The organism is Streptomyces sp. NPDC057010, assembly GCF_042673805.1.
Classification (GTDB): Bacteria; Actinomycetota; Actinomycetes; order Streptomycetales; family Streptomycetaceae; genus Streptomyces.
In genome coordinates this window covers 130,136-185,706 of sequence record NZ_JBHUSC010000007.1, presented here as the reverse complement: position 1 = coordinate 185,706, position 55,571 = coordinate 130,136, and the positions used below count along the sequence as shown (strand labels likewise).

Here is a 55,571-nt window from a genome sequence, read left to right as displayed (position 1 = left end):
TGCTGCCGGGAGCGCTGCTGATCACGGTGGTCTGGTACGGCGCCGCGCTCGTCGTGGACGACCGGATCGCGGTGGGTGAACTCGTCGCCGCGTTCAGCGCGGTGGCCACGCTGCTCTACCCGCTGCGGCACTTCGAGGAGATCGCGATGGCGTACTCCTTCTCCCGTCCCTCCGCCCAGCGGGCGGCCCGGGTGCTGTCGCTGACCCGTACGGAGGCGGGCGGACGCCCCGCCTCCGAGGCCCCGCGGGCTCCGGCGCCGGGCGGGGACCTGTACGACCCGCAGACCGGACTGCTGGCCCCCGCGGGCCGGTTCACGGCCGTCGTGTGTGGGGACCCGGACCTGGCGGGCCGCCTCGCGGAACGCCTCGGCGGGCACCCCATGGACGGGGAGGAGGGCACGGCCACCGGGCCCTCGGTGCTCCTCGGCGGGGTCGCGCTGGACGAGCTGGCACTGGACACCGCGCGCACGCTGGTCCTCGTACAGGACAAGGACCCGGTGCTGCTGTCCGGGACCCTGCGCGAGCTGTTCGACGTACCGGCCTCCGGGGCGGTGGAATCGGGCGCGGCCCTGGAGGCGGCCCAGTGCGCGGACGTACTGGACGCGCTGCTCCAGTCGGCCCCGGAGGGGGTCGAGGATCCGATGGACGCCCGGATCACCGAGCGCGGCCGGTCGCTGTCGGGCGGGCAGCGCCAGCGGCTGGCGCTGGCGCGGTCCCTGGTCACCGACCCGGAGGTGCTGGTGCTGGACGAGCCGACCTCGGCGGTCGACTCGCACACCGAGGCGCGGATCGCGGACGGGGTCGCGGCGCTGCGCGCCGGGCGCACGACGGTGGTCCTGGCCTCCTCGCCGCTGCTGCTGGACCGCGCGGACCGGGTCGTGCTGATCGACGGCGGGAAGGTGGCGGCGATCGGTACGCACCGGGAGCTGCTGCACGGCGAGCCGCTCTACCGGGCGGTCGTCACCCGCGAGACGGAGGAGGAGCAGCGCCTCGCCGTGGCCGAAATGGGCCGGTTGGAAGAAGCACTCACAGAGATCGAGGAATCCGCATGATCGGCGTGGCGCCGCCGGAATACGATCCGGCGGCCCCCGAGTCGGCCGCGACCCTGCCCGTGGGCACGTCGGCGACCGTACGGGGCTATGTGCGCGGCCTGTTCCGGCGCCACCGGCGGGCCTTCGTGGTGCTGGTGACGGTCAACGCGGTCGCGGTGATCGCCTCCATGGTCGGCCCCTACCTGCTGGGCCGGGTCGTGGACGAGCTCACGGCGGGGGCGCGCGAGCTCCACCTGGGACGTGTGGCGCTGCTGTTCGCGCTGGCGCTCGCGGTCCAGACGTTCTTCGTCCGGCTGGTCCGGCTGCGCGGGGCGATGCTCGGCGAGCAGATGCTGGCTGACCTGCGCGAGGACTTCCTCGTACGGTCGGTCGGGCTGCCGCCGGGCGTGCTGGAGCGGGCCGGCACCGGCGACCTGCTGTCGCGGATCACCACCGACATCGACCGGCTGGCCAACGCGATGCGCGAGGCCGTGCCGCAGCTGGCCATCGGTGTGGTGTGGGCGGGCCTGCTCTTCGGGGCGCTCGCGGTGACGGCCCCGCCGCTGGCGCTGGCCGCGCTGGTGGCGCTGCCGGTGCTGGTCATCGGCTGCCGCTGGTACTTCCGGCGGGCTCCGTCGGCGTACCGCTCGGAGGCGGCCGGATACGCGGCGGTCGCGGCGGCACTCACCGAGACGGTGGACGCGGGCCGCACGATCGAGGCGCACCGGCTCGGCCGGGACCGGATCGCGCTGTCGGAGCGGCGGATCAAGCAGTGGACGGCGTGGGAGCGGTACACCCTCTTCCTGCGGACGGTCCTCTTCCCCGTCGTCAACGTCACGTACGTGACCATCCTCGGTTCCGTGCTGATGATCGGCGGCTTCTGCGTGATGCAGGGCTGGATGTCGGTGGGGCAGCTGACCACGGGCGCGCTGCTGGCCCAGATGATGGTCGATCCGATCGGCCTGATCCTGCGCTGGTACGACGAACTGCAGATCGCCCAGGTCTCCCTCGCCCGCCTGGTGGGCGTGCGGGAGATCGAGCCGGACGCGGGGGACGCGAAGGTCGGGCCCGAGGGCCGGGACGTCCGCGCGGAGCAGGTCCACTTCGGCTACCGGGAGGGCGTGGACGTCCTGCACGAGGTGTCGATGTCCGTGCCGCCGGGCACCCGGATGGCGCTCGTCGGCCCCTCGGGTGCGGGCAAGTCCACGCTGGGGCGGCTGCTCGCGGGCATCTACGCGCCGCGGACCGGCGAGATCACCCTCGGCGGGGCACGGCTGTCGCGGATGCCGGCCGAGCGGGTGCGCGAGCACGTGGCGCTGGTCAACCAGGAGCACCACGTGTTCGTGGGCTCGCTGCGGGACAACCTGCGCCTGGCCAGGACGGACGCAGGGGACGCGGAGCTGTGGTCGGCGCTGGGCGCGGTGGACGCGGACGGCTGGGCGCGGGCTCTGGCGGCCGGCCTGGACACGGAGGTCGGCTCCGGCGGTACGGCGCTGACCCCGGCGCAGGCCCAGCAGATCGCGCTGGCCCGGCTGGTGCTGGCCGACCCGCACACGCTGGTGCTGGACGAGGCGACCTCGCTGCTGGACCCGCGCGCGGCCCGGCAACTGGAGCGCTCCCTGGCGCGGGTGCTGGACGGCCGTACGGTCATCGCCATCGCCCACCGGCTGCACACCGCGCACGACGCGGACGTGATCGCGGTGGTGGAGGGCGGCCGGATCAGCGAACTCGGCTCGCACGACGAGCTGGTCGCGGCCGACGGCGCGTACGCGGCCCTGTGGCGGTCCTGGCACGGGTGACCCGGTGGCGGGTCCGCCGCCCGGGCGGCGGGGCTCCTCCGGTCTAGATGAAGCCGAGGGCCGAAGCCCCGCCGAAGCCGCCCAGCAGGAGGAACACCGGCATGAGCACCTTGAGCTCCACCCAGCTGCCGGCCCGGAAGCGCATCATCTTCGGCGGCCCGACCGGGTACCAGCGCTTGCCCGCGATCGGGATGGGCCACAGGACGGGGCAGCCGGAGACGGTCAGCGCGTCGCCGATGTCGTGGACGAGCGCGCCGAGCAGGATCGGCAACCCCAGCCAGAGGTACTCCTGACCGGGCCCGGTGAACAGCCAGCCCGCGCCGTTGCCCGGCTGGTCCAGTACACCGGCCAGGATCCACGCGCTGGTCGCACCGAGCAGCCAGACCAGGACGTCGCTGGACATCCGGGCGGCCCGCCACAGCAGGCCTTCGACGGCGAGCACCATGTGGACGAACAGCAGCGCGAGCACGCCCCAGCGGTCGGCGGTCGCGGCGAGCGCGGAGGCGCCACCGCCGATCAGGACCGCCCACAGCCAGGTGTGCGTCAGGGTGCGGTGGCCCCCGGTGCGCCGGGCGTCCCTCGGCGAACGGGTCGCCTTGTAGACGGCGTAGGAGATCTTGTCGACCACCTCGCACAGGCCGCGGGAGAGCGGGCCGAAGGCGCGCGAGATCGTCGCCGACTTGTGGTCGAGGTCGGGGGCCAGGGCGGCTCCCGCGCAGATCAGCGCGCCGACGACGAGGACCGGCCACGGCATGGCGTGTCCGGCGGCCGCGGTCGCCGCTCCCACCCCCAGCCAGGCCGCTGCCCCTGACAGTGAGTGCGCCGGACCCATCATGCTCGTTTCCCGCCCCGGTTCTGTGGTGGTCGGGCCCGGTTGACCGTTTCGTTCGGGCCTCGTCGACGGCACAGCGTACCGTTGATGATCTTCCTTCCGGCCGCCGGTTCCCTGATCCGGGGGGAAGCCAGGCAAGATGGGGGGCGTGACCCTCATTGATCAGCTCCCGCCGACCGCCGACCCCGACGCCCTCTTCGAGGCTTTCTCCTCGTGGGCGGAGGACCAGGGCATCACCCTGTACCCGGCTCAGGAGGAGGCGCTGATCGAGGTCGTCTCGGGGGCGAACGTGATCCTTTCCACCCCGACCGGCTCCGGCAAGAGCCTGGTCGCGGCGGGCGCGCACTTCACGGCGCTGGCCCAGGACAAGGTCACCTTCTACACCGCCCCGATCAAGGCGCTGGTGTCGGAGAAGTTCTTCGACCTGTGCAAGCTCTTCGGCACCGAGAACGTCGGCATGCTGACCGGCGACGCCTCCGTGAACGCGGACGCGCCGGTGATCTGCTGCACCGCCGAGGTCCTGGCCTCCATCGCCCTGCGCGACGGCAAGCACGCCGACATCGGCCAGGTCGTGATGGACGAGTTCCACTTCTATGCCGAGCCGGACCGCGGCTGGGCCTGGCAGATCCCGCTGCTGGAGCTGCCGCAGGCGCAGTTCATCCTGATGTCGGCGACCCTCGGCGACGTGAAGCGGTTCGAGGAGGACCTGACCCGGCGCACGGGCCGCCCCACCTCGGTGGTCCGCTCCGCGACGCGGCCCGTCCCGCTGTCCTACGAGTACGTGACCACGCCGATCACCGACACGATCACCGAGCTGCTGGAGACCCGGCAGGCTCCCGTCTACATCGTGCACTTCACGCAGGCGCAGGCGGTCGAGCGGGCCCAGTCGCTCATGAGCATCAACATGTGCACCCGCGAGGAGAAGGACAAGATCCAGGAGCTGATCGGCAACTTCCGCTTCACCACGAAGTTCGGTCAGAACCTCTCCCGCTACGTCCGGCACGGCATCGGCGTGCACCACGCCGGCATGCTGCCCAAGTACCGCCGCCTCGTCGAGAAGCTCGCCCAGGCCGGCCTCCTGAAGGTCATCTGCGGAACGGACACCCTCGGCGTCGGGGTCAACGTCCCGATCCGCACCGTGCTGTTCACCGCGCTGACCAAGTACGACGGCAACCGGGTCCGCACCCTGCGCGCCCGCGAGTTCCACCAGATCGCCGGCCGCGCCGGCCGGGCCGGATTCGACACCGCGGGCTATGTCGTCGCCCAGGCGCCCGAGCACGTCATCGAGAACGAGAAGGCGCTCGCCAAGGCGGGCGACGATCCGAAGAAGCGCCGCAAGGTGGTCCGCAAGAAGGCTCCCGAGGGCTTCGTCGCCTGGTCGGACACCACCTTCGAGAAGCTCATCGCCGCCGACCCGGAGCCGCTGACCTCGCGCTTCAAGGTCACCAACATCATGCTGCTGTCGGTCATCGCCCGGCCGGGCGACGCCTTCCAGGCCATGCGCCACCTCCTGGAGGACAACCACGAGCCGCGCAAGGCCCAGCTGCGGCACATCCGCCGGGCCATCGCGATCTACCGCTCGCTGCTGGACGGCGGCGTGGTCGAGAAGCTCGACACCCCGGACGCGGAGGGCCGCACGATCCGGCTCACCGTCGACCTCCAGCAGGACTTCGCGCTCAACCAGCCGCTGTCCACCTTCGCGCTGGCCTCCTTCGACCTGCTGGACCCGGAGTCCCCCTCCTACGCGCTGGACATGGTGTCCGTCGTGGAGTCCACGCTGGACGACCCGCGCCAGATCCTGGCCGCCCAGCAGAACAAGGAGCGCGGCATCGCGGTCGGCCAGATGAAGGCCGACGGGATGGAGTACGAGGAGCGGATGGAGCGGCTCCAGGAGGTCACCTATCCCAAGCCGCTCGAAGAGCTGCTCACCCACGCCTACGACGTCTACGCCAAGAGCCACCCGTGGGTGCGCGACCACCCCGTCTCCCCGAAGTCGATCATCCGCGACATGTACGAGCGCGCGATGACCTTCACCGAGTTCACCTCCTTCTACGAACTGGCGCGCACCGAGGGCATCGTGCTGCGCTACCTGGCGAGCGCGTTCAAGGCGCTGGACCACACCATCCCCGACGACCTCAAGTCCGAGGACCTCCAGGACCTGATCGAGTGGCTCGGCGAGCTCGTCCGCCAGGTCGACTCCAGCCTGCTGGACGAGTGGGAGCAGCTGGCGAACCCGGAGGTGGAGACGGCGGAGCAGGCCCAGGAGAAGGCCGACCAGGTCAAGCCGGTCACCGCGAACGCGCGCGCCTTCCGCGTCCTGGTCCGCAACGCCATGTTCCGCCGGGTGGAGCTGGCCGCCCTCGACCACGTGAACGTGCTGGGCGAGCTGGACGCCGAGTCCGGCTGGGACGCCGACGCCTGGGGCGAGGCGATGGACGGGTACTGGGACGAGTACGACGACCTGGGCACCGGCCCCGACGCGCGCGGCCCGAAGCTGCTCCAGATCGAGGAGGACCCGGCGCACGGCCTGTGGCGCGTCCGGCAGACCTTCGCCGACCCCAACGGGGACCATGGCTGGGGCATCAGCGCCGAGGTCGACCTCGCGGCTTCCGACGAGGAGGGCCGGGCGGTCATCCGGGTCACCTCCGTCGGCGAACTGGGCTCGCTCTGACCGAACCCCGCATCCCACCGGACCCGCCGGCGCCCGCACCCCGCCGGCTCCGCCCGGACCTGGCACCGGACCTGACAGTGGAGATCCTCTGATGACGAACCCCGCCGAGAGACTGGTCGATCTGCTCGATCTGGAGCAGATCGAGGTCAACATCTTCCGCGGCGCCAGCCCCCAGGAGTCCCTCCAGCGCGTCTTCGGCGGCCAGGTCGCCGGCCAGGCGCTGGTGGCCGCGGGCCGCACCACGGAGAGCGACCGCCCGGTCCACTCGCTGCACGCGTACTTCCTGCGCCCCGGCATCCCCGGGGTGCCGATCGTGTACCAGGTGGAGCGGGTGCGCGACGGGCGGTCCTTCACCACGCGCCGGGTCACCGCGGTCCAGCAGGGCAAGACGATCTTCAATCTCACCGCCTCCTTCCATCATCCGGAGGAGGGCGGCATCGAGCACCAGCTCCCTCCTCACCACGTTCCCCATCCGGACACGCTCCCGAAGGTCGCGGACGAGATCCGCGAGCACCTGGGCGCGCTGCCCGAGGCGCTGGAGCGGATGGCCCGCCGCCAGGCCTTCGACATCCGGTACGTGAACCGGCTCCGCTGGACCCCGGAGGAGCTCAAGGGCGCCGATCCGCGCAGCGCGGTGTGGATGCGGGCGGTCGGCCCGCTGGGCGACGACCCGCTCGTGCACACCTGCGCCCTCACCTACGCCAGTGACATGACCCTCCTCGATGCCGTGCGCATCCCGGTGGAACCCCTGTGGGGGATGCGCGGGTTCGACATGGCGAGCCTGGACCACGCCATGTGGTTCCACCGGCCGTTCCGCGCGGACGAGTGGTTCCTCTACGACCAGGAGTCCCCCATCGCGCACGGCGGCCGGGGCCTGGCCCGCGGCCGCATCTACGACCTGGAGGGCAGGCTGCTGGTCTCCGTGGTCCAGGAAGGCCTCTTCCGCCCGTACCCCGCCAAGCCGTCCCGGCCGGCCCGACCGGTCACGCCCTCCCCCGAGAACTGAGCACGCCCATGCCCACCCCGGCCCTCCCCTGTCCCTGCGGGCTGCCCGCCGCCTACGCCGAGTGCTGCGGCCGCTTCCACTCCGGCGCCCAGCAGGCGCCCACCGCCGAACGGCTGATGCGGTCGCGCTTCAGCGCCTTCGCCGTCGGCGACACGGCCTACCTGCTGCGCTCCTGGCACCCCTCCACCCGCCCGGCCCGGCTCGACCTGGACCCCGGCCAGCGCTGGGAGCGGCTGGAGATCCTGGCCACCGAGCGCGGCGGAATGTTCGAGACGGAGGGCGCGGTGGAGTTCCGGGCGCACTACCGCGAGGGTCGGCACACCGGCTCACTGCACGAGCACAGCAGCTTCTCCCGCGAGGACGGGGCCTGGGTCTACGTCGGCCCCCTCTCCCCCGTCGACTTCGACTGACCGCGCGCCCCGGTCAGCGCGAAGTCCAGGCTGGTGCGGTACCAGTGGACCTCCTCGGGCGGTTCGGCCTTCAGCAGCCGAAGCGCCACGGCCGCGGCGGCGGGAGCCTGCGGGTGCCCGTAGGGCGGGGGCGGAGCGAGCGCGGCCAGGACGACGCGCTCCGCCGGGTCGGGCACGGCCTCGCACAGCTCTTCCTCCGGCAGTACGGAGGCCAGTACCGCCGCGCGCTCCCAGGGGTCGGCGGTCCGTCTCAGCAACAGCCCGACGTGCCGCCCGCGCCACTTCGGCGGGCGCAGATCCGCCCCGGCCGCCATCAGCTCCCGGTCCGCAGGCGGCGCCGTACCGCGCAGCACAGCCGGCTCCCGGGCCGCGAACTCCCGTAGCTCCGCTGCCAGATAGAGCCACACCACGGCCCGGTACCGGTTGATCCGATAGGCCACCGGGGCGAGGTGCCCGCACCGGGCGAGCCGGGTGAAGCGGCTGGGGCCGACCCCCATCACCTCGGCCGCGGCCTGAGCGCCGGCCACGGTCTCGACCCGTTCGCGCAGGGCGCCCGGCGCCCCCTCCTCGGACCTGACCCGCTCCAGCTCGGCCCGCGCGTAGCGCGCGGCCCCGCCGGACGCCGACGGCCCGGCGCGCACGATCCCCAGCTGGACGGCCCGGGCGAACTCGCCCCGGTTCAACCCCAGTTCCCCGGCGGCCAGCACACCGCCCACCAGCGCATCCCCGCGGCCCTCGAAATCGGCATCGGCCGGCACACGCGTCGTCAGTTGTGTCGTCATGACGGTCCTCCCCCACGAGCAGTGATTACTCTGTGTGAAGACCGTAACTCAGCGCGACGACACTCTGCGAGGCCTGTGGAAAACTCCGCGGCGTCAGCGGCGTCAGCCGCCGGTGACGCGCCGCTCCGCAACCCCCAGGTGCTCACCCACCCGATTGACCAGCAGCGTCATCTCGTACGCGACCTGGCCTATGTCCGCCTCGGAGGCGCTCAGCACGCACAGGCAGCTCCCCGCGCCCGCCGCCATGACGAAGAGGACCCCTTCGTCGTACTCGACCATCGTCTGCCGGACCTCTCCGGCCCTGAAGTGCCGCCCCGACCCCTTGGCCAGGCTCTGCAGTCCGGCGGCGACCGCCGCCAGGTGCTCCGAGTCCTCCCGCGCAAGCCCGGCACTCGCGCCCGTCACCAGGCCGTCGTTGGACAGCACCACCGCATGCCGCACCTGCTGGACCCTGCGCGTCAGGTCGTCCAGCAGCCAGTCGAGCTGCTTGTCCAGTGCCATTCCCAGCCCCTCCCCGTTGACCCGGCCGACATGGCCGCGCCTCACCCCGCGTGTTGTGGCGCAAGCCTTCCCCACCAGCGCCTTTCCGGCAAGGAGGATGTCCCCATGGCGAAGAAGATGACTCAAGAGGAATGGCGGGCGTCGACACCACCGCCCCTCCCCGCCCCGGACCGGTTCACACCGAGTCGGCCTGCGGTTCCACCGAGTCCAGCAGCCGGGCGGTGTGCACCCGCCCGGCGTGCTCGACGAGCCTGATCAGGACTTCCTTCCCCGAGTCCTTATCCCGCGCGTCACACAGCACCACCGGTGTCCCCTGGTCCAGGTCCAACGCCCGCGACACCTCGTGCGCCCCGTACCGCCGCGCGTCCGTGAAACAGTTGACGGCCACCACGAACGGGATCCGCCGGTGCTCGAAGTAGTCCACGGCGGGGAAGCAGTCCTCCAGCCGCCGCGTGTCGGCGAGGACGACCGCACCCAGCGCCCCCTGTGACAGCTCGTCCCACAGGAACCAGAACCGGTCCTGTCCCGGCGTGCCGAAGAGGTACAGCGACAGCCCCGAGCGGATGGTGATCCGCCCGAAGTCCATGGCCACCGTCGTGGTCGTCTTCTGGTCCACCCCGCCGGTGTCGTCGACCAGTTCGCCCGCCTCGCTCAGCAGTTCCTCCGTCCGCAGCGGCCGGATCTCGCTCACCGCGCCCACCAGCGTGGTCTTGCCGACCCCGAAGCCGCCCGCCACCAGGATCTTCAGGGCTAGCGCGGCCAGTTCGCCGTCGTCCCCGGGATCGCCGCCCGCCGCTGCGGGGGCCGGCCCGAGGGGCCCGTTGTCGTGTTGTCCCATCACAGCGCTCGCAATCCCTCGATGACTTCCCGCAGAATCCGCTCGTCCGGCAGCTGCGCGGGCGGTACCGGCCGGCTGACCTTGACGTGTCCGCCCTCCAGCAGGTCGCCGAGGAGCACCCGCACCACCCCCACGGGCAGGTCCGCGTCGGCCGCGAGTTCCGCCACCGACTGGGTCTCGGAGCGGCAGAGCCCGAGCAGCGCCCGGTGTTCGGGGCCGAGCAGGGACTCGGCCGCCTCGTCGGTCCCCTCCGGATCCACCACGACCAGCGCGATCAGGTCGAAGCGCACCCCGTGGGGGCCCGGCTTCGTACGCCCGCCGGTCATCGCGTACGGACGGACGAGCGGGCCCGCGTCGGCGTCGTACCACTGGCCGTTCATGTGCCGGACCGCCGCCCCTCAGCCGGCGGCCGGCGGGCGCGCCGCGAACCGTGGCGGGGTGTACAGGTGCTCGCCCACCCGCTTCACCAGCCGGGCCATCTCGTACGCGATCAGCCCGATGTCCGCGCTGGCGGCGCTGAGCACGGCCAGGCAGGAGCCGTCCCCGGCGGCCGCGACGAAGAGGAAGCCCTCGTCCATCTCGACCATCGTCTGGCGCACGCCCCCGGCGTGGAAGTGCCGGCCCGCGCCCTTGGCCAGGCTGTGGAAGCCGGAGGCCACGGCCGCCAGGTGTTCGGCGTCCTCCCGGCTCAGCGCGCTGGAGGCGCCGACCGCCAGCCCGTCGTTGGACAGGACCACGGCGTGCCGGACCTCGCGGACCCGCACGACGAGGTCGTCGAGCAGCCAGTCCAGTTCGCCGGACCTGCGGGCCCCGTTGAGGTCGATCCTCTGGTGTTCGATCATCACACTTCTCCTTCGCTGCCTGCGTGAGGGGAGTTCTCCTGGGCGCCCCGGACCCAGCCGGCCCGGTAGGCCGCCATCCGGTCCCGCGCCTGCTCCGGGCTGCATCCCGGCGGCTCCTCGGGGAGGCGTGCGCCGGCCGGGGCCTTGGGGGCGGGAGCCTCCCGCAGCTGGGGGACGAGGCTGGCCTGGCGCACCCGGCGCGGCAGTTCCGTCACCGACGCGGGGGCGGGAACGGGGGCCGCCGCGAACGGCGTACGGGGGACCGCGCCGCCGGGGGCACGCGGCCGCAGCGAGGCCACCGGGGCGGGGCGGGGATCCTGCGGTGCGGGAGCCGGCTCCGGGAGCGGCAGGCCGCGCGGTTCCTGGTAGGCGGGCTCCGAGCCGCGCGGGTCCTCCCGTACGACCGTCATGGCGGGCGCCGGCTCCTCCGCCGCCACCACCGGACCCGCGGCCGCTTCCGCCACCGGTTCCGCGGCGGGGCCGGAGGCCGTGATCGCGCCCTGGAGCATGGAGTTCGGCATCAGCACCACGGCGGTGGTGCCCCCGTACGGTGACGTGCGCAGGTGCACCTTCACACCGTGCCGGGCGGACAGCCGGCTGACGACGAAGAGGCCGAGCCGGTCGCTGTCGAAGAGGTCGAGGGCCTCGGACTGCTCGATGCGCCGGTTGGCGTCGCCCAGGGATTCGCGGCCCATCCCGAGCCCGCGGTCCTCGATCTCCAGGACGTACCCGGCGCCCACCGGCTCACCGCTGACGCGCACCTTGGTGTGCGGCGGGGAGAACTGGGTGGCGTTCTCGATGAGTTCGGCGAGCAGATGGGTGAGGTCGGCGACGGCACCGCCGACGACGGCGGCCTCGGCGAGCTGACGGACCTCCACGCGCGGGTAGTCCTCGATCTCCGAGACGGCGGCCCGGACGACGTTCGTGAGCGGCACCGGCATCCGCCAGGCCCGGCCGGGGGCGGCGCCGGAGAGGATGATCAGGCTCTCCGCGTGCCGACGCATCCGGGTGGTCAGGTGGTCGAGGCGGAAGAGGTCGCCGAGCTCGTTCGGGTCGTCGGCCCGCCGCTCCATCGAGTCGAGCAGGGTGAGCTGCTTGTGGACCAGGACCTGGCTGCGACGGGCGAGGTTGACGAAGACCCCCGAGACCCCGCTGGCCAGCTCGGCGCGCTCGACGGCCGCGCTGAGCGCCGCCCGGTGGACGGTGGCGAGAGCCTCGCCGACCTGGGTGATCTCGTCGTCGGCCGGCGGCCCGGGCGGGGCCTCGGCGGCGACGTCGATCTCGTCGGCCCGGCCGGCCCGGAGCCGCTCCATGGCGTACGGGAGCTTGCGGTGGGCGATCTCCAGGGCGGTGTTGCGCAGCGAGACGAGTTCCACGACGAGGCCGCGGCCGATGCGGACGGAGATGACGAGCGAGGCGGCGACGGCGGCCAGGCCCAGCAGCACGGCGGCTCCGGCGGGCCCGAGCGCCCCCTCGGCGAAGGGGTCGGCCCGGTCGGCGGCCGCGGCGTGGGCGGCGTCCTCGATCTCCCGCATCGAGGCGCCGACGGCGGCGTGGGCGCCCTCCCAGCCGGTGGGCGCCCCGCGGGCCTCCTTGGCGGTGCCGAGGGCCAGCGCCCGGTCCTCGGCGCCGGTGAGTTCGGCGTAGGCGGCGCTCTTGGTGACGGACTCCCACGCGGCCTGCTGGGCGGTGGGGAGGTCCCGGGCCGCGGTGGCGGTGAGGGCGCGGCGGGACTCGACGGTGCCGGTCAGCTGCCGGAGCGTTTCGGCGGTGCGCTGGCCCGGTGCGGCGAGCAGCGCGTCCTCCCGGGAGAGGAGTTCCGCGGCGCGGGCGAACTCCTGCAGGACCCGGGAGCCGGGGCCGAGTTCGGCGTCGTCGCCGCCGGTCAGGGCGCCCCCGACGGCGAGGGCCGAGTCGACGACGCGGGTGTAGATCTCGTAGGCCGCCTCCGGGGTGGCGCGGCGCCCGGCGATGTCCTTGCGGGCGGCGCCGAGCGCCTCGGCGCCGGCGACGAACGCGCCCAGGCGGACCGCGATGTCGGAGCGGTAGTCCCCCGAGTCTGCGACGGTGTTGCGGTCTCCGAGGCGGAGCCGCCGGACGGCGGCGTCGGTGCGGCGGGCCTGCTGGTCCAGGGTGGAGGCCGGGTCGGCGGCGGGGTCGGCGAGGAGGCGGACGGCGGCGCGCCGTTCGGCCTGGAGCTCGCTGATCGCGGCGGCGACGGGGGTGCGTATCTCGGTGTCGACGCGCTGGGCGCGGCTGAGCCGGGCGATGTCCTGGGCGGTGCTCACGGTGGCGAAGGCCCAGAGGGCGAGGAGCGAGACGACCGGGACCATCAGCAGCGAGACGATCTTCGCGCGGACGGTCGCGGGGCGCAGCCTCAGCCCCAGGCGGGGGACCTCCGCGGCGGGCCGGGGGCGCTGGAGGGCCTCGTGCTCCGCCGGTTCCTCGGCCGGGGGCCCGGCGTGGGCACGACGGCCGGCTCCCCTGCCGCGGCCGTCCGCCGGCGCGGGCGGCCGCGGCGCCGCTGCGTCCGGTGTTCTGCGGGGTGTGCGCATGGGCTCCTCGTTCCGGGGCGGGGCGGGCCGGTCGGGTCGGGTCGGGGCGGGTCGGGGGTTCGGCTTCGCGGGGCGGGCAGCGGGCGGGCCTTGCGGACGGGCCGCCGGCTCCGCGATCCCGCGGGGTCAGCCGGTCACCGCGGCGTGGTCTCCCCGGTACTGGGCGGAGGCCGAGGCGGCGCGCTCGTCCGCGGTCGGGGAGAGGGCCACGAAGGCGGCGGTGATGAACAGGTAGGAGCCGAGCCCGACGGCGAGCGGGAAGATGAACTGCATGGCGGTGGCACCGGGCAGGGCCGCGTCCGAGGGGGCGACGCCGACGGCGACGGCCATCATCCCGGTGTAGTGCATGCTGCTGACCGCGGCGCCCATGACCAGCGAGGCGACGGCCACGGCCACCGGCGACTTGATGTTGAGCGCGGCCCACAGGGCGGCCGTGGCCGCGACCACGGCGATGGCGACGGAGAGCCCGACGGTGAGCGGGTCGTAGGAGATGTCGCCGTGCAGGCGCAGGGCCGCCATGCCCAGGTAGTGCATGCTCGCGACGCCGAGGCCGGTGGTGAGGCCGCCGAGGACGAGCGCCCGCCCCCGGTTCCTGCCGTAGCCGACGGCGAAGACCCCGGCGCCGACGACCAGCATGGCGACGAGCAGGCTGAGGATGGTGAGCGGCACGTTGTAGTGGATCTCGGTGCCGGTGACGTCGAAGCCGAGCATCGCGACGAAGTGCATCGTCCAGATGCCGGTGCCGATGGCGGAAGCCGCGGTGAGGAGCCAGTTGCGGCGGGAGGATCCGGTCGCGGCGAGCGCGCGGACGGTGCAGCGCAGCCCGAGGGCGGCGCCGATCGAGGCCATCACGTATGACAGCGCGGGTGTCAGCCAGCCATAGGCGGCGTGGTCCAGGTGTCCCATGGCCACGGGACGCTAGTCCGGGTGAGGGGGCGAACAAGGGGCGCATTTCGAAAGCCGCTGCAACTGCTGGAATATGACAGAGATACGTTCATCTTCGATCACACCACGTACCACCTTGCACACGGTACGCAGGCATGCACAGCCCGCCCGGCGGTGGGGGATCATGGGCGTATGAGCGAAGACCACACGCACGTGCAGGAGTTCTTCGGGGTGCGCGCCGCCGGCTGGGACCGCAAGTTCCCGGAGGACGGGCCCGCCTTCGCGACCGCCGTGGCCGAGTTCGGGCTGCGGCCCGGGGACCGCGTGCTCGACGCGGGCTGTGGTACCGGACGCGCCCTGGCCCCGCTGCGGGCGGCGGTCGGACCCACCGGAACCGTGCTCGGCGCCGACCTCACCCCTCGGATGCTGACCGCCGCGCAGGAGGCGGGGCGGGACGCGCAGGGCACGCTGCTGCTCGCGGACGTGGCCCGACTGCCGCTGCGCGACGGCGCGCTGGACGCGGTGTTCGCCGCCGGGCTCATCGCCCACCTGCCGGACCCGGAAGCGAACCTGCGTGAGCTGGCCCGGGTGGTGCGGCCCGACGGCCGGCTCGCGCTGTTTCACCCGATCGGGCGAGCCGCCCTCGCCGCGCGCCACGGTCGCGAGCTCACCGCGGACGACATGCGGGCCGAGCACAACCTCGGCCCGCTGCTGGCCGGTTCGGGCTGGGAGATGACCTCGTACGCCGATGAGGACGCCCGCTTCCTGGTGCTCGCGGTCCGCCGTCCATGACGTTTTTTCCGTACGTCGGCCCCTTGCCCGGGATCCGCGGACGGGCCCGGGATCACGCCGGAGGCTGAGCCTCGGCTCCGGCGGGCCGGCGGGGATGGGGCACGGGGCAGCCACCCGAGCCGGGCACGGGGAACGTGCCGAGCTCGCCCACGTCGTAGCCGCCGGGGTAGCTCTTGATCTCCGGGTTCTGGCGGGCGTAGTGCGGCGCCCTGCGCGGTGGCAGCAGCCGTACCGCGCGGCCGCGCAGCCGCAGGGCGCCCCGGACCAGCCGCCGCACGCCGGGGCGCGGGTGCTCGTACCCGAAGGCGCTCAGCAGCGGCTCGTCGAGGAGGGCGAGGCTCGCCCCGCGCACGGCGGGGGCCAGCGGCGCCGGGTACCAGGAGGCCATCAGGTCGAGGGTGGAGTCGGCGACCTTCCGGGCCCCCTCGTCCCAGCCGAAGTGGGCCTCCTCGTAGGCGTCCAGGGTGGCTTCGAACTCCTCGAAGGAGCCGGGAATGTCCGTGATGCCCAGATGGCGGCCGAGGGTGGCGTAGTAGTTCGCGGACGCCCTGCGCTCGTGGTGGGTCAGCGGACGCCAGCCGTACGCGTCCAGCCAGCGCGCCGGAATCACCACGAAAGTGCACAGGACGTAGCGCATGTCGTCGTCGGAGATGTCGTAGCTGCGGTGCATCTGGTTGACGCGGCGGATCGCGGTGCGCGCAGTGTCGCTGTCGAAGCCGTGCTCCACGACCGCGTCGAGGAGCAGGGCGGTGTCGTCGTAGCGCTTCTGGGTGCGGTCGGTGAACTCGGCCGTTTCGGCCAGCAGGCCGCCGATGGCGGGGACCGCGTACGTGCGGAAGAGGGCGAGCTCCAGGGCGCGGGTGAAGTCCCAGGGGAACTCGTAGGTGGCGGTGAGCCGGTAGATGGCGAGGAAGTCCTTGTCGGGGTCGAGACGGAGGATCTCCCTCAGCCGGTCGTAACGCTGCACCGGGTGTCCCTTTCTGTGGCGGGGTCCCAACTCTACGTGCAGGTAGCGGCCTTGGAAATCGTCGGCCGCAGGCTCTCGACGGGCGGGTTACCCGCTGGTTAAGGTGCGCCGACGAGAGAGCAACCCGGGAGGCACAGGTGTCCGACGACGAGGGCGGCGGCTCGCTGTACGTGCTGACCGCCGTGCTGCTGACCCCCGCGCAGTTCCCGGGCGTCCTGGGCGACGACTTCCCCGAGGCCTGCTCCCTGCTGGGCGTGGAGCCGGGCGGGGAGGGGTACGGGCTGGTGTTGGGCCAGGACGAGGAGGGCGCGCGCTGGACGGTCGTCGTGGACGACGTCTCGCTCGTCGCCACGGCCATCGCCTCCTGGGACTGCGGTATGGAGTACGACCTGTCCCCCGACGAACGCTCGATCGTGGTGTCGCTGGCCGGCTGGCCCCTGGAGCTGTCGGTGGCCGCTTCCGGGATCCCCGAACCGCACGATCCGGAGCAGGGCGCGGACGGCACGGGGCGGGTACCGCTGGCGCCGCCGTCGGCGGAGGCGTGGGGGCCGGTGCAGCGGCGGATGGGTGCGGACCAGATCGCCCGGGAGTGGGCCGACTGGCGCGAACGCGAGGCGACGGACGGCGGGGCCGCGGCCGCCGCGCATCCGGGGCTCGCGCGGGCGCTCGAGGAGGCCCGGGGGTACACGCGGACCCCGCCGCCGCCCGGGCGGGTGCGCTCCTCCTTCGCGGGCGAGGGGGCCCGGACCCTGCGGGCGGACGGTCCCGGCTGGTCGTTGGTGGCCCGTACCGGGGAGGCGGCCTTCGTCCTGCTGGACGAGGAACCGTCCGAGGTGCTCGCGGTCCCCCGGGAGGGGGATCCGGATCTGCCGGGTCTGCTGGAGGCGCTCGACCGCGTCGCGGTGCGCCCGGCCTGAAACAGGGACGGACGGTCATGGGGGACGTGATGGTGGAATCGGAGCCGGTGGGTGTGGTCGTGGGCGGCCGGACGGAAGTGGTCGACGACGACTGGGGGCGCGAGACGGCGGTGATCCGCCTGGACGGCCGGCGGTTCGGTCCCGAGGCGCTGTACGGCCTGGAGGACTTCTCGCACGTCGAGGTGGTCTACCACTTCGACCGGGTGCCGGTGGAGAAGATCGAGACGGGCGCACGGCACCCGCGCGGCAACCAGGACTGGCCGCTGGTCGGCATCTTCGCCCAGCGGGGCAAGAACCGGCCGAACCGGCTCGGCCTGTCGCGGTGCCGGGTGGTGAAGGTGGACGGCCTGGACGTCCACGTCGAGGGCCTCGACGCGGTGGACGGTACGCCGGTGCTCGACCTCAAGCCGTACATGGCCGAGTTCGGACCGCGCGGCGACCAGCGGCAGCCCGAGTGGGCGACCGCCTTGATGCGCGACTACTACTGAGCCCGGCCGGGCGGCGCCCTCAGCGGCCGATCTGCTTCCTGGATATACCCCGCAGGCGACGGCGCTGGGAGGAGTCCAGCAGGAGATAGGCGGCCGTCGGCACGCCGATCAGGACCAGCAGCCCCGCCCAGAAGCCGACCGTCCAGAACAACACGATGGCTGCCACGACCCCGGCAACCGCGACCTTTCCGCTGGTGGACATCCGCGGACACCTCCTCCTGTCGTCGAGCACTCACTCCCTCAACGCCCCGCCGCGGCCGTACGTTCCCGGTCACGCGGCTCGCTGCGGATCGAGCTGGACCGGCCTTCGCGGCGCTGGAGGACGACCGGACGCCGGACCGCAGCGCGCCGGCCCGGGCCCGGTCGGCCCTGGCGGCGGCCTGGGCGGACGAGGAGGCGCCGGTGCTGCGCCGGGTCCGCACCCGCTGGACGGAGGCGGGCACCGGCTCCGGCGCCGGCTCCGGCTGGGCCGGGAGGGCCGCTGGTGGCCGTACCGGAGCGAGGCGGGCCGCTGGATCCCGGCGGGCCGGTCGTCCCCGGACCCGGCCTCGGCCCTGTCGGCCTCGAACCCGGAACCTCCGGACCGGGAAACCCCCGAACCCCCGGACCGGCCGCGTTTCGGCCCGCTCCGGGCGACGTAGCGCCGCCGTAGTGGCCGACGTACCGCTTGCCGGGGGCCGGTGGCGGGACGACGATGGGCCCTCCTGGTACCGCGGCACCACGGGAGGGTGACATGGACGATCCTTCGGTGGCGCTGCCCGGCGGGGCCGATCCCGCCGAGCGCACCCGCGAACTGCGGCGCGCCCACGCCGCGTTCACACGGGACGGGCGGGTCGAGGCCCCCGTCCGGGCGGTGATCGCGAAATCGTGGCGGCGGTGTGCCCGGGCCCGCGTCAGCCCGGAGTGCGCGCCCCGGGTGGAGCTGGCGGAGGCGCAGCTCCGGCCGTACCGCGAGGAGCACCCCCTCGCGCGGGTGATGCCGCTGTTCCGGGAGCTCGTGGGGGAGTTCGCCGCGCACGGGGCGCACCTGCTGGCGGTGTGCGACGCGCGCGGCAGCCTGCTCTGGGTGGAGGGCGAACCGGACACGCTGCGCCGCGCGGAGCGGCTCGGCTTCGTCCCGGGCGCCCGCTGGGCGGAGACGGCGATGGGAACCAACGCCCCCGGTACGGCGGTCGCGGTCGGCGAGCCCGTTCAGGTCTTCGGGGCCGAGCACTTCAGCCGCCGCGTGCATCCGTGGACCTGCGCGGCGGCCCCCGTGCGGGATCCCCGGACCGGCCGGCTGCTGGGCGCGGTGGACATCACCGGCGGCGACGGCCTCGCGCACCCCCACTCGCTCGCCTTCGTCCGGGCGGTGGCCCGCGCCGCGGAGGCCCAACTGGCCCTGCTCGACCCCGCACCGCCGGCCGCCGGGGACACCCTGACCGCCCTCGGCCGGGACGAGGCGCTGCTGGTCACCGGCGGGCGCACGGTACGGCTGGGCCGCCGGCACAGCGAGATCATGGTGCTTCTGGCGCACCATCAGGAGGGCCTGTCGGGCGAGGAACTGGCGATCGCCCTGTACGAGGACGAGTCGCGCGCACCGGTGACGTTACGCGCCGAGATCTCCCGCCTGCGCGCCCTGCTGGGCCCGGCCGCCCCGCTCTCCCGCCCCTACCGCACCGCCGGCCCGCTGGACGCGGACTTCACCACGCTGACCCGGCACCTGGCCGCCGGCGCGGTCTCCGCCGCCCTCCACCACTACCCGGGCCCCCTCCTCCCCTCCTCGACCGCGCCCGGCATCGTGCGGCTGCGCCGCCGCATCGAGGACCAGGCGCGGGCCGCCGTCATCGCCCGTGCGGACGCCGGGCTGTTGACCGACTGGGTGTGCAGTCCGTGGGGCGCGGACGATCCGGAGGCGTGGCGGGCCCTGGCCGCGGCGCTCCCGCCCGAGGGCCGGCCGCCCGCGCTGGCCCGCGTACACGCCCTGGACCGCGAACTCGGCGCGCGCGGGGACGGCGTACGCAACCCGCCGCGGCCCGGCCGCAGCACGCGTGCAACGTATCCGCAACCTGTCCGCTCCTAGCCTCCCCCCGAGCGCTGTCCGACGGCGGCCGGCGCCCGGCAAGTGGGAGGACACCATGGCCCGTTACGCTGCGCCCGGTACCGAGGGGGCGCTGATGTCGTACGCGTCCCGCTACGACCACTTCATCGGCGGCGAGTACGTCGGCCCCGCCCGCGGCGCGTACTTCGCGAACCCCTCCCCCGTCACCGGCCAGACCTTCACGGAGGTGGCGCGCGGTACGGCGGAGGACGTGGAGCGCGCGCTGGACGCGGCCCACGCGGCCGCGCCCGCCTGGGGGCGGACCTCCGTGGCGGAGCGTTCGGCCGTCCTGCTGCGCATCGCCGACCGGATGGAGCAGAACCTGGAGGCCCTCGCGGTCGCGGAGACCTGGGAGATCGGCAAACCGGTCCGCGAGACCCTCGCGGCGGATCTCCCGCTGGCCATAGACCAGTTCCGCTATTTCGCGGGGGCGCTGCGCGCCCAGGAGGGGGCCCTCAGCCAGCTCGACGACGACACGGTGGCCTACCACTTCCACGAGCCGCTCGGCGTGGTCGGGCAGATCATCCCGTGGAACTTCCCGATCCTGATGGCGGTGTGGAAGCTCGCTCCCGCTCTGGCGGCGGGCAACACGGTGGTCCTCAAGCCTGCCGAGCAGACCCCGGCTTCCGTCCACTACTGGCTGAGCCTGGTGGCGGACCTGCTGCCGCCGGGGGTGGTGAACATCGTCAACGGCTTCGGGGAGGAGGCGGGCAAGCCGCTCGCCTCCAGCCCGCGCGTGGCGAAGATCGCCTTCACCGGGGAGACCTCGACCGGGCGGCTGATCATGCAGTACGCGGCCGAGCACCTGAAGCCGGTGACCCTCGAACTCGGCGGCAAGAGTCCCAACCTCTTCTTTGACGACATCTGGTCGACGGACGACGACCTGCGCGACAAGGCCCTGGAGGGCTTCACCATGTTCGCCCTCAACCAGGGCGAGGTGTGTACGAGCCCGTCGCGCGCCCTGATCGAGCGCGGCCGGTACGGGGACTTCCTCGACGCGGCGGTGGCCCGCACGGAACTGATCGTGCCGGGCCACCCGTTGGACACGGAGACGATGATCGGCGCACAGGCCTCCGAGGAGCAGCTCAAGAAGGTCCTCTCCTACGTGGAGATCGGCCAGCGGGAGGGCGCGAAGGTCCTCACCGGCGGCGTGCGCCGGGAACTGGAGGGGGACCTGGCGGGCGGCTTCTACGTCGAGCCGACCATCTTCGAGGGCGACAACCGCATGCGGATCTTCCAGGAGGAGATCTTCGGCCCGGTGGTGTCGGTGACGTCCTTCCAGGACTTCGAGGACGCCGTCCGCATCGCCAACGACACCGCCTACGGCCTGGGTGCGGGCGTCTGGACCCGCGACATCAACACCGCCTACCGCGCGGGCCGCGCGATCCAGGCGGGCCGCGTCTGGACGAACTGCTACCACGCCTACCCGGCGCACGCCGCCTTCGGCGGCTACAAGCAGTCCGGCATCGGACGCGAGACCCACAAGATGATGCTGGAGCACTACCAGCAGACCAAGAACCTCCTGGTCAGCTACTCCCCGAAGAAGCTCGGCTTCTTCTAGGGGCACGATATGAGGCGCCTGACCTGGGCTTTTGCCCGCGCGTACGTCAGATCGCAGGAGGGGGCACCCGGTCAGGACGTGTCGCGCCGGAACGACGGCCACCGGCCGCCCGCTCCAGCTCACTGCATCGCGGGCGCTGCGCCTGGCCGCGGTCGGCGCCGGGTCACCACTGGGCGATCAGTGGTGTGTCCGGTCCGTGCTGTCGCCAGGCTTCGGTGAGGCGGGCGAGGCGGGTGGGGGCGGCAATGCCGCGCACGGTCGCGATCTTGCCGTCTGCGATGTCGAAGGTCACCGCTCCGATGATCTGGTCGCCCAGCGCGAAGAGGATGGCGGGGGCGCCGTTGACGAGCGCGTAGTGGACGGCGGGCGTGCCGCCGGCCAGTCGCCGCTTCGCGGGTGTGGGTTTGAAGCCGGCCCGTACGACGGCGGCGATGCGCTGCGGAGTGTCGTACCGCAGCAGCTTCTCGGCCAGGCCGCCGGCGCCGTCGGAGATCGCGGTCGCGTCGTCGGTGAGCAGCGCCACCAGCCGTTCGGTGCGGCCCGAGGAGGCGGCGGCGAGGAACTCCTCGATGATCCTGCGGGCCGCTGCCGGGTCGACTTCGCCGCCACCGCGGCGGGCGGCGGTGATGTGGCGCCGGGCCCGGTGGAGGTGCTGCTGGCTCGCGGACTCGGTGATGTCGAGGATCTCGGCGATCTCGGCGTGGGTGTAGGAGAACGCTTCGCGCAGGACGTACACGGCCCGCTCGAGGGGGGACAGGCGCTCCATGAGCGTCAGCACGGCCAGGGAGACCGATTCGCGCTGCTCGAAGGTGTCGGCCGGGCCGAGCATCGGGTCGCTGTCGAGGAGCGGCTCGGGCAGCCAGGCGCCGGCGGTGCGTTCGCGGCGGGCCTGTGCCGAGCGGAGCCGGTCCAGGCACAGGTTGGTGACGACCTTGGTCAGCCATGCCTCCGGCACCTCGATCCGCTGCCGGTCCGCGGCCTGCCAGTGCAGGAACGCATCCTGTACGGCATCTTCGGCGTCGGTGGCGGAGCCCAGCAGCCGGTACGCCAGCGAGGCCAGCCGGCTCCGGCCGGCCTCGAACCGGCTGGTGTCGAATCGATCAGTGGCGGTGCTCTCCATGCGGACCACCCTAAACGGTGCTGTAGAAGACCCTGCTCGGGCCATCTCGCTTGCATGAGTGGGGTGTTGCGGGCCGGGTCGGTGTGCGCGGGTGGTCCTGGGTGTAGCGGCACACTCTCCGTCATGACGACCTATGACGGCATCGGTGCGACCTACAGTCACACCCGACGACCGGATCCCCGGATAGCTGACAGGATTCACACCGCACTCGGCGACGTCGACACCGTGATCAACGTAGGTGCCGGCACCGGCTCCTACGAACCGCCGCAGACGGTGGTGGCGGTCGAACCCAGTTCTGTGATGATCGCCCAGCGTCCGGCCGGATCCGCGCGGGCCCTGCAGGCGTCCGCGGAGTCGATCCCGGTCGCCGACGACTCCGCCGACGCGGCGATGGCCCTCCTGACCGTGCACCACTGGACCGACCTCGAAGCCGGTATCGCGGAGTTGCGTCGTATCGCCCGGCGGCGCGTCGTCATCTTCACCTGGGACCAGACCATCCTCCGCAAGTTCTGGCTGGTGGACGAGTACCTGCCGGAGGTGGCCGCGTTCGACGACACGCGGGCCGTCGCGATCGACCGGCTGACAGCCCTGCTGGGAGGCGCCCGCGTCGAGACGGTCCCGATCCCGCACGACTGCACCGACGGGTTCGGTGCCGCCTTCTGGCGCCGGCCCGAGGCCTACCTCGATCCGGAAGTGCGTGCCGGCATCTCCATGCTCGCCCAGACGGACGAGGAGGTACTCCGTCCGGGCCTGGCCCGGCTGTCCGACGACCTGTCCTCCGGCCTGTGGCACACACGCCATGCCGACCTGCTCCACCGCGAAACACTCGACATCGGCTACCGGCTTGTCATCGCCGACCTGTAGGGACGGGGCTCGGCTGTGCGGCCGCGTGCTCGACGGTGACGGTAGGCCGACGGCGCAGGGCGCCGGCCAGGCACAGCACCGTACCGAGCGTGAGCCAGGTCGCCAGGACGGTGGCGGAGTGGGCGGCGCCGTGGCCGTCGAAGAAGGCGGTGGAGCGCAGCAGCCGGCCACCGGCCCCGGGCGGTAGCAGTTGGCCGAGGGTGCCGGACCAGCCGGGGAGCATCTCGGGTGCGGTCGCGGTGCCCGACAGGGGGTTGCCGATGAGCATCATGGCGGCGGCGCCGAGGCCGAAGCCGATGTACCCGAGCAGTGACTCGAGACCGAGGATGGTCAGGGAAGTGGCCGCGATGGTCAGGGCGATGGCGCCGCATTTGGCCCAGTAGGAGCCGTCGAGCGAGCCGAACCAGAACTGCAGGATCGCCGCCACGGCGAGTCCGCCGGTGACGGCGAAGGCGAGTGCTCCGGTGACGCGGCGGACGCCGTCGCGGACGAGCCTGGTCAGGAGCAGGGCGGCGAGCAAGCCGCCCATGACCAACGGCAGGGATCCGGCGGCCAGTCCGGTGCCGCGCGGGTCGTCGGCCGGCAGCGGGACGAGGTCACGGGCGGCGGCCGCGGTGCCGGCTCCCTGTGCCTGGCCAAGCCCGGTCGCGATGCCGTTCAGGGTCTGCGCCACGGCGGTGCTTCCGGCGGACGCGGTGATGACCTGCGGGGTGCCGGAGCTGAGGTCGATCGCCCCGTACACCTGGCGGTCGCGTATCAGCCGCACGGCGGCGGCGGTGTCGGCGACCTCGGTGACCGTGAAGCCGTCGGGAAGCCGTTGGTCGAGTACGGACGTGATCCGCTCGACGGCGGGGGCGGGCCCGGCGACGGCGATCGGCACGTCATGCACCGATGAGCGAACCGACGGCCAGGCGAAGGCGGTGAGCAGCAGGCTGATGCTCACCGTGAGCAGGGCGACCGCCCTGGCCACGGTCAGCCAGGGTGAGGGCGACGTGTCGGCTGCGGGCGCGGCCTGAGTGGACATGCCTTCTCCTTCGGGTGGAACGGGGGTGGACGTGGCAGTTGCGGCTCAGGCGGCCTTCTCGACACGGACCGGCAGGGACGCCGTCGAGATCGCCGGTCCGGCAGGCCACGAGTCCGGCTTGCCGCGTGCCACGGTGGAATCACCGCTGGATCTTGAAACACGGACTGGGCGGCTACGCGACCGCCTTCTCGGCGGGCGCGATCTGCGTGGCCGTCAGGCGGTACTTGCGCTTGGGCAGGCCGAAGGTCGGGTGCGAGGTGCCCCACAGCGCCATCCTGACGATGCCGTTCTTGATCCGCGCGGCCTTCCGGCCGCCCATGAACTTCGGCTTCGCCCGCCCTTCTTCGTCGACCATCTGCAGGATCCCGTCCAGCCGCCCGAGGCTGATGTGGTTGCCCACGTACTCCAGCTTGGTGTTCGCGATCTCACGGCCGGTCAGACGCCCCACGACCGCGTCCACGGCCTGCCGGCCGGTGTAGCCGGCCGAAGCGCAGGACATCGGCAGCGGCCGGCCGTTGTCACCGACGGCGTAGACGCTGTCGCCGACGGCGTAGACGTCCGGGTGCGAGACCGAACGCATGGTGCGGTCGACAACGATCCGACCGTCGTCGGTGACCTCGAGACCGCTCGCGGCGGCGAGGGGGCCGACCGCGAACCCGGCCGTCCACACGGTCGCGTCGGACGCCAGGACGGTGCCGTCGGCGCACAGCACCCGCGTCGCTTCCACGGCTTCGACACCGGTGTGCTCCAGGACCGTGATGCCCAGCCGGGCGCACCCCTCGCGCAGATGGCCGCGGGCTCCGGCGGAGAGCGCGGCGCCCAGCTCACCTCGGGCGATCAGCGTCACCGACAGGCCGGGCCGGGACTCGGCGATCTCGGTGGCGGTCTCGATGCCCGTCAGCCCGTCGCCGACGACCAGCACACTGCCGCCCTCGCCGCCCCCCTCCAGGCTGTCCAGGCGCTCCCGCAGGCGCAGCGCGGAGGGCCGGGCGGCGATGTCGAAGGCGTGCTCGGCCACGCCGGGAACGCCGTGGTCGGCGCCGCGGCTGCCGAGCGCGTACAGCAGCGTGTCGTAGCCGAGCTCACCGCCGCCGTCGGCGTCGGCCACGGCGACGACCCGGCGCTCGGGGTCGACGGCGGTGACACGGGCGAGACAGAGCCGTACCGCCGTGCCCGCGAAGACGTCGGCGAGGCGCGGAGCCTCGATCTCCTGCCCGGCCGCGAGCTGGTGCAGCCGCATCCGCTGGACGAAGTCCGGCTCAGCGTTGACCACGGTGATCTCGGTTTCCGCCGGAGCCAGCCGGCGCGCCAGGGTCCCGGCCACGTAGGCCCCTGCATACCCGGCGCCGAGGACGACGATGCGGTGCTTCATGAGTTGCTCCCGTCGGTTCGCTTGCTCTCGGCGACTTGAGCGGGACAGCGCCCCGATTCCTGACAGGAACCTCACGTGACGTGAGTCACAGGATGGCGGGAGCCTCGCACCGATCGCACCATCGCTCCAATCGGTGGGGCACTGCCAACGGTGCAGCGCCGCCAGCACGTCACCTCGGCGTGAGCACGCCAACCGGCGCGTCAACCCAGCCAGGATCGGGAGTGCAGGTGATGTCGATGTCCGGCAGGACGTACTGCCGGGAGATCTGGATCGCGTTGCCGCCGACGGTCGCCTCGCGGCCCACACGCATGGCGGAGTCGCCGCGGCCGATGCCGCAGGCGGTCCGGTTGCGGTACATGTCGTTGAGGGTGGCGCATCAGGCCGACGACCTGGGGCAACCTGGTCCGGACGTCTACTGCCCGCGCCTGCAGTCCGGCTCTGTGCCCTTCGTGCTCCGGTCGTCTTGCCGGGCGAGAGCATGGGCGGCGCGGAGCAGGCGGTGGCCGAGTTTTTCCAGGTGGGGAGCGAGTTCGGGGGTGCCGCGGATGGTGTGCGTGGGGCCGAGGTCGATGGCGAGGAGTTGTTCGGCGATGTGGTGGGGGTTGTCGGCTGCGAGGTCGAGGGTGCTCGTGTGGTTGTCGAGGGGTCGAACGCGGTCGGGGAGGGAGTAGGTGCGGGCGCGGACGGTGGCGGTGTCGGCGGGGACGGTGGCGTGGAAGGTGTAGCGGGCCGGGGCGGCGGCCAGGCGGGCCGCGACGTAGGCGGCGGCGTCGGTGGCGGGCAGTGCTCGGGGGGCGGCGCGGTGGCCGGTGGGGGTGGGGTCGGTGAGGCGGTCGACGCGGAAGAGGCGCCATGCGTCGTGGTCGGTGTCGTAGGCGACGAGGTACCAGACGGGTGCGGCGGCGACCAGAGCGTGGGGTTCGGCCCGGCGCCGGCCCGTGACGCCTTTCCCGGTCCGGTAGGTGAAGGTGGTGATCTCGTGGTCGCGGCAGGCTGCGGCCAGGGTGGCAAGCACGCCGGGGTCGGCCTCGGGGCCGCTGCTCCAGGGCACGGGGAGTGGCGCGGCGGTGGCCTGGATCGCGGTCACCTGGTGGCGCAGCCGTTGCGGTAGCACCTGTTCGAGTTTGGCCAGGGCGCGCACTGCGGTCTCCTCGATGCCGGTGACGCCGCTGGTGGCGGTGCGCAGGGCCACGGCGATGGCGACGGCTTCCTCGTCGTCCAGGAGGAGCGGTGGCAGATCGGTGCCGGCGGCCAGGCGGTAGCCGCCGGCGGTGCCGGTGGTGCCGTCGACGGGGTAGCCGAGATCGCGGAGCCGGTCGATGTCGCGGCGGATGGTGCGCAGGGTGACGCCGAGCCGTGTCGCGAGTTCGGTGCCGGACCAGGTGCGGCGCGTTTGGAGCAGTGAGAGCAGGCGCAGCATGCGGGCGGGCAGGTCCTGGGTCATGTTTCCCAGGCTGCCAGGCATTGGTGACGTGAGGTGTCCTAAAGGGCTCCTATCGTCGGAAACATCCGCCTGCTGAGGAATCCCGGCCTGCCGGCCCCCAGCTCCCACGAGGTGCGCCATGTGCCGCCCAGGAACAGGAACAGGAAACAGGAACGATCATGATTACTGCAGTGAACACGGCCACCGTCTGGGTGCTGGACCAGGACGCCGCCAAGGCGTTCTTCACCGAGAAGCTCGGCCTTCAGGTGCGCACGGACCTGCCGTTCGGGGAGGACATGCGCTGGCTGACCGTAGGTGCCGAGGGCCAGCCTGAGGTTCAGATCACCCTGATGGTTCCCGGGCCGCAGGTGATGGACCCCGAGTCCGCTCAGCAGCTCGCGTCGCTGCTGGCCAGGGGTGTGCTGGTCGGCTGCACGTTCACCGTCGAGGACTGCCACGCGGCCTTCGCCGACCTGTCCGCGCGGGGCGTCGCCTTCCTCCAGGAGCCCCAGCCCAGGCCGTGGGGCATCTCCGCGACCCTGCGCGACGACTCTGGAACCGTGCACGAGATCCTCCAGCCCCACCGCCAGGGCGAGGATCCGGCCGGCCACTACTCCTGACCACAGCCGGTAGGGCGGCCAGGGTGATCTCGCGGTCCCAGCCGCCCCCCTGCCCGCCGGTGGCCGCGACGGCGACCAGCGGAAACGATGACCACAGCAGGCCCTTCCGGGCTGCCCGACACAGGGTGGAGTCATGGCCTACGACGAAGTACTCGCGGAACGCGTGATGGAACGACTCGAGCCCGAGGGAGTCGTCGCGAAGAAGATGTTCAGCGGCCTGACCTTCCTCCTCCAGGGCAATGCGCTGGCCAACCTGTACGACGAGGGCCTCATGGTGCGCGTCGGCAAGGAAAGGACTGACGAAGCCCTGGCACGCCCCGGCGCCGCGCCCCTGGTGATGCGGGGCAAGCAACAAAGAGGGTGGGTCCTGCTGGCGGAGGAAACCCTCGACGACGACGTCCTGGACGACTGGCTGACGTGGGCCATGGAGGTCACCGCCGAGCTCCCGCCCAAGTGACCCGACCCGACCGGCCTCGGAGTCACACCGGCACGTCACTTCCGCGTCAACGGCACCCGGGCGTTGACCGGACGTCGGCCCAGAGGGCCGGCGACTACGGACCGAGGACGGGGTTGGGGGTCAGGATGCGGCGCAGGACGGCTTCGATGTGGGTTCGGTCGGGCGGGCGCGTGCCGGCCAGGCCGGTGAGGGTGAGGCCGTTCATGGCGGCGGCGGCAGCGGTGGCGGTGACCGGGTCGGTGTAGTGGGCCAGGGCTTCGACGGTCCGCTCGGTGTACTGGTCTGCGATCGGCCGCAGGGCGGGGCGGCGCAGGGCGGCGAGGTAGAGCTCGAATTCCGTGACCTGCTGGTCGCGCTGGGGTCCGAAGCAGCCGAGCAGCACGTCGGTGAGCAGGACGGCGAGCTGGTCGGTGGTCAGCGCGGGCCGCTGGGCGACCCAGTCGCCCAGATATGCGGCGTAGCGGTCGACGGCCCGGCTCAGGGCGGCGGTGATGAGGTCGTCTTTGGTCGCGAAGTGGTAGGTCGTCGCTCCCAGGGGCACACCGGCGGCTTCGGCTACCGCGCGGTGGGTCAGGCCTTCGACGCCCCGTTCCGCGATGACCCGCTCGGTGGCCTCGGCGATCTCCTCGATCCGCTGCTGCGGGTCACGCCGACGCCGTGCGGGTTTCTCGGCAGCCATGAGGCCCCCTTCCTGCTCGATTCGATCCGTGCAGTACGAAAGTACCGTATCGAGGCAGACAGACAGTTCGGCTGGCAGCTCGCCCGGTCTGGGCAGGCTGCATGGGGGCGGGGCACCCCGGAGATAGACGCCCAAGAAGCCTTGAATGTCCGTATTGCCACCTCCCCATCGTCGCGCTACAGTACAAATGTACCGATCGCGGGATCGAGAGAGATCCCCGAACCTTCCCCGGCCCCTCTCGGCCGACCGGTACATCCCCTGACCGCAAGACCCGCCCTCGCGCACGCAAGGAGTGATCCCCCATGAAGGCTCCCGCCCTCTCCCCCTGTCTCGGTGTTCCCGACACGCAGGCTGCCGTCGACTTCTACGAGAAGATCGGCTTCACGGCCCTCCCGGCCGGTGACGACCCCAACGACGACCTGCGCATCCTGCTCTTCGGGGACGAGTGCGCCCTGATGCTCTACCGCGACGATCACCTGAGGGCCTGGCTGCCGAACCTCAAGGAGACCCCCGTCGGCGCGTTCGGCATGTTCTACCTGGCCGTCGACGACTTCGACTCCTACGTCGAGCGCATCCGCCCCCTGGTCACCGTCCAGAAGGACGTCATGGAGCACGGAGGGCAGAAGCTCTTCTACTTCACCGACCCCAACGGGTACGTCATCGCCGCCACCCAGAAGCAGGACTGGTGACCCGCCCCGAGACGCCGCAGGGCGCAGCGCACGTGAAGTGTGCGGCGTTCTGGGGCCACGATGGCAGGGCCCTCGCCGACTTCTACGCCGCCGCACTGGGCTGGAAGGTCACCCAGACCTTCGGCGAAACCGCAGCGATGATCAGCGACGGGACAACCTCGTACGTCTTCTACACGGCCCGGGACTTCAAGGCGCCGAACTGGCCCCAGGACGAACTCGTCTTCCACCTCGACCTCGCTTTCGACGATGTCCAGGCCGCCGAGGAGCGCCTGTTGCAGCTCGGCGCCACCCGCCCCGCCCACCAGCCCGGCGGCATCCACTGGACCGTCCTGCTCGACCCCTCCGGCCAGCCCTTCTGCATCAGCTCCACCCGCTAGGAGGCACCTCGCCGCCCCGTCAGACCGTGCGTCCGACCACCTCTCGGAGACAAGCAATGACCCCCTCCCGCCGCCGTGTCACGCCGGACGAGCGCCGCGCCCGCCTCGGTCGCAGGCACCTGCTGGCCGGATCGACGCGGGTACGGACTCCCGAGGAGGTCGCCGCAGCCCTCATCGGGCTGCACGCGACCGACCCGGCCACCGTGTTCCTGTCCGCCGCGGCCCGCATGTCCGACCCGGGCGTCCCGGCAGTGGAACGGGCGCTGTACGAGGAGCGGACGCTGGCGCGGATACGGTGCTTGCGCCGCACCATGTTCGTCCTCCCAGCCGCTCTCGCCCCGGTGGTCCAGGCCGCCGTCGGCCGGGACGCCTACATGGACCGTGCCAGGGCGATGGCCCGGCTGCGTGACGCGGCCGGCTGGGACGAGCTCCGCTGCAGCGCGGCGGAGCAGGACGTCCTGGCCCTCCTCGCCGAGCGTGTTGAGGTCACCGCAGCCGAGTTCGCCGATGCCGTACCCGATCTGCGCGAGCAGATCACCACCTCTCCCGGCAAGCCGTACGAGTCCCGCCAGCGCGTCGCCTCCACCGTGCTCGGGGTCCTCGCCGCCGAAGGCCGTATCCGGCGCGCGCGCCCAGCCGGGGGTTGGACCTCCGCCCAGTTCCGCTGGGCCGGGGCCGAACCCCTGCCCGAGCTGCCCGCGTCCGAAGCGCGGGCAGCACTCGCCAGGCTCTACCTCTCCGCCTTCGGCCCCGTCACCGAAAGCGACCTGAAGTGGTGGACCGGCTGGACCCTGACCGCCACGCGCAAGGCGATCGCCACCGTCGGTGCCGAAGCGGTCGGCCTCGACGAAGGCACCGGCTATCTGCTGGCGGAGGACGTGGAGCCGGTCTGCGACCCCGACCCCTGGGTGGCCCTGCTGCCCGGCCTCGATCCCACCTCCATGGGATGGCGCGGGCGGGACTGGTACCTCGACCCCTCGTACACCCCGGAGTTGTTCGACCGCAACGGCAACATCGGCCCCACGGTCTGGGCGGACGGCCGCGTGATCGGCGCGTGGGCCCAGCGTCCCGACGGCAGCATCAACCACCGTCTCCTCACGGACCCGGGCCACGAGGCACGGACCGCCCTCGACCGCGAGATCGCCCGCATGACCGACTTCCTCGGGGACACCCGCGTCACCCCCTGCTACCGCACACCCCTCGAACGCCGACTCTCTGCACAGCCCGTTGGTTGATACGTTCTCATGGGGTGGGCGGCGGCGGAACGGGCTTGCCGAGGGCGTTGGCGAGGGCGGCATTGATCAGGTTCGCCGGCGCATCGCACCGATGGTCGCGGCGGTTCTTCGCCAAGGTGGGTATGGGACGCGGGCATCCCCCCGAAGCGATATCGCTGTTGACCAGGACCACCACAGTGGCGTGCAGCCCCCGGTGGTAGAAGAGCGTCGCGGTGAAGCCTGGGATCTCACCGGTGTGCCCTATCCAGTCGCGCATCCCCATGAGTCCGAGGCCGTAGCTGGTTTCCGGTTTTCCCGGCTCGGGCAGCAGTGAGGCGAGCCGCTCGGCCTGCCGCTCGGGCGGCAGCAGGCCCTTCCCGGTGCCCATGGCCCGTCCGAAAGCCAACAGGTCCTCGGCCGTCGACGTCAGTCCCCCCGCGGTCCAGGCGACCGAAGGGTTCCAGTCGGTCGCGTCGACGGGATCCGCCCCCGAGGACTGGCCGAACAGCGTGTAACCCCGGGGGTGCGGCCTGGCGATGGACGGGGCCGCGCCGGAGAAGGCGGTCGCTCGCAGGCCCAGCGGTCGCAGGATGCGGTCCTGGTAGAGCTGCCCGACGGGTTTGCCGGTCACCTTCTCCAGGACCAGGCCGATGAGCACGGTGTTGGTGTTGGAGTAGCGGAAGTCGGTGCCCGGCGGGAACAACGGCGACTCCTCGATCCCGAACGCCACCAGCTCCTCCGGCGTCCAGGCCCGCTCGGGGTCCGCCTTCCACTGCGCGAGCCACCGGTCGTTGGATTCGTAATTCCCGATACCACTGCGGTGATTGGCGAGCAGGCGCAGGGTGATCCGGTCTCCGTTCGGAATGTTCGGGTGGTAGCGGCTTATCGGGTCGTCGAGCGACAGCAGGCCTTCGGCGGCGGCCTGCAGCAGCATGGTGACGGTGAATATCTTCGTGACACTGGCGATGCGGGTGTGCATGGCGGGGGCCATCGCCTCGCCTGTGGCCGTGTTCGCGACCCCGACCGAGCGCATCCAGGTGTACTGGGGTGTCTGGACCGCGACGATCGCTCCGGGCGCACCGGTCTGCGCGAACGATTCCCGCAACGCCTCATCGAGGAAAGCCGTGGACGGCGGTGTGTCCGTCTTGGCGTGGCCGCAGCCGGACAGCAGTGAAACGAGCGTGAGGACAGTGGCGCAGATCCCCGTGCGGATGTTCATGACGTCTTGAACGGCTTCGGCGATACGGTTGCCACACAGTCGGTGTCGGGCGCCGTCGGGGTGCGGAGGAACGATGCCACCACCTGGTGCCCGCACGGCGCGAAGATTCCGGCTCCGTGGCCCATTCCGGGGATGGTGATGACCTTCGACTCGGACAGTGTCCGGGCCGCGTGATCACCCCATTGGGCGCCGGTCTTGGCGTCGAAGCCACCCGATATCACCAGGGTCGGGATCGCGCTCCTGGTGGGCTCGCGGACGGACGCGGGCGCTTTGGGTACGTTCCAGATCCGGCAGTCCTCGTTCATGAACGGAATCTGCGGCCCTTGCGCCAGTACGGAATCCGGGTAGTCCGGGAACTCGGCACGTCCGCGGGCGAGCAGTTGCGACGGCGCTTCGTACGGCACCCACTCACTGCATATCACTCCGTAGTTCAATCCATAGCTGAACGTGCCGTAGAACTCCGGAGCGACCCAGAACGAGGCCCATTGTCGCGCCACGGTCTCGGGGTGGCCCTTGGCCAGTTGGTCGATCGCGTACGGAGCCTCGCTGCCGTCCTGGCCGTTGGAGATCAGCCGCACCATCCAGTTGACCAACGCCCCGCCGTCGAGCACCACCTTGACCGGGGTGTCGCTGGTAGGCAGCTTCACCGTTGTTTCGACGGGGTTGGCCTCCAGCTTGCGCACCAGCCCCGTGAAGGTGGCACGCAGGTTGGGGTAGTGGTCCCGGCAGGCCGCCTCGGCCTCACACGCACGGAAGACACCGTCGAATCCTTCTCGGGCGCTCCTCCAGAACCCACTGAGTGAGGCCGCGTCGGGCGGCACGATCCCGTCGATGACCACCGCGCGGATCCCCTGCGGGTGTTCTCGCATCAGGGTCAGCGCCAGATCCGTGCCGTAGGAAGCCCCGTAGACGTTCCACTGGACAATGCCCAGCGCCGTGCGCAGGTCCGCGACATCGGCCGCGTTCTCCGTGGTGTTGTAGGCGCTCAGGTCGGCGCCGGTTGCAGCCAGTTTGCGGTGACAGGCCGTGGCGGCTTCCAGGTGTTGCCGCTTCATCGCCGAGGAGTCATAGGCCAGGCCGACGCCACGGGCACGGAACTCGTCCAGATTGGCGCAGGTCAGCGCGGGCCGTGAGGACAACTCCCCGCGCTGGGAGAGGAGAATCAGCCGGCGGTCACGATTCAGTCCGGCCTCGATGAGCACCTTCGCCGACGGAATCGGGTCCTCGCCCGGGCCGCCGGACAGGTAGACGACGGGATCGGGTGCCGGGTGCGGCGAGGCGGCCGGCACGATCGCCACCGCGAGCCGGATGGTACGCCCGTTCGGGTGAGCGCGGTTCTCCGGCACGACGAGGTAGCCGCAGCGTGCCCTGTCATAGGCCGGATCGGGATCGTGCGTGGGCGGGCACGGGCCCGGCTCGAACGCCGCAGCCGCCGTCTTGGCGGGCAGAGCCGCGGAAGCCCCGTACGAACAGCCGGTGCCCAGGAGAAGCCCCACACCGATCAGCAGGGCCGTCGGCCGCATCACCTTCGTCACGACGGAGCCCTGCCTTTGCGATAGCAGAATGGGACTCACTGGACCCGGCCCAGGGGCTGCGGCTGCCCCGACGGGGCTCGACATGAGGCAGCTGTTCCCGCCTGTGGCCGGCCGGCTGATCCACGGAGAGGCCTGGCCGCGGCGCCGGCAGGCAAGGCAGCGCGTCGCCTGCCTCGCGGACACATCCGTTCGACGACTCCATTCCAGCAGCCAGGGCAGCAGTCCACCACTCGGCTGACGCTCCAGGAGGCCGAGGCAGGTCGGCGCGGGTGGCTGCGGCCGCCAGTCGGAGTGCGCCGTCCCCTCGGGGTGCGGGAGTGCGGACCCCTGGCCCGGGGCCCATTCTCGCCGCCCGTTGTTGCCGCAGCGTGGCGGCCGTATGGCACGTGCTGCAGCCGGCCGGCCCCGCACCGCACGGTGACCCGCTTACGATCAGCACCGGGACCCCGGCTCCCCGCGCGGTCCGTACGCGCGACCGCCCCGCCGGAACCACGTGCCCGAGTGAGGAACCACAGATGCCCGCCCCGCTGAACAGCCCCTATCAGCAACTCCGCGGCGGCGACGGCCGACGGGAGGCGAACACCTCCGCGGTACTGCGCACCGTGCTCGACCACGGTCCGGTGGCGCGCAGGCGGATCGCGGCCCTCACCGGGCTCAGCCCGGCGGCGGTCTCACGGCAGGTGGTCGACCTCGTCCGGCTGGGGCTGGTGCGGGAGCGCCCCGAACTGGTCGCCGCGGCGGGGGTCGGCCGCCCGCAGGTTCCGGTGGACATCGACTCCGGGCGGGTCGCGGTGGCGGGCGTGCACATCGGGGTGCCGGGCGCGACGCTGTCGCTGATCGACCTGCGCGGACGCATCCTGGCCCGGGAGGACGTGAGCAGTCGGGGGCTCGGCCGGACCGCGATCCTGGAACGGGTGACCCGGCGGCTGCCGGCCTTCCTCGCCGAGCACAAGGGTGCCCTCGGCATCGCGGGTGTGGGTGCGGTGCTGGGGGGAAGGGTGGATCCGGAGCGGGGGATCGCGGTGCGGCACGAGCCGCTCGGGTGGTACGACGTACCGCTGCGTGACGCACTGGAACGAGCCACCGGGCTGCCGGTGTACGTCGACAATCACGCGCGCGCCCTCGCCCAGTCGGAGATCCTCTTCGGCCACCCCGACGCGCAGCACAGCATCGTGGCGATCTTCGTGGGCCACGTGGTCGACGCGGCTCTGGGCAGTGGGGGCCGGGTGCACCTCGGCCCGCGCGCGGCCACCAGTGACCTGGCCCATCAGCCCGTCCCCGGCAGCCGGGCGAAGTGTCCCTGCGGCCGGACCGGCTGCTTCGAGGCCGTCGTCTCCGACACCGCCCTGTTCGAGGAAGCCACCGAGCTGGGCATCATCGCCGAACCCGACCGCGCACTGCTCTCCGAGGCCGTGGCGGCGGGCCATCCCGGCGCCGACCGTCTGGTGCGGCGCCGGGCACGGCTGATCGGCCGGGCGGTCGCGCTGCTGGCCGACCTGGTCAACCCGGATGTGGTGGTGGTGCACGAGACGTTCTCCGGGGCCCATCCGAGGTACCTCGACGCGATCCGCGCGGAGGCGGTCGGGCGCTCGCACCTGTGCGAGGACCCGGAGCGGATCGTCGCGCCGGGAACCGGGGAGCGGGCTCTGGACGTCGCGGCCGGTACGGCTGTTCTGGCCAACATCTACGGCGATCCACTGCGAACAGTGGCGTTTGACCAATCATCGGGTCTCTGACAACCTGCGCGCATGACCCCGACCGTGCGGCTCGTCTCCCGCAGGCATGTCGACCTTTGTCGACACGCCAGCGCGATCTGTGCCGTGCCGTCGCCGGGCTGTCCCCGCTGATTTCCGCGGTTTCAGCCTGACCCCGGGCCGGCCCGGGTGCGTTCCCGCCTCGACGGGACCCCCGGTGAGACGCGGCCGGCCGCCACACCTCGCGCACCGCGCCAAGCGCTCCTGACCGGACCGCCGCGACGCCACCACCTGCGATGGACCGCACCAGGTCCCACCTGCAGTTAATTAGTTCCGCTCAGATTGCAATTAACTTCTCCTCTCGATTTTCCCATCGCCAAGGCGGTTCCACCATGACCACGCTCCCCCACCTCTCCCGCCGGGGCCTGTTGCGCGCCCTGGGCGCCGGCTCCGTCCTCATGACGCTGGGCGCCTGCCGTTCCGCGGTCGACGACAGCGCACCCGCCGCCTCGGCGAGTCCCCGCAGGGGCGGCACCCTGACGGTCGCGCACGGTGTCGACTTCACTCCGGCCCTGCTCTTCGCGGTGAGCGCGATGACGCTCGTCCCGCGCCTGGTGTTCAACACCCTCACCCGCTACGACGACAAGCTGCGGCCGCAGCCGGAGCTGGCGAAGTCCTGGCAGGTCGCCCCGGACGGCAAGAGCATCACCTTCGTGCTCCGCGACGACGTCACCTTCCACAACGGCCGCAACTTCACGGCGGATGACGTCATCTTCGCGGTGCAGAACCTTCAGAACCCGGTGCGCGCCGCGCAGTTGAGGTCCACGGCGGCCGCGGTCACCTCGTTCGAGAAGCGGGGCGACCACGAGATCACACTCGGTCTCGCACATCCCGTCAGCAACCTGTTCGACCTCTTCGAGTTCATGTTCATCGCCGACAAGGACACGGTCGAGGACGCGGTCGCCGGCAAGCAGCTCATCGGCACCGGGCCCTACACCTTCACCGGCCGCAACCCCGGCTCTTCCATCGGCTTCGCGCGCAACGAGCGCTACTGGCAGCCCGGCCGTCCCTACCTGGACAAGGTCGAGATACGCATCATCCCGCAGCCCGATTCGCTGCTCTCCTCGCTGCGCACCACCCAGTCACAGCTCTCGTTCGACGTCCGCGGCCAGGACGTGGGGCAGCTGAAGGACGACAGGCAGTTCCGCATCAAGGGCTACGACACCGGCGCGGGCGCCCTCTACCTCGGCGCGAACGTCAAGGAGCAGTACACCGACGACAAGCGCGTACGCCAGGCGCTCGCCTGGGCCGTCGACCGCGAACGCATCGTCAAGCAGGTCCTCGGCGGCTACGGCCAGGCGAGCGCCGCCCCTTGGCCCAAGTCGTCCCCGGCGTACAGCGACGCCAACGCCGCCCGCTACACGCACGATCCGGACAAGGCGCGGGCCCTGCTGAAGGAGGCAGGCCACGACACCCTCTCCCTGCCGCTGGCCCACGCCTCGGTGCCGAGGGTCACGGCCATCGCCCAGATCATCCAGTACGACCTGAAGCAGATCGGCATCACCACCGAGCTCCAGCCCTACGACTCGGCGACCATGCAGAAGAAACTGATCGCCCAGCAGATGCCGGCCCTCTGGACGATGGGGCACGGGTTCGCCCAGGTCCATCCGTCCACCCTGGCCGTCAGCGCCTACCCCTTCAACGAGGCGAAGAACACCTCCCAATTCAGCTCGCCCGCCTACACGGAAGCGGTACGGGACGCATGGGTGCGGAGCGACGCCGAGAGCCCCGAAGCGCTGGGGGCCTACCAGCGGATCAGCGACCAGCTCCTCGACGAGGCCTTCATCATCGACCTCGCCGTGGAGGCCTCGGTGGAGGTCGCCACGGCCAAGGTCCACGGAGCGGACCTCAACAAGTTCGGCTACCTCGTCCTCGACGACGCCTACCTGGTGTGACGCCGTGCGCTCCTACCTGTTGAAGAGGGTTCCTTCCGCGCTGCTCGTCCTGGCGCTCGCCTCGTTCGTCATCTTCGTCATCCTGCGCCTGATCCCCGGCGACCCCGCCACCACCCTGGCGGGACCGGACGCCGGACCCGCCGCCATCGAGGCGATCCGCGGCCGACTCGGCCTGGACCGCCCGCTGCTCAGCCAGTACGTCACCTGGCTCGGCGATCTCGTGCACGGCGACCTCGGCCCCTCGTACGCCATCGGCGGCGAGGTCTCCGAGCTGATCGGTCAGGGGCTGGGCCGGACGGTGGAGCTGACGATCGGCGCGCTGGTGCTGGTGGTCGCGCTCGGCCTGGCCCTCGGGCTGCTGGGGGCGACCGGGCGCGGCCGCGGGGTGCGCGCCGCGGCGCAGGCGGTCACCACCGCCGCGCTGGCCGTGCCGCCGTTCGTGACCGGGATCGTGCTGGTGCTGGTGTTCGCGGTGGGCCTGCGCCTGCTGCCCGCCGGCGGATACCAGTCGGTGCTCGACGCCCCCGACATCGGCCTGCAGTACCTGCTGCTGCCGGCGGTGTGTCTCGCCCTGCCGAGCGCCGCCGTCCTCGGCCGCTACCTCAAGGACGGGCTGGAGCGCGCCCTGGCCGAGGACTACGTACGCACCGCCACGGCCGTGGGCGTCAGCCGTCGGCGCATCGTCTGGCGCCACGCACTGCCGGGCGCCCTGCCGCCCGTGGTCACCGTACTCGGCATGCAGGTCGGGCAGTTGCTCAGTGGGGCGGTGCTGGTGGAGGCCGTCTTCGCCTGGCCGGGGCTCGGCATGCTCGCCGAACAGGGTGTGATCCGCCGCGACTACCCCGTGGTCCAGGCGCTGCTCCTGCTGCTGGTCGCGGTGTTCGTCGCCGTGCAGCTGCTCACCGACCTCGTCTACGCCTGGCTGGACCCCCGGATCAGGTGGGCGTGACCATGACCCTCACGACCACATACTCCTCGCTCCGCGCCCGCAACCGTTACCTGGCCGGGCTGCTCAGTGCCCGCGGCATCGCCGGACTCGCGCTGGTGTCCGCGGTCGCACTGGCCGGACTGCTGGCTCCGTTGCTCACGTCCGCGGATCCCCTGGCACAGAGCGGTGACGCACTGGCCGGGCCGTCAACGGGGCATCCGTTCGGCACGGACGACCTCGGGCGCGACCTGCTCAGCCGGGTACTCCACGGCATCCGCGCCGACCTCGCCATCGGCCTCACGGCGGTGCCGGTCGCCGCCGTGGCGGGTTGCGCCCTCGCGCTGCTCTCCGTCTCCTCGCGGGCCGCCGATGTCGCCGTCCAGCGGGCCTTCGACCTGGTGCTGGCCTTCCCCGGCCTGATCCTCGCCCTGACCATCACCGCCATCTGGGGGCCGGGACGACTGCCGGTCGTGGTCGTCATCGCGCTGGCGGAGGCCCCCGCCTTCGGGCGGCTGCTGCGGGGCGCCGTCCTCGTACAGCGCGAGCGCGAGTACGCCGTCGCCGCACGGGTGGGCGGCGCGGGGAGGCTGCGCGTCCTGGTCCGCCACGTGCTGCCCAACGCGATCGACCCCGTCGTGGTGCAGATCGCCACTGCCCTGTCGATCGCCGTGTTCATCGAGGGCGCCATGAGCTTCATCGGCGTCGGCATCAGGCCGCCGGAGCCCTCCCTCGGCAGCATCCTCGGCCAGTCCACGGCCTACGTGGGCACCCACCCCACTTTCGCCGTGGCACCGCTGATCGCGGTGACCACACTCGTCGTCGGCTTCACCCTCATCGCGGAAGCCCTGAACCGGGGGATCCGACAGTGAGCCCAGCCACGACCCACCCCACCACCGAGACCATCACCGCCGCCGGACCCGCCGCTTCGCTGCTCGACGTACGCGGCCTGCACGTCGCCTTCCCTCTCGGTGCCGGTAGCGTGCGGGCCGTCCGGGGCGTCGACTTCTCCCTCGGCGCAGGCGAGACGCTGGGCGTGGTGGGCGAATCCGGCTCGGGCAAGTCCACCCTGGCCCTCTCGCTCACGCGCATGCTGTCGGGCGGCGGCCGCGTCACCGGCGGCTCCGTACTGCTCGACGGGGAAGACCTCGTCGCGGCCGGCGAGGAGGCGCTGCGCCGCGTCCGGGGGAGCCGGATCGGAATGATCTTCCAGGACCCGATGGCCTCCCTCAACCCGGTGCTCTCCATCGGACGGCACCTGGACGAGGCGATGCGCGCCCACGGGCGCGGCGACCGGCGTTCGCGTCGGGTCCGCGCGCTCGAACTCCTCGGCCTGGTCGGCATTCCCGCCCCCGAACGGCGGATCGACGACCACCCCCACCAATTCTCCGGCGGTATGCGCCAGCGCGTGATGATCGCCCTCGCGCTGGCCAACGAACCCGACGTACTGATCGCCGACGAACCGACCACGGCGCTCGACGCCACCGTCCAGGACCAGATCCTGCAGCTGCTGGAACGGCTGAACCGGGAGACGGGCACCGCTCTCGTCCTCATCACTCACGACATCGGAGTCATCGCACGCGTCTGCCGGCGGGTGATGGTGATGTACGGAGGAACGGTCGTCGAGGACGGCCCCACCGAAAGCGTGCTCACCCGCCCCCAACACCCTTACACCGCAGGGCTGCTGGCGGCCGTGCCGCGCCTGGAGTCCCCTTCGGGCACACGCCTGCTCGGCATCCCCGGCAGCCCTCCCGACCCCGCCACCCCCGCCGAGGGGTGCGCGTTCGCACCCCGGTGCCCGCAGGCCGAGGACCGTTGCCGCGAGCAGGCGCCCGCGCTGACCGCAAGCGCGGCGGGCGTCCGCTCCGCGTGCTGGGTCACCGGCCCGAAGGGCTTCACCGTCGGCCGGGACCCCGCCGACGACCGCGGAGCCCGGTCGGCCGCCGACCCGGCCGCCACGCCGCTGCTGGAGGTCACCGCGCTGCGCAAGTCCTTCCCCGCCCGGGGCCGGGCCGGACGGCGCGATCCGGTGATCGCCCTGGACGGAGTCGACCTCGTCCTGCACCCCGGTGAGACGCTGGGGATCGTGGGCGAGTCGGGATCGGGCAAGTCCACGCTCGCGCGCACCCTCGTCCAGGTGTACGAACCGACCTCCGGAGGCATCCGCTTCCGGGGGCGGGAGCTTTCCGCCGCGTCCCCGGAGACGGCCAAGGCGCTGCGCCGTGAGGTCCAGATGGTCTTCCAGGACCCCTTCTCCTCGCTCAACCCCCGGATGACCGTGGGCCGGATCATCGCCGAGCCGCTGATCGCGCACGGCCTCGGCGACCGCGCGCAGCGGGCGGAGCGGGTGGCCGCTCTGCTACGGCAGGTCGGCCTCGATCCGGACGTCGCCGGGCGCCATCCGCACGCGTTCTCCGGCGGTCAGCGCCAGCGCATCGGCATCGCCCGCGCGCTGGCCCCCGAGCCGTCGGTCCTCATCTGCGACGAGCCCGTCTCCGCCCTCGACGTCTCCGTCCAGGCCCAGGTCGTCAATCTCCTGACCGACCTGCAACGCGACCTCGGACTGGCCCTGTTGTTCATCGCCCACGATCTCGCCGTGGTGCGGCAGATCAGTCATCGCATCGCCGTGATGCACCGCGGGCAGGTCGTCGAGACCGGCGCGGCCGACGCGGTCTGCACACGTCCCGCCCACCCCTACACCCGCACCCTGCTCGGGGCCGTCCCCCGGACCGCCCCCTCCTCTCCCAAGGAGCTCCGCCCATGACCAGCCCGCGTACCCCCGGCACTCCGAACCGCCGCGATCCCTACGACGGTTTCGCCGGAAGGGTCGGCCGTACCTTCGCCGAGTCCGAGCCCTCCTGGCAGCCCCCGCGCCGGCCTGGAGGGCGCGCCCCGAACATCGTCGTGGTCCTCGTGGACGACATGGGCTACAGCGACATCGGCCCGTTCGGCTCCGAGGTCCCCACCCCCGTACTCGACGGGCTGGCCGAGGGCGGTCTGCGGTTGGCCAACTACCACACCATGCCCCTGTGCTCCCCCGCCCGCGCCGCCCTGCTCACGGGTCTCAACCCGCACCGGGTGGGGTACTCGACCGTCGCCAACTTCGACCCCGGTTTCCCCGGCTACGGCATGGAGGTCGGCGACGACGTCCCCACCCTCGCCGAGGTCCTGCACGACGCGGGCTACGCCACGTACGCCGTCGGCAAGTGGCACCTGACCCGCGACTCGGCGTCCAACGCCGCCGACGACCGGCGCAACTGGCCGCTGCAGAAGGGCTTCGACCGGTACTACGGCGTCCTGGAGGGGTTGACCAGCCTCTTCCACCCGCACCAGCTGGTCCGCGACAACAGCCCCCTGGACATCGACGAACTGCCCGACGGCTACTACTACACGGACGACATCACCGACGAGGCCATCTCCATGGTGAAGTCGCTCCGCGCGCACGACCCCGACAAGCCGTTCTTCCTGTACGTCGCGCACAACGCCGTCCACGGCCCCCTCCAGGCCAAGCCCGCCGACATCGAACGCCATCGCGGGCGCTACGACGGCGGCTGGGACGCCCTGCGCACCACCCGCTTCGCCCGCCAGATCGCCGACGGCCTCTTCCCCGAGGGAACCGCCCTGCCGGAACGCAACTCCGAAGCGGGCCACGACGTGGGCCCCTGGGACGAGCTGACCCCCGAACAACAGCGCCGCTACGCGCGCTACATGGAGGTCTACGCGGCGATGGTCGACAACATCGACCAGAACCTCGGGCGGCTCACCGACACCCTGCGCGCACTCGGCCAACTCGACAACACCATCGTCGTCTTCACCTCCGACAACGGCGGCACCGGCGAAGGCGGCGCCGAGGGCACGCGCAGCTATTTCAGCCGCTTCGTCCACCAGCCCGTCCCGGACGACTGGAACGAGGACGTGGACCGGGACACCGACCTCATCGGCGGCCCGCGGAGCCTGGTGCACTACCCGCGCGGCTGGGGCATGGCCTCCAACACCCCCTTCCGGCTCTACAAGGGCCAGACCTACGCCGGCGGCGTGCGCGTACCGTTCGTCATCTCCTGGCCCGAGGGACTCCGGCGGGCCACGGACGACTCCGGGATCCGGCAGCAGTACCAGTACGTCACCGACATCACCCCCACCCTCCTGGAACTCGCGGGCGTACGGCGCCCGGAGCTGTGGCGCACGCGGCCCGCCCAGGAACTCGACGGCGTCAGCTTCGCCCCCGTCCTCCGCGACGGGCGGACACCCAGCGCCCACACCGAGCAGTACTGCGAGATGTCGGGCAACCGCAGCTACTACCGCGACGGCTGGAAGCTGGTCACGCTCCACCGTCCCGGCACACCGTACGACGACGGTGAATGGGCCCTGTACGACCTGCGCACCGACCCGACCGAGACCACCGACATCGCCGGGGACCACCCGGAGGTGGTGAAGGAACTGGCCGCGGCCTGGGAGGCGGCGGCCTGGCGCAACGGCGTCTTCCCCCTCGCCGACGGCAGCGGCGCGCTGGCCCGCCGCAACCCCGCGGAGGAGCGGTTCCACCGTCCCCTCACCCTGTCGGCGGGCACACCCGAGCTGGAGCGGTACCGCTCCTCCCGGCTCATCTCCTTCCGTTCCTTCGACGTCACGGTCGATCTCGACGAGCACGGCGCCGCGGATCAGGGTGTACTGGTCTCGCACGGCGACCAGGGCGGCGGCTACAGCCTGTACGTGGAAGACGGGCGGCTGCGGTTCGCCTACAACGAGTACGGCGACCTGCACGAGACCGATGCCGGGCCGCTGCCGGCCGGCCGGCGGAGGGTCACGCTCTCGGCCACCGCGGTGGAGGGGCTGCGCTGGGAGTTCCGCATCCTGATCGACGGTGTGGAGACCGGCCGGTCGGACAGTGTCCACCAGCTCATCGGCATGGCGCCGCTGCAGGGCATCAGCGTGGGCGTGGACCGCAAGTCCCCTGTCTCCTGGCCGGTCTACGAACGCCACCGCAGCTTCCGCTACACCGGCCGCCTGCGCTCGGTGACCTACCACCCCGGCGCGCAGGCGCCCTACGACCCGGCGGTCGTGTCCCGCGCGCTGGAGGAGGCAGCCGCCGCCTTCGAATGACGGGGAACCCGCACGGGGCCGGTGGCGGACACCCCTCCTCGTCCCGGCCCCGTGTGGCCCGTGTTGCCCGCGTGCTGCGGGACGATGAACACCGTGAACAGGCTGTGGCGAGCGGCTGCGGGAAGATCCACAGCGCGCGGGCAGCGGCTAACGTCTCGGTCAGAGCCGTTCCGAGGAGCAACCCCCACACGGAACCGAGGGCCGGGCCGCACCATCGGCTCCCACCCCGCCGGCCGGACCCACCCGTGCCGCAGCGCTCCCCAGCTGCTCCTTGCCCCTTCAGTTCCGAGGACCCCTGATGCCGTTCTCCCTGCCCGCGGGCGGGCGCCTCGCCGTGCTCGCCCTGTCCCTCGCCGTGGCCCTCGGTGCCACCGGCCTCGGCGCTCCCGCCTCGGCCGCAGATCCGGTCTCCCCGTACGGCCCGCAAGCGCCGCAGAACCCGGCCACCGCGGCCAACGGCGCCGCGACCATGCACGGCGACAGCGCCTCCAGCGGCACCACGCCCCACCCGGGGCCGGGAACGGGCGCCATCACCTACTCCCGTACCGCGCTGGCTTCGGCCTGCCCGACCGTGGTCGTGGGCAGCGACGGCTACGTCATCGCCCTCTGCACCACCATCTTCGGGCAGACTCCGACCGTCCACCTGCTCGACCCCGCCACCGGCGCCGACCTCGCCTCGCTCGCCCTGCCCAAGGGCAGCCTCTTCGGCGGCGTCTACGCCTACCTCGACAACACCGACCGGCTGGTCGTCGTCGACGGGAACAACAACCTCGTCCGCATCGGCCACCACCGCAGCGGATCCGGCTGGGCGCTGCGCATCGACCAGTCCACCCCCCTCGGCGACGCCGTCCCCGCAGGGGACAACATCGTCGGCCTGACCCCCGCCTGGGACGGCAGGGTCTGGTTCGCGACCAGCGGCGGCGTGATCGGGACCGTGGACACCGGCACCGGGGCGGTACGCAGCATCAGCACCGGCGAAGGCGTCCAGAACAGCATCTCCACCGTCCCCGGCCGCACCGCCGTCGCCACCGACCGCGCCCTCTACCTCCTGTCCTCCGCCTCCGACGGCACCCCCGTCGTGGACTGGCGGGCCCCCTACGACCGGGGTCCGGCCCGCAAGCCGGGCCAGCTCAGCTGGGGCACCGGCACCACCCCGAGCTTCTTCGGGCCGGGCAACGGCACCGAGTACGTCACCATCGTCGACAACGCCGACCCGCACGGGAACCTGCTCGTCTACCGGGTGGCCGGCGGACCGGACCCGATCTGCCGGATCCCCGTGCTCACCCAGTACGCCCGCAGCGGCACCGAGGACGCCGTCATCGCCTCCGGGCGCAGCGTCTTCGTCACCAACACCTACGGCTACCCCTACCCGGCCCTGCCCGAGGGCGCCCCGGCCAGCCGGCCGTCCTCCGCGAACTTCGACGGCGGTCTCAGCCGGGTCGACGTCAACGCCGAGGGGACGGGCTGCTCGGTGGTGTGGAACAGCCCGGTGAAGTCCGCCGCGCTGCCCCGGCTCTCCCTGGCCGACGGGAAGATCTACACGGTCTCCGTGACCGGGCCGACCGGCAGCGCCGGCCTGAACACATTCGCCCAGTACCACCACTCCGTCATCGACCCGGCCACCGGCGCGCAGCTGAGCAGCTCCTTCCTCGGCATCGGGCTGGTCTACAACCCGCTGCAGATGCGGGGGACGGCCGCCCCGGACGGCACCCTCTACCAGGGCACCGAGACCGGAGTGGTCCGCATCTCCAGGCGCTGACCCGCCGCCCCGACCACGGGCCCCCATCTGCCGACGCTGCCCAGCCGGAGCAGATGGCGAGCCCGGTGGATCTCTCGACCGCACCCGGTGAACGCCGGCCGCGGGCCGGTTTCTAGGCTGACCCCATGTCCGACGAGTCGCCTCTCATCCGTAGCCTGCGGGCCGCTGTCGCAGCCGCTCCCGAAGACGTACCCCTGCGGCTGCACTTCGCCGAACTGCTGCTCGCGGAGGGGAGGCACGACGAGGCCGTCGTACAAGCCGCGGTCGCGCTGCAGCACGCGCCGGGCGACGAAGCCGTACGGGGCCTGATGGCCCGCGCCATGCACCTGCCCACGGTCGACACGTCGCCGCCCCCGCCCGCGACCCCCGCACCCGGCACGCACTCCGCCCGGCCCTCCTCCTTCGACTGGGCCGCCGCCGAGCAGGAGGTCGCCGGCGTCGTCGGCCCCCGTTTCGCCACCGAGGCCCGCCTGACCTCGGACGGCAGCGGCGACCCTGCCGACGCGTCCGCCTGGGACGTCGACGCCCCCGGCGACGTACGCCTCGCCGACGTCGGCGGCATGCAGCAGGTCAAGGACCGGCTCGAAGCCGCCTTCCTCGCCCCGATGCGCAATCCCGAACTCCGCAGGCTGTACGGCAAGTCGCTCCGCGGCGGCCTGCTCCTCTACGGCCCGCCCGGCTGCGGCAAGACGTTCATCGCGCGGGCCGTCGCCGGCGAACTCGGCGCCGGCTTCATGTCGGTCTCGCTCTCCGACATCCTCGACATGTACATCGGCACCTCGGAGAAGAACGTCCACGACATCTTCGAGGCCGCCCGCCGGCAGGCGCCCTGCGTGGTCTTCCTCGACGAGCTGGACGCGCTCGGCGCCAAGCGCTCGCGTACCCACCACAGCGGTCTGCGCAATGTCGTCAACCAGCTCCTCACCGAACTCGACGGCATCAACGCCGCGCAGAACGAAGGCGTCTTCGTGCTCGCCGCGACCAACGTCCCCTGGGACGTGGACCTCGCCCTGCGCCGCCCCGGCCGCCTGGACCGCACCCTGCTCGTGCTGCCGCCCGACGCCCCGGCGCGGGAGGCGATCCTCCGCTACCACCTGCGCGAGCGCCCCATCGAGTCCGTCGATCTCGGCAAGATCGTCAAGGTCACCGAGGACTTCTCGGGCGCCGATCTCGCCCATGTCTGCGAGAGCGCGGCCGAGTTCGCGCTCCTGGCCTCCGCCCGTTCCGGCACCGTCCGCATGATCGGCACCAGGGACCTCCTGAACGCGGCCAGGCAGATCAAGCCGTCCAGCGAGTCCTGGTTCGCCTCCGCCCGTAACGTCGCCATGTTCGCCAACGACGGTGGCGTGTACGACGACCTGGTCGCCTACCTGAAGAAGAAGCGCAAGCTGTGAGTGGAACAACCCCGAGCGCGCCGAGATGCTGATCTTCGTGGGGACGAAGGAGGAGGCACTCCAGGAGGCACAGGAGGCGGTGCGGCTCGGCCCCGACGTCGTCGACACGTGGCACACCATGTACAAGGGCGCCGCGTTCAACAGCCGCTCCGACCTGGTGGACGAGTCCTTGCGGCAGCTCCTGCGCATCGACCCGGCCGACCAGCTCGCCGTCGCCACGCTCACGCATCGCGAGGTCCGCAAGCCCGGCACGACCGCCGCCCGGGCCGCCGACCTCTACGCCGGCGCGCTCGCCGCCGTCCTCGACTCCCGGTCGCTCCGCTCCGACCTCGGCAGGGCCGTCTACCGGATGCTGCGCGGCACCCGATGGCTCGCGCTGCTCTGTCTGGTCATGGCCGCCGTCACCGTCGACCTCTTCCCCACCGGGGGTGAGGCGAAGGAGCTGCCCCTCCATCTCGGCACCCGGCTGTGGGCGCTGAACCTGATGGCCGTGGTGTGGGGCTTCGGCGTCTGGCGGCGCTACCGGCGGCTGCGGACCGGGGCGCAGCTCACCGTGTTCGCGCTGCTGCGCCGCTCGTCCTGGGCCAGGGTCGTGCTCGGCCAGGCCGGCTGGGCCACCCTGTGCGCACTGCTGATCGTGGCTGTTCCGTGGAGCGGGCGCACCGTCCCCCAGGTCCTGTTCTGGCCGGCACTCGTACCGAACCTGCTCAGCATCACCCACGACCGGGACAAGGTCCGATGAGCCGGTCCCTGCAACAGGCCGACGCCCTCTTCGAGCTGGGGCGCCACGAGCAGGCCGCCGCCCTCGCCGCCGAACACCTCGCCGGCCAACCCGACGACGCCACCGCACTCGTGCTCCTCGCCCGCTGCCGGCACCGCCTCGGCGACGAACGGCAGGCGCTCACCACCCTCGAACACGCCCTGCGCGTCGCCCCCGAATCGGTGAACGCCTGGCTGATGCACACCCACGTCCTGCTCGCGCTGAAGAAGTACCGGCAGGCCGAGGTCTCGGCCCGGCGCGCCGTCGAGCTCGCCCCGCAGTCCTGGACGAGCCACTACACCCTCGGCGTCGTCCTCGACCACGGTGTCCGCAGGAAGCGCAAGCGGGCCGCACACGAGTCGGCCCGCCGGGCCGTCGCCCTCGCCCCCGAGGAGAGCGACCCGTACGTCCTCCTCGGCCTGACCGCCCACCGCACCGGCAACCACCGCGCCGCCCAGCAGGCCTACGAGACGGCGCTGCGCCTGGACCCGGAGAGCACCGCGGCCCACAACCACCTCTCGCTGCTCCATCTGCGCCGCCAATGGCGCCGGCCCGGCTCGTGGACCCGGGCCGCCGAGGGCTTCGTCCAGTCCGCCGCCCTCGACCTGAACGACCGCAACGCCCGCTACAACCTGGAGCTCATGGCCTGGGGAACGGTCTCGGGCGCCCGCTGGGTGGCCCTCGCCGGAATCGTCGCGGTGTCGTTGGGCGCCGCCCACCTGCGTGCGGGCGCCGCCGGCGCCGAAGCCCTCGGCACCTACCTGGCGTGCGCGGCCGTGCTCGTCGGCAGCTGGGGAGGCTGGCTGCTGTGGCAGACCCGGCGGGTCCCGCCCCACCTGCGCCGTCCCCTCCTGCTGGTGTCGCGCGGTTGCCGGCAGGTCGTCGGGATGGCGTTCGCCGTCACGCTGCTCATCGTCCACTCGTGCTCGGCGCTGGTGCTGTGGCGCAGCGCCTTGTTCAGCGCGCTCGCGATTCCGCTGTTCTTCTTCGCGATCGTCATGTCCGTGGCCGGCTACACCGCTCTCCAGCAGCGCGCGCCAAAGCCGTAGGGGCAGGGGAATCACGCGGGGTGGGTGGGCCGGACGACGTAGGTGCTGCCGCCCAGCAGCTTGCCCTGGAATTCCTGGAGGACGTGGAACTCCACGGGCCGGTCCGCCACGCCCTCGGGCAGCCGGACGTTGACGGCAAGACCGCGCGAGCCGCGCTCGGGGTCGATGTGCACGCCCTTCAGCTCGTTCTTGCGGTGCTCGTCCGGCTTCATGACGTACGAGCGGGCGAAGTCGAATTTCCGCACGAGTCCGTTGCGGTCGGTGAAGGTGGCGGGGAGGACCTGGCCCGGGTTGTCGAGCTGCTCGACGCCGTGCCCGGGCTGCGGCCCCTGGGCGTTCCCGAGCTTCTCGAAGGTGATGTAGAGCCGTGCCCCCTCGGGCAGGTTCGCCCAGTCGAACCGTACGGTGAACGGCTGGGGGGTCTGCTTGAAGTTGTTGAGCATGACGACGAAGGCCTTGGAGGGGGTGACGCCTCCGGGAACTGCGTCCTCCACCTGGAGGTTCTTCAACGCCGCATGCTTCTTCGAGGTCACCAGGGTCCCCACGTCGAAGATCTGGGCGGCCTGTACGGGGTCCTCGTCGCAGGTGGCGACGGCCAGGACGCAGGAGTGCTGGGCAGCCGTGGCCGGGAGGAAGTAGTCCCACTCCGCCACGCCCGGTTCCGCCGCCTCCAGCCGGGCGAACGTCCGGGTCGGGCCGAGCGGTGTGTACGCGGCGGCCGTCGGGTCGGCGGCGAAGGGTTTGCCGTTGGACCAGAAGTCCGCGGGCAGGGCCGGGAGGCCGGCGGAGGCGTCGGCCAGGAAGGCCCGTACGCGCACGTTCGTCGCCGCGCTCACGCCCCGGTTGTGCACCTGGACGTAGAAGCGGTTGAGGCGGTCGCGGCGTGCCGTGCGGTGGGCGATCGTGGTCAGTGCGACGTAGTCGTCGACCGGGCTGGGCGTCTGGTAGTTCGGCTCCGGAGCGTCCACCAGGATGTCGGGGCTCTGCCACCACCACATCGTGCCGGGCGTCGGGCTCGGGTCGAAGGGGTCCGCGACGCCCGAAGGAGACGGCTGGACCCGCCCGGAGTCGAGCACCGTGTCGCGCACGTACAGGTCGACCGTCTTCGACTGCACCGCGTCGACGGGCCGCTCCCAGACGCTCCGGCCGTGCGTGGCCGCGCGCAGCAGGCGGCTCTTGGCGTGGAGGACGAGGTCGAACACCGGGGCGTTGGGCAGGCCCTGGTCCCAGGCGAGCCAGTTCAGGCCGGCGTCCTCGGTCCGGAAGACGCCGATGTCGCCCCCGCAGAAGAGACGGTCGGCGTTCGCCGGGTCGATGACGATCGTGTTGATGGGATTGGCCTGAAGAAGGCCGTTGGAGCGCGAGGTCCAGACGGATTCGGTCACGGCCCGCCGGTAGACGTGGTCGTTGGTGAACTCACCGGGTGCCTCGGAGAGCAGCAGGCCCCCGATCGTCACCCAGAGGGTGCCCGCCGTGTCGACGGCGATGTCGGAGACGCACACCGCGGGCAGGGCCGCGGCGGTCAGGTCGTTGCGCGCCACGTCCGCGGGGTTCCACGTCGTTCCGGTACGCCGGTATTCGTAGACGTGCCCGTCCTTCGTCCCGACGTACACGGCGGTGCTGTCGGTCGGATGGACGGCGATCGCCGTGATCGCCGCGACCGGCGCCGCCGAGACCGCCGACCACGTGTCCCCGCTGTTCGCGCTGCGCCAGAGCATTCCGCCACCGAAGTAGCAGGTCGTGGGGGTCGTCGGGTCGAGCGCGAACGGGCTGTAGAACTGGACGTCGCCGTCGCTGATCCCGCTGTTCTTCACCTGCCACGAGGCGCCGGCGTCGTCGGACCGCAGGATGCTCGTGTGGGTGTACTGCATGAACATCCGGGTGGGCTTCGACGGGTCGATCGCCGTGAAACCGCCGTCCCCGCCCCTCGACAGCTTCCAGGCCGGAGTCCCCGCGTAGCGCTGGACTCCGTTGTCCTGGGTGCCGCCCAGCATGACGTTCTCCCACTCGGGATGGAGGGAGAGCGACTCGAACTGCAGTGTCGCCAGGTCGCGGTTGCGGTGGCTCCACGTCATTCCCGTGTCGGTGGAGATCTGGACACCGCCGTCGTTGACCTCCCAGCAGGTGGCGGGGTTGACGGGGTCGAAGACGAGGGCGTGGTGGTCGTCGTGGACGTTCGCGACGTAGTCGAAGACGCCGCCGCCGGTGCTGGAACGCCACAGGCTGCGCTCGGCCACGAACACGATGTTGGGATCGGTCGGGTGCACGGCCACGCTGAGGGCCCACCAACTCTGGTTCGTGCACACGAATTCGGCCGTGTGGGTGTGCCCCGCGGCGGCGCTGGTGGTCAGGGACACCCGCCCGCCACCGGCCAGACGTGCGAACTCCTGCGCCGTGAACGAAACGGTATGTGCGTGGGGGGAGGCTACGGGCGATGTGCTCGAGTACGTGTGTGGAGCCGCCGCCCCGGACATGTCCGCGGCGGGCACGTTGAAGTCGTGGTCGTGCCCCGAGCTCGCGGACGTCTTCGACCCCGCCGGAATGTTGAGGCGGATGGGGACCGCCGACCACGTGGCCCCTCCGTCCGTCGTCCTGGCGAGCGCGGAGAAGCCCGGGTAGAACGCGAACAGCGCGAGGACCAGGTCGGGGTTCCCCGCCTGCTGGGTCATCGCCACCCGTTCGAAGGTGCCGGCGGTGGGCAGCCCGGTGCTGTTGACCGCCGTCCAGGCGGACCACGACCCATTGGTCCTGGTGCTGGTCCACAAACCCTGGCCGAAGGCGGCGGCGATGACCTTGACGGTCCCCGGGGGGCCCGCCACGCGCAGGGCCACCATGTCGCTGAACAGGCCGTCGCCGTTCAGGACCTCCCAGTTCACGCCGCCGTCGGTGCTCTCGCAGACACCGATGCTGGAGCAGAGCAGGAGGCGCCGGCCCGTCGAATCCGTCGGGTCGAACACCAGGCGGGTGATCTCGGCCCGGTCGAAGCGCGAGGTCCCCAGCTCCGTCCAGGTGTCGCCGCCGTCGGAGGAACGCAGCAGCCCGTTGCCGTAGTAGGTGTCGGCCGAGGACTGGAACTCCCCGGTTCCCGCGATGACGTGGAGATGGTCGTTGGGGTCGATGGCCAGGGCGCCGATCGCCAGGCTGTGTTGGAAGTCGGACTTCGGCGTCCAGGTCAGCCCGCGGTCCGTGGTCTTCCACACGCCGCCGTTCGCCGTGCCCAGGAACACCGTTCTCGTGTCGGTGGGGTCGACGGCGATCGAGAGGGCGCGGCCCCCGTAGCCCGTGCCGAAGGACACGACCGGGCCGGGACCGGTGGGGGTCCAGTTGGTGCCGCCCGTCACCGGCGGCGACAGAAGCGTGCCCGGGACCTCCTCCGGCGCGGCCCGCAGGGCCGCCTCGATCCGGTCCCGGCGCTTTCGCGCCGCCCTGATCTGCGCGATCTGCGTCTGCCGAACGGAGGGCGGGATGCGGCCGAGGTGGCCGAAGCGGCGCTCCCAGTGGAACCGCTCGCGCTCGAAGGGGCTGTCGCCCTCCTCCCGCTCATCGACAGCGGCCGCCGGCCCCTCGTCCGGGTCCGTCGGCCGCGCCTCGCCCCGTGGCGTTTCCCCGCGCGCCGTGACCACCACGGTGGTGTGCGCGTCGCCGTCGTACTCGCCCTGCGCGAATCCTTCCCCCGTCTGCGCGTACGTCGCGCCGATGTGGTGCTCGCCCGTCTCCAGCCGTAGCGTCGAGAGCCGGCAGAGGAAGGTTCCGGTGCCGTCCGGGCGGATCGCCTCGCCTTTGTCACGACCGGGATCGGGGAGGGTTTGCCCCCGCAGTACGCGGTCGGGCACGACCGCCTGCCCGTCGACCGTCACCCGGACGGGCCAGCCCTGCCAGCCCGTCCCCCGGATCTCCAGTGGCATGCCCTGCCTGCATGCGAGGGGGCTGACCTCAACGAGGGGGGCGGGGCCCGATGTGCCCTCGGACCGGCCCGTGCTGTCTGCATAGCCGTCCATGAACCTCACGGTAGTCCCGGGTCGGCGGCATCGGCCTGTCCAAACTTCAACGGCGTTCTCGGTAGCGTGGCCCTTTTCGACGGAGAGTGATGAGGCTGCCATGGGTGAACTGACGAAGCCCGAGGTCCACGTTCCGGAGGGTGACGCTCCAACCGAGCTGACCATCCGGGACCTGGTCGTCGGGGACGGGCCCGAGGTGAAGCCGGGCATGGTGGTCAGGGTCCACTACGTCGGGGTGACCTTCGAGTCCGGCAAGGAGTTCGACGCCTCCTGGGACCGGGGCCAGCCGTACAAGTTCGCCCTGGGCAGCGGCAAGGTCATCAAGGGCTGGGACCGGGGCGTGCGGGGGATGAAGGTCGGCGGCCGGCGCGAGATCATCGTTCCCCCGCGCCTCGGCTACGGCAAACAGTCGCCCTCGCCCCTGATCCCGGCGGGCTCGACCCTGATCTTCGTGGTGGACCTGCTCGACTCGTATTCCGGCACGACCGGATGGACCAAGGACCGCTGACCCGGCGGCTTCCCCGCGACGGGCCTACGGGGCAGACGCCATCGGTCCACCGGGGCGGTCGCCGGCCGCGACTCGCCCCGGAGGTAGCCGGGCGCGCCGGTGTTACGGCGTCATCTCGTACGCCCCGGACAGGGCTTCGACGCGCGCCCAGACGCGGGCCGCGCGGGCCTCGTCGACGACGGGGCGGCGTACGGCGGCCAGGGCCCAGGCCTGCTGCGCCGCCGTGGCGGAGTCCTTGCCGTGGAGTTCGACGGCGTGCCCGGAGAAGTCGCGCACCAGCACGGAGAACAGCTCGTCGAGCACGGACTCGTCCAGGTCCGTCAGGCGGGCCTGTTCCAGGATCAGCTGCCCGTGCACCACCAGCGCGAACAACTGGCCCACGGAGAGCAGGAAGTCGAGGTCGCGGCTCTGCTCCTCATCGGGCGCCACGGTGGCCACGAACTCGCACAGGGCGTCGGCCTGCTCCCGGAAGCGGGCCACGTTCGGGACGGCGGCGTACGCGTCGAACGCCGGCCGCCAGTCGTGGAACCGTACGGAACCCAGGCCGCGGGCCGGTCCCTGCCGGAAGAGGAAGGCGTCGTCGGCCGCGTCGAGGCGGGTCGGCACGGCGGGGTACTCGACCGGCTCCAGCAGGTGGTTGCGCATGAACTTGAGGATCAGCGCGAGGTTGACGTGGACCGTGCCCTCGAGCTTGGGCAGGCTGCGGATCTCGACGGCCGCCTCGGCGAAGTAGGTGTCCTTCTCGAAGCCCTTGGCGGCGATGACGTCCCACATCAGGTCGATGACCTTCTCGCCCTCCGTGGTCACCTTCATCTTCGTCATCGGGTTGAAGAGGAGGTAGCGGCGGTCCTCGGGGCCGGCCGAACGGAAGTAGTCGACGGCGCGGTCGCTGAACAGCTTCATTCCGACGAGGCGGACGTACGCGTCGGCCAGTTCGCGGCGCACGTGCGGGAAGGCGGTGACGGGGCGGCCGTAGAGGATCCGGTTCTGCGCGTGGGTGACGGCCTCGTACATCGCGTGCTCGCAGATGCCGATCGAGGCGGTGCAGAGGTTGAACTTGCCGACGTTGACGGTGTTGAGGGCCGCGTCGAAGGCGGCGCGGCCGGTGTGCAGGACGTCGTCCGGGGACACCGGGTAGGCGGCCAGACGGAACTCGCTGACGTACTTGGAGGAGTCGACGACGTTCTGGACCAGGTGGTACGCCGGGTGGCGGCTGTCGGCGGCGAAGAAGACGTACCCGTCCGGGCCCTCGACGTCCGTGCGGCGGCCGAAGACCGAGACGAGCCCGGCGGCGTTGCCGTTGCCGATGTAGTACTTGGAGCCGCTGGCCAGGAAGCCCCCGTCGCCGTCGGACTCCAGCAGCATGTCGGTGGAGTAGATGTCGGCGCCGTGGGTCCGCTCGGAGAGGCCGAAGGCGAAGACCTCGCCCTGGGAGAGGAGTTCGGCGGCCCGGGCGCGGGCGGCGGGGTTCTCGCTCTGCCAGACCGGGCCGAGCCCGAGAATGGTCACCTGCCACGCGTACCAGTAGTCGAGGCCGTAGAAGCCGAGGATCTCGTTGAGGGCGGCGATCCGGGCGGTGTCCCAGCGCTGGTCCTCGTGTCCGGCGGCGGAGGCCGGGGTGAGGAAGGTGGAGAACAGGCCCTCCTTGGCGGCGAAGGCGAGGAACTCCCCCAGCCAGGCGCGGGAGCGGTAGTCCTCGATCAGCCGGCGCTTGCCGCGCTCCTCGAACCAGTCGACGGTCGCACGGAGCAGCCTGCGGGTCTCGGGGTCGAAGTGCGCCGGGTCGTAGGTGCGCGGGTTGAACAGCAGGGAGTCGGCCATGGAGGTTCACCTTCGGAGGAGACGTGGAGGACGTGAGAGGGGAGAGGTGAGGAGCGGGCGAGCGGTGCGGTGCGGTGCGACGCCGTTCGCCGAGGGTCAGGCGGGCGGAGGTGTCACGCCGAGGCGGTGCAGGGTGGCGAGGACGTCGTCCAGCCAGGCGATCGTCATCCGTTCGTACGCGATGCCCCCGCGCAGCACGACGTGCTGGAGCTCCTGTCCGGCGTCGAGCGGGGCGGGAGCCTCGGGTCCGGTGAAGTCGCGCAGTTCCCCGGCGAGGTAGTGCGCGAGCCGGTCGCTGTGCGCCTGGTGGTGCCGTTCGACCTCGCGGATCAGCGCGACCGGGTCGTCGAAGGCCGCGCCGCGGATCTTGACGGCCAGGTCGTGGCGCAGGCTCTCGGGTTCGATCGGCTCGTGCAGCCACCGGGACAGGGCCGCGCGGCCGGGGGCGGCGACGGAGTACTCCTTCTTGTCCGGGCGGGCCTGCTGCGGCACCTCGCGGACGGTGAGCAGGCCCTCGCGTTCCATGCGCCCCAGGACGCGGTAGATCTGCTGGTGCGTGGCCGTCCAGAAGTAGCCGATGGAACGGTCGAACCGCCGGGCCAGTTCATAGCCTGAGCCCGGCATCTCCAGGAGGGAGACGAGGATCGCGTGGTCGAGCGCCATGCCCCCGATCCTGCTATGCAACTTGTTGCATAGACAAGCGCCGGCGCCCCGGTGAGACGTGACTCACCCGGAGCGCAGTCCCCCGCACCCGGCCGGCGGTGCGGCTCCTCACCGGCTGCCGGTCAGTCTCCGGCTTCGCGGGCGCAGGCCGGACAGAGCCCGCGGTAGGTGACCTCGGCTTCGAGGACCGTGAAGCCGAACCGTTCCCGCGCCGGGAGGCCGGCCAGGGGGTCACCGGTCGGGTGGACATCGCGGATGAGCCCGCAGCGCGAGCACACCAGGTGCTGGTGCGGGTGGTGGGCGTTGGGGTCGTAGCGTTTCGCGCGGCCGTCGGTGGAGACCTCCACGACCTCGCCGATGGCGACCAGTTCACCCAGGGTGTTGTAGACGGTCGC

General features: G+C 72.1%; 49 protein-coding genes and 1 pseudogene (2 of these 50 running past the window's edge). 28 read left to right on the top strand and 22 right to left on the bottom strand.

The features are described 5' to 3' along the window. Nucleotides 1–1,052, top strand: partial view of an ABC transporter transmembrane domain-containing protein gene (locus tag ACFTXQ_RS10935; RefSeq protein ID WP_382638355.1) — the 3' portion only. 784 nt of this gene lie to the left of the window's left edge; only the last 1,052 of its 1,836 coding nucleotides appear in the window; the start codon falls outside the window, past its left edge; it ends in the stop codon at nt 1,050–1,052. Beyond that, the gene (locus tag ACFTXQ_RS10930) at nt 1,049–2,830 is read left to right on the top strand and encodes an ABC transporter ATP-binding protein (protein WP_382638352.1); all 1,782 of its coding nucleotides are present in this window, start codon (nt 1,049–1,051) and stop codon (nt 2,828–2,830) included. The genes ACFTXQ_RS10935 and ACFTXQ_RS10930 overlap by 4 nt, the downstream gene beginning before the upstream one ends. 43 nt (nt 2,831–2,873) lie before the next feature. Here ACFTXQ_RS10930 and ACFTXQ_RS10925 read toward each other — a convergent pair whose 3' ends face one another. Further along, nucleotides 2,874–3,665: a metal-dependent hydrolase gene (locus tag ACFTXQ_RS10925; protein WP_382638350.1), complete on the bottom strand. Its 792-nt coding sequence runs from the start codon at nt 3,663–3,665 to the stop codon at nt 2,874–2,876. A gap of 145 nt (nt 3,666–3,810) precedes the next feature. Here ACFTXQ_RS10925 and ACFTXQ_RS10920 point away from each other — a divergent pair, with 145 nt between their 5' ends. The 3 genes from ACFTXQ_RS10920 (at nt 3,811) to ACFTXQ_RS10910 (ending at nt 7,749) form a co-directional block, all read left to right on the top strand. Further along, the gene (locus tag ACFTXQ_RS10920) at nt 3,811–6,333 is read left to right on the top strand and encodes a DEAD/DEAH box helicase (protein ID WP_382638347.1); all 2,523 of its coding nucleotides are present in this window, start codon (nt 3,811–3,813) and stop codon (nt 6,331–6,333) included. 91 nt (nt 6,334–6,424) lie between these two features. Further along, entirely contained in the window at nt 6,425–7,339 is a 915-nt protein-coding gene (locus ACFTXQ_RS10915; RefSeq protein ID WP_382638344.1) for an acyl-CoA thioesterase, read from the top strand. Nucleotides 7,340–7,347: 8 nt separating this feature from the next. After that, a complete protein-coding gene (locus ACFTXQ_RS10910; protein ID WP_382638342.1) occupies nt 7,348–7,749 on the top strand; it encodes a YchJ family protein in 402 nt (133 codons plus the stop codon). Here the strand turns inward: ACFTXQ_RS10910 and ACFTXQ_RS10905 are convergent. The 7 genes from ACFTXQ_RS10905 to ACFTXQ_RS10875 form a co-directional block, all read right to left on the bottom strand. After that, on the bottom strand, nt 7,713–8,531 hold the full coding sequence (locus ACFTXQ_RS10905) for a DUF6397 family protein (RefSeq protein ID WP_382638339.1): 819 nt from the start codon (nt 8,529–8,531) through the stop codon (nt 7,713–7,715). The genes ACFTXQ_RS10910 and ACFTXQ_RS10905 overlap by 37 nt on opposite strands. A 102-nt stretch (nt 8,532–8,633) precedes the next feature. Beyond that, nucleotides 8,634–9,032: a roadblock/LC7 domain-containing protein gene (locus ACFTXQ_RS10900; protein ID WP_215016362.1), complete on the bottom strand. Its 399-nt coding sequence runs from the start codon at nt 9,030–9,032 to the stop codon at nt 8,634–8,636. Nucleotides 9,033–9,207: 175 nt separating this feature from the next. Continuing rightward, nucleotides 9,208–9,870: an ATP/GTP-binding protein gene (locus tag ACFTXQ_RS10895; RefSeq protein ID WP_382638335.1), complete on the bottom strand. Its 663-nt coding sequence runs from the start codon at nt 9,868–9,870 to the stop codon at nt 9,208–9,210. Then, entirely contained in the window at nt 9,870–10,250 is a 381-nt protein-coding gene (locus ACFTXQ_RS10890) for a DUF742 domain-containing protein (protein ID WP_030709100.1), read from the bottom strand. Before ACFTXQ_RS10890 ends, ACFTXQ_RS10895 begins: the two co-directional genes overlap by 1 nt. Before the next feature lie 18 nt (nt 10,251–10,268). Then, nucleotides 10,269–10,712, bottom strand: coding sequence for a roadblock/LC7 domain-containing protein (locus tag ACFTXQ_RS10885; protein ID WP_382638331.1), 444 nt, complete (start codon nt 10,710–10,712; stop codon nt 10,269–10,271). Continuing rightward, a complete protein-coding gene (locus tag ACFTXQ_RS10880; protein WP_382638328.1) occupies nt 10,712–13,267 on the bottom strand; it encodes a nitrate- and nitrite sensing domain-containing protein in 2,556 nt (851 codons plus the stop codon). Before ACFTXQ_RS10880 ends, ACFTXQ_RS10885 begins: the two co-directional genes overlap by 1 nt. Before the next feature lie 126 nt (nt 13,268–13,393). Beyond that, nucleotides 13,394–14,173 (bottom strand): MHYT domain-containing protein, encoded by a 780-nt coding sequence (locus tag ACFTXQ_RS10875; protein WP_382638325.1) that lies wholly within the window; start codon nt 14,171–14,173, stop codon nt 13,394–13,396. Between the two features lie 171 nt (nt 14,174–14,344). Between ACFTXQ_RS10875 and ACFTXQ_RS10870 the strand changes: the two genes are divergently transcribed. Further along, on the top strand, nt 14,345–14,944 hold the full coding sequence (locus tag ACFTXQ_RS10870; RefSeq protein WP_382638322.1) for a class I SAM-dependent methyltransferase: 600 nt from the start codon (nt 14,345–14,347) through the stop codon (nt 14,942–14,944). Between the two features lie 52 nt (nt 14,945–14,996). Here ACFTXQ_RS10870 and ACFTXQ_RS10865 read toward each other — a convergent pair whose 3' ends face one another. Further along, a complete protein-coding gene (locus ACFTXQ_RS10865) occupies nt 14,997–15,911 on the bottom strand; it encodes an oxygenase MpaB family protein (RefSeq protein WP_382638319.1) in 915 nt (304 codons plus the stop codon). 137 nt (nt 15,912–16,048) lie between these two features. On the opposite strand from ACFTXQ_RS10865, the gene ACFTXQ_RS10860 reads away from it, so the two are divergent. Then, nucleotides 16,049–16,828, top strand: a complete 780-nt coding sequence (locus ACFTXQ_RS10860; RefSeq protein ID WP_382638316.1) for a hypothetical protein — start codon at nt 16,049–16,051, stop codon at nt 16,826–16,828. Between the two features lie 17 nt (nt 16,829–16,845). Further along, nucleotides 16,846–17,316, top strand: coding sequence for an SAM-dependent methyltransferase (locus ACFTXQ_RS10855; RefSeq protein ID WP_382638315.1), 471 nt, complete (start codon nt 16,846–16,848; stop codon nt 17,314–17,316). A gap of 19 nt (nt 17,317–17,335) precedes the next feature. On the opposite strand, the gene ACFTXQ_RS10850 is transcribed toward ACFTXQ_RS10855, so the two are convergent. After that, nucleotides 17,336–17,518, bottom strand: a complete 183-nt coding sequence (locus ACFTXQ_RS10850; RefSeq protein ID WP_382638313.1) for a hypothetical protein — start codon at nt 17,516–17,518, stop codon at nt 17,336–17,338. A 531-nt stretch (nt 17,519–18,049) separates the two neighbouring features. Between ACFTXQ_RS10850 and ACFTXQ_RS10845 the strand changes: the two genes are divergently transcribed. Continuing rightward, the gene (locus tag ACFTXQ_RS10845) at nt 18,050–19,378 is read left to right on the top strand and encodes a GAF domain-containing protein (protein ID WP_382638310.1); all 1,329 of its coding nucleotides are present in this window, start codon (nt 18,050–18,052) and stop codon (nt 19,376–19,378) included. Nucleotides 19,379–19,433: 55 nt separating this feature from the next. Then, nucleotides 19,434–20,957, top strand: coding sequence for an aldehyde dehydrogenase family protein (locus tag ACFTXQ_RS10840; protein WP_382638307.1), 1,524 nt, complete (start codon nt 19,434–19,436; stop codon nt 20,955–20,957). Between the two features lie 163 nt (nt 20,958–21,120). Here the strand turns inward: ACFTXQ_RS10840 and ACFTXQ_RS10835 are convergent, their stop codons facing one another. Further along, nucleotides 21,121–22,077: a sigma-70 family RNA polymerase sigma factor gene (locus ACFTXQ_RS10835; protein ID WP_382638305.1), complete on the bottom strand. Its 957-nt coding sequence runs from the start codon at nt 22,075–22,077 to the stop codon at nt 21,121–21,123. 123 nt (nt 22,078–22,200) lie between these two features. On the opposite strand from ACFTXQ_RS10835, the gene ACFTXQ_RS10830 reads away from it, so the two are divergent. Further along, the gene (locus ACFTXQ_RS10830; RefSeq protein ID WP_382638303.1) at nt 22,201–22,941 is read left to right on the top strand and encodes a methyltransferase domain-containing protein; all 741 of its coding nucleotides are present in this window, start codon (nt 22,201–22,203) and stop codon (nt 22,939–22,941) included. Here the strand turns inward: ACFTXQ_RS10830 and ACFTXQ_RS10825 are convergent. The 4 genes and pseudogenes from ACFTXQ_RS10825 to ACFTXQ_RS10810 form a co-directional block, all read right to left on the bottom strand. Next, entirely contained in the window at nt 22,925–23,965 is a 1,041-nt protein-coding gene (locus ACFTXQ_RS10825) for an ABC transporter permease (protein ID WP_382638300.1), read from the bottom strand. The two genes, ACFTXQ_RS10830 and ACFTXQ_RS10825, sit on opposite strands and share 17 nt — an antisense overlap. Before the next feature lie 172 nt (nt 23,966–24,137). Beyond that, nucleotides 24,138–25,337, bottom strand: a complete 1,200-nt coding sequence (locus ACFTXQ_RS10820) for an NAD(P)/FAD-dependent oxidoreductase (RefSeq protein ID WP_382638297.1) — start codon at nt 25,335–25,337, stop codon at nt 24,138–24,140. A gap of 262 nt (nt 25,338–25,599) precedes the next feature. Beyond that, a pseudogene (locus tag ACFTXQ_RS10815) lies at nt 25,600–25,710 on the bottom strand (TIGR03842 family LLM class F420-dependent oxidoreductase); the annotation flags it as partial. A gap of 39 nt (nt 25,711–25,749) precedes the next feature. Continuing rightward, entirely contained in the window at nt 25,750–26,781 is a 1,032-nt protein-coding gene (locus ACFTXQ_RS10810; RefSeq protein ID WP_382638295.1) for a helix-turn-helix transcriptional regulator, read from the bottom strand. A gap of 158 nt (nt 26,782–26,939) precedes the next feature. Here ACFTXQ_RS10810 and ACFTXQ_RS10805 point away from each other — a divergent pair, with 158 nt between their 5' ends. Together ACFTXQ_RS10805 and ACFTXQ_RS10800 are read left to right on the top strand one after the other, a co-directional pair. Then, nucleotides 26,940–27,380 (top strand): VOC family protein, encoded by a 441-nt coding sequence (locus ACFTXQ_RS10805; RefSeq protein WP_382638292.1) that lies wholly within the window; start codon nt 26,940–26,942, stop codon nt 27,378–27,380. Nucleotides 27,381–27,513: 133 nt separating this feature from the next. Then, on the top strand, nt 27,514–27,837 hold the full coding sequence (locus tag ACFTXQ_RS10800) for a TfoX/Sxy family protein (RefSeq protein WP_382638289.1): 324 nt from the start codon (nt 27,514–27,516) through the stop codon (nt 27,835–27,837). A 94-nt stretch (nt 27,838–27,931) separates the two neighbouring features. Here ACFTXQ_RS10800 and ACFTXQ_RS10795 read toward each other — a convergent pair whose 3' ends face one another. Further along, on the bottom strand, nt 27,932–28,516 hold the full coding sequence (locus ACFTXQ_RS10795; protein WP_382638286.1) for a TetR/AcrR family transcriptional regulator: 585 nt from the start codon (nt 28,514–28,516) through the stop codon (nt 27,932–27,934). Between the two features lie 302 nt (nt 28,517–28,818). On the opposite strand from ACFTXQ_RS10795, the gene ACFTXQ_RS10790 reads away from it, so the two are divergent. The 3 genes from ACFTXQ_RS10790 to ACFTXQ_RS10780 are packed head-to-tail and all read left to right on the top strand — an operon-like array spanning nt 28,819 to nt 30,817. After that, nucleotides 28,819–29,205, top strand: coding sequence for a VOC family protein (locus ACFTXQ_RS10790; protein WP_382638284.1), 387 nt, complete (start codon nt 28,819–28,821; stop codon nt 29,203–29,205). After that, nucleotides 29,202–29,582, top strand: a complete 381-nt coding sequence (locus ACFTXQ_RS10785; protein ID WP_382638281.1) for a VOC family protein — start codon at nt 29,202–29,204, stop codon at nt 29,580–29,582. Before ACFTXQ_RS10790 ends, ACFTXQ_RS10785 begins: the two co-directional genes overlap by 4 nt. A gap of 56 nt (nt 29,583–29,638) precedes the next feature. Continuing rightward, nucleotides 29,639–30,817 (top strand): winged helix DNA-binding domain-containing protein, encoded by a 1,179-nt coding sequence (locus ACFTXQ_RS10780; RefSeq protein ID WP_382638279.1) that lies wholly within the window; start codon nt 29,639–29,641, stop codon nt 30,815–30,817. A 7-nt stretch (nt 30,818–30,824) separates the two neighbouring features. Here ACFTXQ_RS10780 and ACFTXQ_RS10775 read toward each other — a convergent pair whose 3' ends face one another. After that, nucleotides 30,825–32,015 (bottom strand): serine hydrolase domain-containing protein, encoded by a 1,191-nt coding sequence (locus ACFTXQ_RS10775; protein ID WP_382638276.1) that lies wholly within the window; start codon nt 32,013–32,015, stop codon nt 30,825–30,827. Further along, a complete protein-coding gene (locus ACFTXQ_RS10770) occupies nt 32,012–33,550 on the bottom strand; it encodes an alpha/beta fold hydrolase (protein ID WP_382638273.1) in 1,539 nt (512 codons plus the stop codon). The genes ACFTXQ_RS10775 and ACFTXQ_RS10770 overlap by 4 nt, the downstream gene beginning before the upstream one ends. Nucleotides 33,551–34,065: 515 nt before the next feature. On the opposite strand from ACFTXQ_RS10770, the gene ACFTXQ_RS10765 reads away from it, so the two are divergent. From ACFTXQ_RS10765 to ACFTXQ_RS10715, 11 genes are all read left to right on the top strand, one after another. Beyond that, the gene (locus ACFTXQ_RS10765) at nt 34,066–35,286 is read left to right on the top strand and encodes an ROK family protein (protein WP_382638270.1); all 1,221 of its coding nucleotides are present in this window, start codon (nt 34,066–34,068) and stop codon (nt 35,284–35,286) included. A 12-nt stretch (nt 35,287–35,298) separates the two neighbouring features. Next, a complete protein-coding gene (locus ACFTXQ_RS10760) occupies nt 35,299–35,397 on the top strand; it encodes a putative leader peptide (RefSeq protein WP_328740532.1) in 99 nt (32 codons plus the stop codon). A 239-nt stretch (nt 35,398–35,636) separates the two neighbouring features. Further along, the gene (locus tag ACFTXQ_RS10755) at nt 35,637–37,199 is read left to right on the top strand and encodes an ABC transporter substrate-binding protein (protein WP_382638266.1); all 1,563 of its coding nucleotides are present in this window, start codon (nt 35,637–35,639) and stop codon (nt 37,197–37,199) included. Between the two features lie 4 nt (nt 37,200–37,203). Next, a complete protein-coding gene (locus ACFTXQ_RS10750; RefSeq protein ID WP_382638264.1) occupies nt 37,204–38,148 on the top strand; it encodes an ABC transporter permease in 945 nt (314 codons plus the stop codon). A 2-nt stretch (nt 38,149–38,150) separates the two neighbouring features. After that, a complete protein-coding gene (locus ACFTXQ_RS10745) occupies nt 38,151–38,996 on the top strand; it encodes an ABC transporter permease (protein WP_382638261.1) in 846 nt (281 codons plus the stop codon). Further along, on the top strand, nt 38,993–40,888 hold the full coding sequence (locus tag ACFTXQ_RS10740) for a dipeptide ABC transporter ATP-binding protein (RefSeq protein WP_382638258.1): 1,896 nt from the start codon (nt 38,993–38,995) through the stop codon (nt 40,886–40,888). The genes ACFTXQ_RS10745 and ACFTXQ_RS10740 overlap by 4 nt, the downstream gene beginning before the upstream one ends. Continuing rightward, nucleotides 40,885–43,224: an arylsulfatase gene (locus tag ACFTXQ_RS10735; protein WP_382638255.1), complete on the top strand. Its 2,340-nt coding sequence runs from the start codon at nt 40,885–40,887 to the stop codon at nt 43,222–43,224. Before ACFTXQ_RS10740 ends, ACFTXQ_RS10735 begins: the two co-directional genes overlap by 4 nt. Nucleotides 43,225–43,522: 298 nt before the next feature. Beyond that, complete coding sequence (locus tag ACFTXQ_RS10730; protein ID WP_382638252.1) at nt 43,523–44,983, top strand: hypothetical protein; 1,461 nt, start codon at nt 43,523–43,525, stop codon at nt 44,981–44,983. Nucleotides 44,984–45,108: 125 nt separating this feature from the next. Continuing rightward, nucleotides 45,109–46,377, top strand: a complete 1,269-nt coding sequence (locus tag ACFTXQ_RS10725) for an AAA family ATPase (RefSeq protein ID WP_382638249.1) — start codon at nt 45,109–45,111, stop codon at nt 46,375–46,377. Nucleotides 46,378–46,414: 37 nt separating this feature from the next. Continuing rightward, on the top strand, nt 46,415–47,119 hold the full coding sequence (locus ACFTXQ_RS10720) for a hypothetical protein (protein WP_382638245.1): 705 nt from the start codon (nt 46,415–46,417) through the stop codon (nt 47,117–47,119). After that, entirely contained in the window at nt 47,116–48,186 is a 1,071-nt protein-coding gene (locus tag ACFTXQ_RS10715; protein WP_382638242.1) for a tetratricopeptide repeat protein, read from the top strand. The genes ACFTXQ_RS10720 and ACFTXQ_RS10715 overlap by 4 nt, the downstream gene beginning before the upstream one ends. 11 nt (nt 48,187–48,197) lie before the next feature. On the opposite strand, the gene ACFTXQ_RS10710 is transcribed toward ACFTXQ_RS10715, so the two are convergent. Then, nucleotides 48,198–52,091, bottom strand: coding sequence for a WD40/YVTN/BNR-like repeat-containing protein (locus tag ACFTXQ_RS10710; RefSeq protein WP_382638239.1), 3,894 nt, complete (start codon nt 52,089–52,091; stop codon nt 48,198–48,200). Between the two features lie 193 nt (nt 52,092–52,284). Between ACFTXQ_RS10710 and ACFTXQ_RS10705 the strand changes: the two genes are divergently transcribed. Next, nucleotides 52,285–52,692 (top strand): FKBP-type peptidyl-prolyl cis-trans isomerase, encoded by a 408-nt coding sequence (locus tag ACFTXQ_RS10705; RefSeq protein WP_382638236.1) that lies wholly within the window; start codon nt 52,285–52,287, stop codon nt 52,690–52,692. Between the two features lie 102 nt (nt 52,693–52,794). Here the strand turns inward: ACFTXQ_RS10705 and ACFTXQ_RS10700 are convergent, their stop codons facing one another. The 3 genes from ACFTXQ_RS10700 to ACFTXQ_RS10690 form a co-directional block, all read right to left on the bottom strand. Continuing rightward, nucleotides 52,795–54,513, bottom strand: coding sequence for an acyl-CoA dehydrogenase family protein (locus ACFTXQ_RS10700; protein WP_382638233.1), 1,719 nt, complete (start codon nt 54,511–54,513; stop codon nt 52,795–52,797). 96 nt (nt 54,514–54,609) lie between these two features. Further along, nucleotides 54,610–55,176, bottom strand: a complete 567-nt coding sequence (locus ACFTXQ_RS10695; protein WP_382638230.1) for a PadR family transcriptional regulator — start codon at nt 55,174–55,176, stop codon at nt 54,610–54,612. Between the two features lie 122 nt (nt 55,177–55,298). Then, a protein-coding gene (locus ACFTXQ_RS10690; RefSeq protein ID WP_382638227.1) for a Fur family transcriptional regulator crosses the window boundary here: on the bottom strand, nt 55,299–55,571 show its 3' portion. The gene runs 153 nt beyond the window's last position; only the last 273 of its 426 coding nucleotides appear in the window; its start codon lies beyond the right edge, outside the window; its stop codon occupies nt 55,299–55,301.

What these genes read in the sequence shown, in the direction of transcription:
- ACFTXQ_RS10705 (WP_382638236.1), top strand. Translation starts at nt 52,285, where the DNA reads ATGGGTGAACTGACGAAGCCCGAGGTCCACGTTCCGGAGGGTGACGCT.
- ACFTXQ_RS10810 (WP_382638295.1), bottom strand. Translation starts at nt 26,781, where the DNA reads ATGACCCAGGACCTGCCCGCCCGCATGCTGCGCCTGCTCTCACTGCTC.
- ACFTXQ_RS10825 (WP_382638300.1), bottom strand. Translation starts at nt 23,965, where the DNA reads ATGTCCACTCAGGCCGCGCCCGCAGCCGACACGTCGCCCTCACCCTGG.
- ACFTXQ_RS10900 (WP_215016362.1), bottom strand. Translation starts at nt 9,032, where the DNA reads ATGGCACTGGACAAGCAGCTCGACTGGCTGCTGGACGACCTGACGCGC.
- ACFTXQ_RS10805 (WP_382638292.1), top strand. Translation starts at nt 26,940, where the DNA reads ATGATTACTGCAGTGAACACGGCCACCGTCTGGGTGCTGGACCAGGAC.
- ACFTXQ_RS10855 (WP_382638315.1), top strand. Translation starts at nt 16,846, where the DNA reads ATGGGGGACGTGATGGTGGAATCGGAGCCGGTGGGTGTGGTCGTGGGC.
- ACFTXQ_RS10820 (WP_382638297.1), bottom strand. Translation starts at nt 25,337, where the DNA reads ATGAAGCACCGCATCGTCGTCCTCGGCGCCGGGTATGCAGGGGCCTAC.
- ACFTXQ_RS10925 (WP_382638350.1), bottom strand. Translation starts at nt 3,665, where the DNA reads ATGATGGGTCCGGCGCACTCACTGTCAGGGGCAGCGGCCTGGCTGGGG.
- ACFTXQ_RS10875 (WP_382638325.1), bottom strand. Translation starts at nt 14,173, where the DNA reads ATGGGACACCTGGACCACGCCGCCTATGGCTGGCTGACACCCGCGCTG.
- ACFTXQ_RS10725 (WP_382638249.1), top strand. Translation starts at nt 45,109, where the DNA reads ATGTCCGACGAGTCGCCTCTCATCCGTAGCCTGCGGGCCGCTGTCGCA.
- ACFTXQ_RS10850 (WP_382638313.1), bottom strand. Translation starts at nt 17,518, where the DNA reads ATGTCCACCAGCGGAAAGGTCGCGGTTGCCGGGGTCGTGGCAGCCATC.
- ACFTXQ_RS10735 (WP_382638255.1), top strand. Translation starts at nt 40,885, where the DNA reads ATGACCAGCCCGCGTACCCCCGGCACTCCGAACCGCCGCGATCCCTAC.
- ACFTXQ_RS10930 (WP_382638352.1), top strand. Translation starts at nt 1,049, where the DNA reads ATGATCGGCGTGGCGCCGCCGGAATACGATCCGGCGGCCCCCGAGTCG.
- ACFTXQ_RS10800 (WP_382638289.1), top strand. Translation starts at nt 27,514, where the DNA reads ATGGCCTACGACGAAGTACTCGCGGAACGCGTGATGGAACGACTCGAG.
- ACFTXQ_RS10910 (WP_382638342.1), top strand. Translation starts at nt 7,348, where the DNA reads ATGCCCACCCCGGCCCTCCCCTGTCCCTGCGGGCTGCCCGCCGCCTAC.
- ACFTXQ_RS10730 (WP_382638252.1), top strand. Translation starts at nt 43,523, where the DNA reads ATGCCGTTCTCCCTGCCCGCGGGCGGGCGCCTCGCCGTGCTCGCCCTG.
- ACFTXQ_RS10775 (WP_382638276.1), bottom strand. Translation starts at nt 32,015, where the DNA reads ATGAACATCCGCACGGGGATCTGCGCCACTGTCCTCACGCTCGTTTCA.
- ACFTXQ_RS10915 (WP_382638344.1), top strand. Translation starts at nt 6,425, where the DNA reads ATGACGAACCCCGCCGAGAGACTGGTCGATCTGCTCGATCTGGAGCAG.
- ACFTXQ_RS10830 (WP_382638303.1), top strand. Translation starts at nt 22,201, where the DNA reads ATGACGACCTATGACGGCATCGGTGCGACCTACAGTCACACCCGACGA.
- ACFTXQ_RS10710 (WP_382638239.1), bottom strand. Translation starts at nt 52,091, where the DNA reads ATGCCACTGGAGATCCGGGGGACGGGCTGGCAGGGCTGGCCCGTCCGG.
- ACFTXQ_RS10890 (WP_030709100.1), bottom strand. Translation starts at nt 10,250, where the DNA reads ATGAACGGCCAGTGGTACGACGCCGACGCGGGCCCGCTCGTCCGTCCG.
- ACFTXQ_RS10835 (WP_382638305.1), bottom strand. Translation starts at nt 22,077, where the DNA reads ATGGAGAGCACCGCCACTGATCGATTCGACACCAGCCGGTTCGAGGCC.
- ACFTXQ_RS10700 (WP_382638233.1), bottom strand. Translation starts at nt 54,513, where the DNA reads ATGGCCGACTCCCTGCTGTTCAACCCGCGCACCTACGACCCGGCGCAC.
- ACFTXQ_RS10845 (WP_382638310.1), top strand. Translation starts at nt 18,050, where the DNA reads ATGGACGATCCTTCGGTGGCGCTGCCCGGCGGGGCCGATCCCGCCGAG.
- ACFTXQ_RS10715 (WP_382638242.1), top strand. Translation starts at nt 47,116, where the DNA reads ATGAGCCGGTCCCTGCAACAGGCCGACGCCCTCTTCGAGCTGGGGCGC.
- ACFTXQ_RS10840 (WP_382638307.1), top strand. Translation starts at nt 19,434, where the DNA reads ATGGCCCGTTACGCTGCGCCCGGTACCGAGGGGGCGCTGATGTCGTAC.
- ACFTXQ_RS10780 (WP_382638279.1), top strand. Translation starts at nt 29,639, where the DNA reads ATGACCCCCTCCCGCCGCCGTGTCACGCCGGACGAGCGCCGCGCCCGC.
- ACFTXQ_RS10765 (WP_382638270.1), top strand. Translation starts at nt 34,066, where the DNA reads ATGCCCGCCCCGCTGAACAGCCCCTATCAGCAACTCCGCGGCGGCGAC.
- ACFTXQ_RS10745 (WP_382638261.1), top strand. Translation starts at nt 38,151, where the DNA reads ATGACCCTCACGACCACATACTCCTCGCTCCGCGCCCGCAACCGTTAC.
- ACFTXQ_RS10880 (WP_382638328.1), bottom strand. Translation starts at nt 13,267, where the DNA reads ATGCGCACACCCCGCAGAACACCGGACGCAGCGGCGCCGCGGCCGCCC.
- ACFTXQ_RS10795 (WP_382638286.1), bottom strand. Translation starts at nt 28,516, where the DNA reads ATGGCTGCCGAGAAACCCGCACGGCGTCGGCGTGACCCGCAGCAGCGG.
- ACFTXQ_RS10895 (WP_382638335.1), bottom strand. Translation starts at nt 9,870, where the DNA reads ATGGGACAACACGACAACGGGCCCCTCGGGCCGGCCCCCGCAGCGGCG.
- ACFTXQ_RS10870 (WP_382638322.1), top strand. Translation starts at nt 14,345, where the DNA reads ATGAGCGAAGACCACACGCACGTGCAGGAGTTCTTCGGGGTGCGCGCC.
- ACFTXQ_RS10695 (WP_382638230.1), bottom strand. Translation starts at nt 55,176, where the DNA reads ATGGCGCTCGACCACGCGATCCTCGTCTCCCTCCTGGAGATGCCGGGC.
- ACFTXQ_RS10885 (WP_382638331.1), bottom strand. Translation starts at nt 10,712, where the DNA reads ATGATCGAACACCAGAGGATCGACCTCAACGGGGCCCGCAGGTCCGGC.
- ACFTXQ_RS10760 (WP_328740532.1), top strand. Translation starts at nt 35,299, where the DNA reads ATGACCCCGACCGTGCGGCTCGTCTCCCGCAGGCATGTCGACCTTTGT.
- ACFTXQ_RS10790 (WP_382638284.1), top strand. Translation starts at nt 28,819, where the DNA reads ATGAAGGCTCCCGCCCTCTCCCCCTGTCTCGGTGTTCCCGACACGCAG.
- ACFTXQ_RS10755 (WP_382638266.1), top strand. Translation starts at nt 35,637, where the DNA reads ATGACCACGCTCCCCCACCTCTCCCGCCGGGGCCTGTTGCGCGCCCTG.
- ACFTXQ_RS10905 (WP_382638339.1), bottom strand. Translation starts at nt 8,531, where the DNA reads ATGACGACACAACTGACGACGCGTGTGCCGGCCGATGCCGATTTCGAG.